Raw genomic sequence first — 45,201 nt, forward strand, 5'->3', positions numbered from 1 at the left:
AGAATCCATTGGACCAATCTACAGCAGTGATTACGGATTGTTCGCACCATCAAAGACTACTAATGAAGGAAAGGATTTAGCAGAGACTGGTAATGCTATGAGTTTCCATACTGACTATACTTATTGGCATACTCCCCCTTTACTCACGAGCTTGTATTGTGTGCAAAATAGTGCTTCTGGTGGGGAGTCGCTGATAATAGATGGTTTTCGAGTTGTGAATGACTTTCGTCAGGAACATCCCGATTATTTTCAGATTTTGACTCAAACCCCCGTCCAGTTCAAACAGTTATACAAACAATGGCAATACTTTTATTCCCGAACTCAGCCTATATTAGAATTGGATGAATATGGAAAAGTGACTAGAATCAACTTTGCTAACTCTCACAGCTACAGTTGGAAATTACCATTTGACCAAATGGAGGAATTTTATGCAGCTTATACAACCTTCTTTCAATATATAAAAAATCCAGTTTATCAATACTGCTTTCTTCTCGAACCGGGAGACCTTTTGCTGATGAATGACTCTAGAATTATGCACGGAAGGAACGCTTTTGCAGGTAATCGACATCTGGAAATAGCCTGTGTTTCTTGGGATTTTTTGCAGGCGCGACAACGCTTTCATCAATACAAACATCTCTATGTGTAGTGTAACAGTTGGCACGGGAGAAGTTGTTACGGCAATTGAAATTCTTTCCCCGATCAATAAAAATTCAGGAGAAGGTCGAATAAAATACGAAAAAAAACGGGGTTGCACATTATGGAATGATATTGCCAAAAATTAGTTTAGACTTTGACTAAAAATAACCATTAATTAATCATTCTAGCAATTGATTAATCAACAATCCAATTCAATCAAAAATCTCAAATCATTCGTCGCTGTGCAATGCCAAAAAAACGCCAGCATATTTTAAGCAGCTACACAAATTTTGTAGAAATAGATTTGCTACGTCAAGGTAATTCAATGATTACTTTAAATCAGAATATAGAGCATGACTATTGCATTTTAGTCAGTCCTAATAATCAACGTCCTCAAGCACATCTCTATGCTTTTAACATTCAAGATATGATTCCTGTTTTTACCGAAAAATTAAGGTTTAAAGCCTCTCCTTTAAAGGAGAAAAAAGCGGTCAAGGGATGGCGAGGAAACCTCGCCATATCCAATTGACCAAGATAAGAAAAAATTTTCCTTTTAGTCAATCCTATCCGTTTTCAAGGAGAAGTAATTATTAATTATTAATAATTAATAATTAATTGTTGAATTTACCTCTACGTCCAGAAGATTCAGAAATTATTCTAGATTTACAAAGTATTTTACATCAAGTTTATGGCCAAGGACGGTATGATTTAATCATTGACTACCAACAAAAAATTATTCCTGCTTGATCAAAAACTGATGCAATTTGGGCAGAAAATATTTTAAAAAAACAAGGATTAAGATAAATATGACAACAACTTTAGCGACTCCTGATACTGCCTTAGCAACTATTCAAGCTGCTTTACCTATTGACCCACAACCTTATGTTATTGCCGATCGCTCCACCGGATTAGTTGTAGTAGATGTACTTAATGGTTTTTGTACTGTTGGGTTTGGCCCATTAGCACCACAAGCACCCGACGAACAAATTGCTACTATGGTCTCCGAGAGCGATCGCCTAGCCAGAACTTTTGTTGAACGAGGTTGGCCAGTTTTAGCATTTTTAGATACCCATGAACCAGGAAAACCAGAACCCCCTTATCCCCCTCATTGTGAAAAGGGAACAGGAGAAGAAGAACTTGTTCCAGAACTGAAATGGTTACACGATCACCCCTTAGCAACATTAGTTCCCAAGGATTGTATTAATGGATTTATCGGTTCTATTGACGTTGAGACCCAACGTAATGTATTGTTGAAGTGGATAAATGAATACAAACTTGAAGCCCTAGTTGTGGTAGGAATATGCACAGATATTTGTGTGATGGATTTTGTTGTAACTATTCTGTCAGTTCGCAATCATGGTTTAGTGCCTACTTTAAAAGATGTGGCTGTATACGATAAAGGTTGTGCTACCTTCGACTTGACAGCAGAAATGGCAGCAAAAGAGGGTTTACCCAAAACAGCTATTCATCCACAGAAAGTATCTCACCATGTTGGATTATATACAATGGCCGAACGTGGAGCATTTATTGCTTCTACTATCAACCTAGAGACTAATTAACTTTTAAATTCAAAATATTGAATTTTCCCGCGCTAAACTCAACTCCTGCTTTTTTCAAGGAAAGTAGGAGAATTAGAAGTTTTGTTGAGAAAATCAGGATAACCTCCCTAACAGCAGCAAAATACGAAATATAGAGGAAAAAAAATTTATGAATACTCGAATGGCAATAGTAACGGGTGCAAGTGGCGCTGTGGGAGCTTGCTATGTCAAACATTTTGTACAAGAGAACAATACAAAATGTGTTGCTCTTTCCCGAAGCAAGCTAGAAAGCACTGAAGTTATACAATTTAAAGTTGACCTTTTGGATGAGAAAGGGACAAGGGAAGCGATCGAACAGTTAGACCTCAGTGAAGTTTCTGATTTAATCTTGGTACATGGTGTTGGTAAGTTCAAATATGAAGACTTAGAATCTTTACCTCACCTCAATCACGATCGCCATAAGATAGATGATGAAGTGTTCTCATCTAACTACCATACTTTTGTGAATGTCGTCAACCCCTTAGTCAAAAAACTTAATGAAGAACATCAGCGCGGGGGAAAAACAACCCTCGCGCTTTGTGGTTTTGGTTCCATCAGCGATCGATACAAAATTCCATTCTGGCGGTCTTATACTTATGCTAAGGATACCTTACGCAAATATATCAAAGACTTAGCTAAGTCAGAAGATTGGAAAGGATTAATTCGGGGACGTTTTATAAATGTTAGTACCACAGATACAGGTAATGAAAATAAGTTACGCCCTAATGTAACAGTTGAAGAAAAGCAATATTGGTTAAAACCCGAAAAAATTGTGGCTCAATCTATGCCAGTCATTGAAAGTTTAAAACCTCTATGGCAAGAAATAGATGTTTATGAAATTTTGCCAGGATTTAATCCAGAAGAATATTACAATGACTATCAGACAATCAAAGGAAAATGGGAGCGTCAGATGGGATTAACAAAGGTTTGATATTAAGTTTTTCTTCTGGAAAATTGGCGATGAGTTTGGATAAAGTCTGAGTATTTGAGGGTGGAATATTTCCCTAATTCCAGAAATTGATTTGAATAGTAAAATCCAAAAAAAGGCGGTGGGTCTCATCGTCTATGTCTGCGGAGGGTTAAGTGGTTGCACTCCCTGTAAAACAGAAAGCCCTATCCGTGAGGTTGGGAAGCCTACATCATAATCTTTGACTTTGATGTAGGAAAACATCACATATTTAACATAAACTATAGAAAGAAGAGGCATCATATATAACGTCTCTTCTTTCTAGTTGATAGAAGATAAAGAAAGGAAGAAGTTATCCCAGATTGAAAAAATAGCTCAAAAGTCAAACCCAAACATAATAACCTCTGAAAATAAATATAAGTTACTCTAAATAATTTTTGATTCGTAACCGAAAAAATTGTAAAGAAGTAGCTGAATTTTGAGAAAGCAATTATAATCTTTCTAATCTGTAGACAATGAGCAAGTACTTTTCTTGTCCCCTATTAATTGCAGGGGATAGTTTAATGCTAGCTATAAATATGTATCTTAAATTCCCCATAGAAAAGCTGTGCTCAAAAAAATTGTACACTGATTTATTCTATATCAAAACATAACTTTATACGAATGCCAAGATTAAAATCTCCAAGTATTTCTCCCTACTTTGATGTTATAGTGGTAGGATCGGGTGCAGCAGGACTTTATGCTGCACTTTGTTTACCTAATCATCTTAGAGTTGGTTTAGTTACTAAAGATGTCATAAATATGGGTTCTAGTAACTACGCTCAGGGAGGCATTGCAGCGGCCATTGACTCATCAGACAACCCGAACTTACACCTAGAAGATACCCTCAAAGCTGGTGCAGGTTTGTGTGACCCCGAAGCAGTAAAATTCATGGTTGAGAATGCAGGTGAAGCGATCGCTCATCTAGTAGAAATGGGTGTTGCTTTTGACCGTAAAGGAGAAAAACTGGCAATGACCTTAGAAGCTGCCCACTCACATCCTCGCGTACTTCATTCCGCTGATACTACAGGTCGAGCCATCATCGAGACACTTACAGAAAAAGTTTTGGAACGTCAAAACATTCAAGTTATTTCTCAGGCTGTAGCATTAAATTTATGGCTGACTCCACAAAAAAATCGTGTTCAAGGTATCAGTCTTCTCCATCAAAATAAAATTCAGTGGTTAAAATCTTCTGTAGTTGTACTGGCAACGGGTGGAGGCGGTCAAATGTTTGCTCAAACAACTAACCCGAAAGTGAGTACAGGGGATGGAGTCGCAATAGCTTGGCGTGCGGGAGCTATTTTACGAGATTTGGAATTTTTCCAATTTCATCCTACTGCTTTAACTAAACCAGGCGCTCCTCATTTTTTGATTAGTGAAGCTGTGCGGGGAGAAGGAGCGCATCTAATTGATGATTGTGGAAACCGCTTTGCCTTTGAATATCATCCTGCTGGAGAGTTGGCACCAAGAGATGTTGTCAGTAGAGCTATTTTTCATCACTTGCAAAAAACTGCAGATGACCCCACCCAAGCTCATGTTTACTTAGATTTGCGACCAATTGCTCCCGACCGCATTCGTTATCGCTTCCCTAATATTATCAATGTCTGCAAACAATGGGGTATTGATGTTTTTCAAGAACCTATTCCGGTTGCTCCTGCTGCTCATTATTGGATGGGCGGAATTGCTTGCGACTTAATGAGTCAAAGCTCAATTCGTGGACTCTACGCCATCGGGGAAACAGCAAGTACAGGGGTTCATGGAGCAAATCGTTTGGCGAGTAATTCTTTGTTGGAGTGTTTGGTCTTTGCTTCTCAACTATCTCACATTGAAATTCAGCCAAATTTAGTTGCGTCTAGTTCTGAGGTGTTGCAGGTAGACTTTAATTGGAGTGAAGATATGGAAAAGATAGAATTGATTCGGCAAATGCTACCGAGTTTAATGTGGGAAAGTGCCGGGATATCTCGTGAAGGAGAGTTGTTAGATAGAGCGCTAGATAAAATTAATCATTGGCGAGAAAGTTTGGCAGATTTGGATGTAGTTCAATTTTTAGCAAATCTACTGCCTAACCAGATGATAGAGTTAAGCTCGACTGCTGCTGAACAACAGTTGCGCATGGTTACAGAAACGCTCAATCTTTTGGATCTAGGTTATTTAATTCTCAAAAGTGCTGCATGGCGAATTGAAAGTAGAGGTGGACATTATCGTAGTGATTATCCTCAAACTGCCGACCGTTGGAGAGTACATACTTTGGTACAGGGCGATCGCTTGTGGAAATCGCCAATGGGGATTAATTCTGAAGAGTTAAAAATCAAAAGTATGGCAGTTGAGGCATAATATTATCTAAGGTTGACTACTGAATTATCATAATAAATAAACCTTTGATCGAACACTTATAGGGAAGTTCTATCGAACTTCTCTGCATTCTTTTTCAAACCTATGTCTAAAAATATCAATCATTATTCTCATATCATGTCCGGTTAGGGTTTAAAATTTAAGCAAATTGATTAGTGTAATTCTTGTGTGGAAGAGTTATCAATCTGATACAACCTTTTTTTAAAGTAGGTATATATTTCTTTTCACATATTTCTGTTTGAGCCATTCCTAACTCTACAATCATAGCTAAAATTTCAGAATATTTGAAAGGTTTACTAAGATAGCCATCTGCACCATATTTCATTGCTTCATGGTAGTCACTTTCATCATTCTTGCTAGTACAAAAAATGACAGGAATCTTCTGTATTTGAGGATCGGACTTAATTTGAGTACATACAGCATAGCCGCTTAATTTTGGTATCATAATGTCTAGAAGCACTAAATCAGGTTTTTCACAATAAATTTTTTCTATGGCTTCGACACCATCATTAGCTTCTATTACTTTTAATCCTAGTTGTATAAGAGAATAAGAAATAATCTTCTTATCCGTAGGATTATCTTCTACTAACAAAATTCTTTTATTGAGCATTTTTCTACAATTATCCTCATTGTGTATATATAGAGAAGTTGTTTTTTTATATAGCTGCTCCATATATTTAGTAGTTTGAACTAATGCTGTTGTAGTAACTATATAATATTAAACAAAAATTAATTAACTAACGAAGTGATGATATCATTTTAATTATGTGACTTTAGTCACTAATATTGAATAACGACAAATTATATAAATATTTGTATCAAAAAAAATACCACAAAAAATTCATGGAAATTTTATACCTGGAAAGAGCTTAATTTATTCTATTTACCACATATATCTCTCTTGATTTATTATTATCCCTGCTTCTTGACATTGACCATATATTATTAGCAATTAACTCCAAGACACAGGCAACTTTTTAGAGAGAAAATAAGGCACTTGTCTTGATAGAACCCATTTGATCGCTATATAATTATGGTATTCAAGTCTTTTCGCGCATCAATTTTGACCGAAAATCTTGGTGTTGGTGTGTTGAATTTTATGTATTATTTCTCCCCATATCTTCCCTTTTTCTTCTTCCCCTCCCCTCCTGGGAGGGGTTAGGGGTGGGTTGGGAGGGGGAGGGGCGAGGGGTGGGTTGTCTCCTGTCTCCAGTATAGCTGTCTCCTTGCTAAATTTATGAAGATACGATCGGGGGTTCTATATGTCAATGCTTTTAGATTTAATCAGCAAGCCCTAAATTAATCCATAGGAAATTCTGGCCAAACAACTCAAGATAGAGTCAGGTATAAAATTGGTCATAGGTAAGCATTTCCTGCGGAATGCTGCGCAAACAGCTGTCAGCTTTCAGCGTTCCTCGTTTATTGTATTTGGAGGAGGGATTAGAATTGAGGTTGAGAAAGAATTAAAAGTCTGGGAAAAAGCAAAAGCATCAGCGTTCCTTGAGCTATTTAGGTTCATTTTCATTGCTGTTTGCGTAGCATTCTGTAGGGAAGCGCTGACTGCTAATAGCTGAATGCTTACGGTCATAGTAAAATCTATAGCAATCCTAAATGATTTGTGAAAATTTTTAGTTAAGATTGACTAAAAACCTTGAAAATTCTGACTCCTGACTCCTGACTCCTAACTACCACAGAAATATTACAATTGAAATAGGATTGCTATAGTAGGCAAAATAAACTGAAATCTTAATTAATTTTTCTACTTTCTTCTTTCTCCTGTAGTTAAGCTATTATAAAATTTAAGAGGTAAGTTGCTATTATATGGTTGAATTCTTGTGCCAATCAAAGTATAAAAATTAAGGCACAGTTAATGTTAACTATAAAAATCTAGAAACTTAAAAAAATCTTTAAAATCAAACTATTACAGAAAAAATGAGTAGAAATAAACAACTCTTAAATCAACGTAAACAACTACCTGAATCTCAACCAGATGATTTTTTGAAGGTATTTAGTCAGTCTCCAGTCGGTACGTCAACTTGGAATTGGATTTCGACTAATTCTCGTTCTGGAAAAGATCAAATTTTTTTACCCCTGTCTACAGGAAAAGGGTTAACAACAGATTATGAACCATTATTTTTATTAAAAGTATCTCCAGGGAAAAGTTGGAGTTTAGAAAGTTCTGTAAAGGTGACTGCTAAAGCAGGAGTTTTTATCACAAAAGTAGGTTCTATATTTGTTGCACCACTATATGTACTTTTCAAGTTATCTGGAAATGATTATATTTATCACATCTGGATTAATCATTATGGTGGAGATATTTTACCTTCTCCTCTATATAAACTGCAAAAAATGCCATATTTAACTCTACTTTTAATAGAAGATAAACCTCAGCCAGAAAGAGCTATCAAAATTGAGAATCAAATAAATTGGTCAAGTTTAATAGCAAAAATTGAATCAGTTTCATCTTGGGATAGAAGTGTCTTTGAGAAATTCAATTCTTTAGTATATTCTGCTCAAGAATTGTGGAATAGAACAACAGAAGAACAAGTTAAGAAAACAACAATAGCTAAGTTAAACGATCGCTTTAGAAATGGGGATAAAAGTTTAGGAGAATACAAAATGAGTAGGCAAGTATTAGCATTGCCAAGAAAAAAGCAAAAACAACTATTTAAAGAAATTCAAGATTTTTCTAATTTTACGTCAGAAAACGATCCTAAAGGTGAACATAATGGGGGTAAAGTTATAATGGATGATGTAGAATACGTTTGGAAAATTGACTATCTAGATACAAGTATGATTATGCTCTCAGATGCACCAGAAGATATCAATAAAACTACTAGAGTATTATTGGTAATACGAGCTGATGAATATTAGACATCTCTAGAAAAGAGACAGTAGGCAGTAGGCAGTAGGCAGTAGGGAACCCACCCCCTAACCCCTCCCAGGAGGGGAAAAAATTGATAATTTCTGTATGATAATTGATTTGTTTTTTGATTTTTGGAGATGTCTATTAGACATCAGTCAGAAGTCATAAGTCAGGAGGGAAGAAAGAATAAGAAATGAGGAGAGGAATAGAAGGAGAAAGTTTTTTTGTTTAGCTGGCGCACAACGCACGTTAGACGAACTTGGTAGCGAACTCGGTGTGAGACAACAGTGGGAAATATCTTTCCCTCTCTAAGGTTCATTATTCAGTTTATTTCCTCACCAATTCTTTCCCCGTGCCATCAATAAATTTAGGGGCTTATTTTTGCGTTTAATTGATGGAAAACATAGCTTTTTTAATAAATGCAAAACAGTATTCAAGATATTAATAACTGAAAAAAAATTAAGGAATAAAATAGTGATTTCAGGAAAAGCAACAATAGCGGCAACTAAGTCTTATGCTCAACTTCATCAAACAGAATGTGCTCAAGAACACTTCCGAGAAATTAATAGCTTGACAATGAGTTCAATAGGTATCGGCACATATCTGGGAAAATCAGATGCCACAACAGATGATTTAGTTACAGAAGCAATTATTAAATCAGTAAAAAGTGGAATAAATTTAATAGATACTGCTATTAATTATCGGTCTCAACATGGTGAAAGGAGTGTTAAAGCAGCTATTGTTCAGTTAATAGAATCACAAACAGTATCGCGAGCAGAATTAATTATTTGTTCTAAGGGCGGTTTTATTCCTAACAGAGAAAGAGAAAAATGGTTTAAACAAGAGTATGTAGATAACTCCAAATTTAATATTCAAATGACAGATATGGTGGCAGGAATTCACTGTATGCACCCAGAATATATTCAAGACCAACTAGAGCGCAGCTTAACAAATTTGGGAGTAGAAACCATTGATATTTATTATTTACATAATCCAGAAACTCAACTGGGAATTATTCCTCCAGATGAATTTTATCGTCGTCTGAAAGCTGTTTTTACAGTGTTAGAAAAAGCTGCTGATGCTGGCAAAATAACTGCTTATGGAATAGCTACTTGGCAAGGTTTTCGAGTGCCACCAACAGATGCAAAACATATAGACTTAGCTAAAGCAAAATCTATTGCGCAAGAAGTAGCAGGTGGAAAAAGCGATCGCTTCCAATTTATTCAACTGCCAGTAAACTTGACAATGCAAGAAGCAGTTAGTACTCCTACTCAAGCTGTAGAAGGCAAAATTTTACCCGCTATCACTGTAGCAAACCAATTGGGTATTAATGCGATCGCCAGTGCCTCCATCGCCCAAGCTAAAAACCTCATGCAACTCCCCCAAAACATTATTCATTACCTTGGCGAAAATCTGAAAACAGATGCAGTACGCGCTCTCCAATTTACTCGCAGTGTGCCTGGTTTATCTTCGGCCTTAGTTGGCATGAAATCTCCTAACCATGTAGCAGAAAATCTGGCCTTAACTAGCATTCCTCCATTAGATGCTGCGGACTTTGCTCAGTTAATAGGTTGATTAGTGGGGGAGCGGGGGAGTAGGGGAGTAGCGGAGCGGGGGAGCGGGGGTAATTAACAGCTTGACATAATCTATGATTATCTAGTATTATCTATGATAATCTATATTTGATTTTATGCTACTAGGATTCAAAACCGAGTTACACCCAAATAATAAACAAAAAACCTTGCTGGCTAAACACGCGCTTTGTAGCTCGTCATGCTTACAATTGGGGATTATGGCTAACTAGGAACATCCTGAACCACAATTTATTTATAGAAAATCATAGATTTTTGCAGATAATCGTAGGTTTCTAAGAACGGTAGTGTGGAATGTTAAGCACAAATACTTGCTGAATTGTTGACTCCTATGAACCACTATAATTTTCTTCTTAATGCATGACTTTTGACTTATATTTTTATGCTACGTTTTGTCGTGCGGAATGTAGTGGATTGTTTCACCTAAAATAGTGCATTAGCTTTTTTCGTCACCCCATCACCCCATTTTCTAATGCACCATTTTAGCTGTGTCAGTCCAGTAGGTTATATTATAGGTTTTTTATTCCCCCTTCCGGAGCTGTTGCCTTCCGGAGTTGTAGCGCTATAGTGCGAGCATCTTGCTCGCGTGATGAATCATCATAATTACCCGATGTCCAAAGTTGCGACTGCTATAACGTTTTTTTTAGATTCTAGATTTTAGCAAAATACTTGACTAATCATTCCAGAATTGCTATCTTAAAAATATCAGCAGTTCAAGTCAAAGGTGATGGGCAGACAGAAAGAGTTCAACAGAGATGAAGTATTAATGAAGGCAATGGAAACCTTCTGGTGTTATGGCTATGAGGGGACTTCCATACAAACCTTAGTTGATAATATGGGTATCAACCGAGGCAGTCTTTATGATACTTTTGGCGATAAGCAATCTCTGTTTCACGAGGCGATCGCCTATTACGACTCTAGACTTGTGGCACCGATGATTAGTCAACTGGAAGCTGATGATGCTTCTAAACAAACTATTGTAGATATCTTTTATGGTATGATTGATTCTGCCGTAACAGATGAAGACCGTAAAGGCTGCTTAGTCACAAACACTGCTGTTGAACTTGGTGGCAACAACCCAGACAGTGCTAAACAAATTGCTGCTAAGATTCAAGGGATTGAAAATGCACTGGAAAAAGCCTTAACTCAAGCTCAAGAAAAAGGTGAAATTAATCAGAAACATGACTGCACTGCCGTAGCTAGATTTCTTACTTGTTGTTTACAGGGTTTACGGGTAATTTCTAAAGTTAATCCTGACCGAAAAGCATTACAAGATATAGCTAAAATGGCTCTTTCTGTGTTATAGCAGGAAACAGGCAACAGGCAACAGGCAACAGGCAACAGGCAACAGGGGGAAAATATTTCCCTGTCTGAGACTCATCATTAGTCTATAGATTAATTTACCTACTTTTAATTTTTTGGCGTTGGTGATTTGAGGTATGATATCATGTCTGGGTAAGAGGTCGATAGAACTCCTTTCCGGGATCCGCGTTAAAGTTTGCGCCCTTCATTCCGATAGGACGTGTTGTGCGCCAGCAAACAAAAAACTTTCTCCTTCTATTCCTCTTTCTTCTTTCTTCCCTCCTGACTCCTGACTCCTTAGTAATTAAGATTAATATCATACCCTAATGCACCAACGCCAATTTTTTTTGCCTTAATTGGAACAATCATTCTAAAAAATAGGAGAAAATCCCATGGAATTAACCAAAAACTTACAAGAACTCCAAGCTAAAATACAAGCCCAACTACCAGAAGATGCAAAGGAAAAAATGAATAAAGCTGTAGTTGATTTAGCTAACTCCGATATTGTTGATAATAGCTTAAAAGTAGGGAAAAAAGTTCCTAACTTTAGCTTGCCAAACGCAGTAGGTAAAATAGTAGAATTAAATTCATTACTTGTAGAAAATCCTGTAGTAATTTCCTTTTATCGTGGCGGATGGTGCCCTTATTGCAATATGGAATTAAGAGGTTTACAAAAGTATTTGCCACAAATCACAGAATTAGGAGCAAAATTAATCGCAATTTCTCCAGAAACGCCAGACAATTCTCTTTCCACAACAGAGAAAAACGAATTAACTTTTGAAGTATTAAGCGATAGTGGAAATCAAGTTGCTAAAGAATTTGGTTTAGTATTTCAACTTCCCGAAGAATTACGCCCAATATATCAAAGTTTTGGCGTTGACTTACCAGCTTACAACGGTGATGAAAGTTTTGAATTACCAATTCCTGCGACTTATGTAATTGCCTCAGATGGTACAATTATTCATGCTTTTGTTAACCCAGATTATACACAACGTCTCGATCCAGAAGAGATTATTAATGTGCTAAATTAATTAGGAGTCAGTCCTCAGGAGTCAGAAGTCAGAAGTTAGGAGGGACGGGGAATTATAGAGGAGATAGTAGGAAGAATCGTCCCTTGATTTTTCGGCCCAACTCTTGAGCAAAATCCTAAATTTTTGAACCATTACCACCTAAAACCTAGCACTTTTTGATACTTAAAAAGGCACTTACTTTTATCTGTAAAGACTTTTAGATTTAATCAGCAAGCCCTATCTAGGTTTTCCTACGGAATGAGCTATTTTGAGCCAATTAAGGTCTTTTCCTTGGTACTACTAGGTTTGAAGCCATTTTCGGAGTAAAAAATCTCAAAGTACCGATCAAAAAAGATCATTGGGAATTTATTCGTGCTTTGTTAATAGCAACCCCATTATCAACTGCTGCTGCAATAGGACCTAAAATCGATGCAATTCTGAAAGAATTCGCAAAAGCCTTCTCTGCATCCTTTGATGTTACACCAATCACAAAACCCATACCGCAGAAAAGAGAGAAAAAAACTAACAAAGCTTTCCATCGACCAGTGTAAGCATAACCAGTAAACGGAATAACAAGCGACAAAATTATAGCTATCCAAATTTTCTTTCTAGCTAAATTTTTGACAGGTGATGTTTTGTCTTTAACATTCCCTGATAACAATTCTTGCTTCATTTGAGCAAACTCTTCTGAAGTAATAGTCCCTTCGTCAAGAAGTTGCTGCATCTCTTTCAGTTTCTCAATTTTGTCAGTCATAATTTGCACCAAATCTATATGATAGACCTTCTTTTCTTTTTTCTTCCCTCCTGAATTGCAGAATTGCAGAATTGCTGAATTCTGAGTAGTTTATTGATAACTATTCAACCGGACATGATATAAGATGTGTTTTGCTCCACTTCCTCAAAAGATCCCAAATGGGTTCTATAATAATTATCTTGGTTTAGGGAAAAGTGGGAGCATCTTGCTCCCGCTATTTCCCCAAACTTCCCACTCTCCACACACTTCCCACACTACTCCTTATTACTTCTACCAAAATTAGCTATCAATAAATACGAACAGGGAACAAGATAGAGAGCAACGAGAGTCGAACCACCAACACCACCAGCGATCGCTATAGCTAGAGGTGGCCAAAAAAGACCACCTTGTACCAATAAAGGAACAAACCCGATCATTGTAGTTAAGGTTGTGGCAACTACATGACGAGTGGAAGCCATAACGACTTGACGCATAGCTCGACGGTTGCCTGTAGATGCTTTGGGGTCTTCCAGGATGGCAGCTAGAACTACTACTGAGTCATTAATGGCAACTCCCACTAAACCAAATGTACCAATGAGACTCATAAAACCAAAGGGATAACCAAATAACCATAAACTGAAAAATCCTAAACCAATAGCACAAATAGCGACTCCCCCAATAATGGCAGTTGCTCGGAAGGAATTCAAGGATAAAACTAAAATTGAAGTTGCTAACAACAAAACTAGAGGCACCGTAGCAAACAAATTTGCTTCAGTTTCACCTTGTTTTTCTGACTCTCCAGCAACTTCTAACCAATACCCGGATGGTAACTCAAAGTTTGAATCATTCAACTTTTGTTGCCACTCCTGCAAAACTCCAGAAGGTAAAACCCCGGCAGCAACAAAACCTTGAATCAAGTTTACCCGTCTGCCATTACGTCTTTTAATAAGAGAAAATTCTGGCTTTAATTCTACTTTTGCTAAAGCTGACAGGGGTATTGTGTTAGTTGAACTAAATTGGTTTTGATTGAAACTGGAACCAGTCGGTTGTAAGTCTAGAGATGTAATTTGACTAATGTCTCCTCGTTGAGTATTCGATACTCGCACCCGCACTGGTAATTCTTCAGTATCTTCAATTATTGACCCTCCTAAATTTCCATCCAGTAACATCTCCAACTGTTGTGAAACAGTAGCATGATCTAATCCTGCTAAACGAACTTCCTCCTCATTGACTTGTAGTTGTAGTTGGGGTCGAATTTCGCTCAAAGTGTCGCGGGTGTGAGTTATGTTAGGAACTTGAACTAAAAGACTTCTTACTTGTTGTCCTAATTCTTGTAGACGATTTAAGTTAGGACCATAAATTCTCATTTCTACTGGTGCATCAAAGGGAGGCCCTTGTTCTAATTGTCTAATCAAAACTTGAGCGTCAGGAAATTTAGTATCAACTTCTGCTTGGAGTACATTAACAAATTCTGGTTTAGCAATTAAATGTAACTGTAAAATTCCTTGAGCATAATTTGAGTCTTGTCTACCTGATGCTAAGTTGTAGAAATACCGAGGGGAACTACGTCCTAAAAACCACTGTATTTCTTCAATTTCTGGATGTTTTAACATTACATTTCTGACTTTGATAGCCGTATTTTTTGTTTTTTCAATGGAGCTTAAACCAGGTAATTCTAATTCTATTTGCAGTTGATTTCTTTCTGCTGGAGGAAAGAATTGTCGGGGGAGAGTTATGACTTGAATGAAACCATTTATCGGTAAAATTAAACCTAATAATATTCCTAGCCATGGACTGCTAAATACACTTCGTAGACTGACTTTGTAAAGTGTAGTTAAAGAAGAATTTGCAAACCCAGTTTGCCACCATTTTCGTTGCATATCATGGGAATAATAATGATAGATATGATATAGTTTGCCTGCTAAACCAGAACCTATGGTTAGAGAAAATATTAAAGAAGAAATAACAGCTAAAATTACACTAATGCCAATACCACCAGCAAATTCTCCACCAGGACCAGACATTAAAACAATTGGTAAAAACGCTAGAGCTGTAGTTAAAGTTGATGCTGTTAATGGCAGGAATAAATGATTAACTGCATCATTAATAGCAGTTTCAGCGCTAAATCCAGAAACCATATTTTTAGTAATTCTATCAACAACAATAATTGCTGTATCAATCAATAATCCTAAAGCTACAATTAATCCAATTATTGAGGTTTGATTTACAGAAACATTCAGAAGCTTCATCATCCCTAAAACCATACAGCTTGATAAGGGTAATGCTAAACTAACAACAGTTGCAGATTTCCAACCCATTAAAAATAATGTAATTCCAAATACCAGCATTCCTGTCACGAACAGGTTTAACATCAGACTGTTGAAACGAGCTTGAATATAATTATTTTGATTAAAAATTATCTCAAGTTTTAGACCTTGACCAAGCTCTTGCCTGAATTTTTCTATGGCTACTTCTGCTGATTTTGCCCAGAGGTCTATTTGATAATCTGATTTGACAAATACAGCTAAAGCAGAAGCAGGATGACCATTAATTAATGCTAGTTCATTTGCTGGTTCAGCAATTGTTTTCCTCACTTTAGCAATGTCTCCAAGTAGAGTAAATTGCCCTTGGTTACTAAAGTTAATTGGAATATTTCTAATCCGCTCTAGGGAATCTAAATCTGAATCAACTTCTAGAAGTAAATCATTATTTTGACTGCGAAATTGACCGGAAGAAACTTTAGCATCACTTTGTTGAATTTGTGCTGATAATTGTTGAGCGGTGAGACCAATACTAGCTAATTGAGCGGCATCAATTTCTACTAATACTTCTTCTTGAGGATTACCAATTTCGGCGATTTTTTCTGTTCCTGGTAATGCTAATAATTTATCTTTTAATGATTCAGATAAACGGGTAAGAATCGCATAATTTGGCTTTGTATCTTGTTCCCAAGTTAAAGCAGTAATCATGGTATAAGCTCTAGCTTCAAGTTCTTCTAATCGTGGCTGACTTGTACTAGCAGGTAATTGAGGAGTAACTTGATTTAATTGCTCTCTAATTTGTAGCCAAACTGTGTCCACCTTTGCTTTCTTAACTGAATCTAATAATTCAATACTAATAGTTGAACTTCCTACTTTAGAAGTTGAATTTGTAGTTTTAATTTCTTCAATTTCAGATAGTTCTTCTTCTATTTTTTCTGTGATTAATGTTTCTATTTGTTCCGCATCAGCTCCCGGCCAAAAAGTTGTGATGACTGCAAAGCGGGAAGTTAATTGTGGGTCTTCAAGTCGTGGCAATGTTAAAAAAGATGATACTCCCCAGACCACAATAATTAGTATGGTGAGTATTAATAATCGCAAGTTCCGATAAAATAAGGTAGCCATTTCAGTTATCAGTTAAGAGTTAACATTTATCAGTTTTTCTGCTCGCCCATACAGGAGTCAGGAGGAAAGAAAGAAGAAGAAAGAATAGTAGAAGAAGAAAGTTTTTTGTTTGTACTCTTATCCGGACAAGAAATAATATTATGCCTGCTGGTATCGTTTGTGTAAATTCAAAGGTGAATATCTATAGGAAATTTAAGTTTTTTTTCTTGCTCTTAAGTATTCCTCCCTGTTCCCTGTTCCCTACCTTTGCTATACAATACCGATGCTACCGGACATGATATAATACCAATTTGATAAATGTTTGCTACATTTTTGCATTGCGGGGGAGTAGGGGAGTGAGGAAGTAGGGGAGAGCTAAAAATAAGAATAATTAACAATGACTAGCTAATAATTATCAAAAAAAATATTCAGTCTTTGTTAATTACTTAATAATTGAAGTGTCACTTAAATATAGCATTCTTTTTTCAAATTGGTATAATACCTCAAATCACCAACACCGAAAAATGTAGGGGTTGGGACACCAAACACTACAATTGTATCGGTTAACAGAGGAAGAAATTAGGATAATTGAAGATAGTGTTCAATAATGATCTATAATTAAAGTATTTGGGTGCATCTCATATTTGCAAAAATACTTTTTTCCTATATAATTCCTGTTGCCTGTTGCCAGATGAGCTGTTGCCTAAAAGCAATAATTTTTTGGCTTTATTCACGCATTGAGATGCACCCAAGTATTTGTTTTTATTGATAATTTTACTAATGAAATCAACAACGATTTATTTGCCAGAAGAAACTGAAGCTAATCTACAAAAATTAGCTACTCAAACAGGAAAATCTATTCCTGAAATTATCCAAGAATTAATCACCGATTATCTTACTAAAAAAACTCAAAAATTACCTAAATCAGTTAGAATGGGTTCAAGTGGCAGATCGGACTTATCTTCTAAAGCGGAAGAATTATTATGGATAGAAGAGTAATAGCAAATACAAGTGGAATTATTGCTTTTTTAGATAGGGACGATCGTTACCATTCCTAGGGGTTGATATTGTCACTAATTATCAAATTTATATCCCTGTAACGGTTTTGCCAGAAGTTGATTATTTAGCTACTAAATACCTCGGAGAAAAAGTCGCTAGAAGTTTTATAGAAGATTTAGGAGATGAATATTTTAATTATCTTACTCTTGAGTTAGAAGATATTAATAAAATTACAAAACTTATGGAAAAGTATAAAGATTTACCTCTCGGATTTGTTGATGCTAGGTAAGCATTCAGCTATTAGCCATCAGCTATCAGCAATAATACCTTGTGCTTAAGGAAAAGTTTTAAATGAATATAGACTTTGGAACTGACTTTTAGTCAGATTTTTCTAGCTTAATTAAATATTGCTTTTAGTGAGTGATAAAAGCAATAGCTGTTAACGCAGTTCCTCCGGAGGAGGCTAGCTGATAGCTGACGGCTGAATGCTTACGATGCTAGTTTAGTTATTTTAGCAGAACATCATCAAATAAAAAGAATTTTAACTCTAGATAGAAGACATTTTAATTTAATTCAATCGGAACAAGTTAAATACCTAGAAATATTGCCATAATTTTACGGATACTTAATTAATTAGAAGTGAAAAAATGGAAAATATAGAATATTCAGGATATTGGTGGTTGCCCTTAAAGGAAGATGAAAAAATAGCTGGTACTCTGACATTTACAAATGATGAGGGAATTAAACTGCGACTAATGGGTTCACTTCATAATTATTCTTCTCGAAAGGAACAATTTATTAATGTTCCAATTATTTTAGGAGTTACACATGAAGAGATTATTACTCTTTATGATTGTAGTACTTATCTTGATATAAGGAGAAGTAGCCGTCGTTTTTCAATCGAAGAATGTTGTCCAAAACTTGCTTTAATAGGTAGACATTTTACTAACCCAAACGAAATATTGTTTCATAAAGCTGAAGTACAATATAGCTATCTATCTTACTGGGGTGAATTGCCTGGAATAAAAAAATAAAGAGATTATCAAGACAATAATAAACTCAAAGAATTAAGACTTACATATACTGTTGCTGAAAATATTGAAGTAACTACAAAAGATGCAAAAATTTCTGTCTTTTATGGTGGTCGTGAAGCAGGTGAGCGTGAAAGTATTGACTTAAAACAATATGTATCATTAATTATTGAACCAAATAAAGAACTTCCATTTCAAGATTTTAACTCTAAATTTCAAGATTTTCGCTCTAAATTCATAGGTCCTCTTCAGGATTTTATCACTTTTGCAACTGATAGAGCAAACTCCATTACTGAATTAAAATTGTATTCCTATTACGGTGATGCAGATGTAGATATAGAAAAGATTCCTTACACGATAGAACAACTTCCTATAAAAGCTCTTTATAAAACCAACTATCCTGACATAAAAGAGCAAAATAGATTACTTTTTCAACATGAAATGCTCTTCTCTATATCTGACATTGATAACCTTTCCTCGACTCTGGAAAGATGGTTTGATTCTAGGAAGGAATTAGATAGTACTTTTAATTTATTCTTCAGTATCTGGTACAAACCAGATATGTATTTAAACAATAAATTTCTCAATCTTGTTCAGGTTGTAGAATCTTATCATCGCCGTCGAATCGAAACAAATGAAGAAAATAATTCTTCTTTACAAGAAAGAGAAGAATCTTATAATTGTTGTCTAATTAAAAAAAATAAAAAAAAGGAGCCTTATTTGCGAGAAAGATTGGAAGCTTTACTTAAATTTGAATTAATTCTAGATGTAACTAACGAATTAATTCAGGACAAAGATTCATTTCTTACTAAAGTTGTACACACCAGAAACTATTTAACTCACTACAGGGAATCCTTAAAGGAAAAGGCAGCTAAAGGAAAATATTTGTATTGCTTGACAGAATTACTTTCTTTCATTTTGCAAGCTTGCTTTTTGACAGAAGAGCTAGGTTTGACTTCAGATAAATGTTACCAGTTACTTAACAGAAATCTTCGATATCAATATACACTCGATAGAGTAAGAAAAAAGAACTGTTTTGATTGTCCTAAAGAAAACTTATGAAAAATGCCTTGATATAAATCATGACTTTTTATTTCGTCTTGACATATGAATTATATAGAATCCAAACGAACAAATATTACTCAATAAATGGCGTACTTTAGCCATTAGAAAAACACCAATATGTATTAGATGTAGGTTGAGTTGAGGAAGCGGAAACCCAACCTACATCTAATTATCAATTATCAATTATTTCTTCTACCAAAATTAGCCATCAATAAATACGAACAAGGAACAAGATAAAGAGCTACCAACGTTGAACCACCAACACCACCAGCGATCGCTACAGCTAGAGGAGGCCAAAAACTACCGCCTCCTAACAATAAGGGTACAAAACCAATCATTGTTGTTAAGGTTGTAGCAATTACATGACGAGTTGAACGTAGGACTACTTTTCGGGTAGCTCGACGGTTGCCTGTAGATGCTTCCGGATCTTCTAGGATGGCAGCCATAACTACAACTGAGTCGTTAATAGCAATTCCCACTAAACCAAATGTGCCGATCAGACTCATAAACCCAAAGGGATAGCCAAATAGCCATAAACTGAAAAATCCTAATCCTACAGCACAAATAGCAACTAAACCAATAATGGAAGCTGCTCGGAATGAATTTAAGGATAACACCAAAATTGAAGCTGATAACACTAATATAACTGGCAGAGTTGAGAAAAGATTTCCTTGAGCATTGCCTTGTTGTTCTGCCTCTCCAGCAACTTCAGACCAGTACCCAGATGGTATTTCAAAATCTGAATCATTTAACTTTTGCTGCCATTTTGTGAAAATTTCTGAAGGTAAAACCCCAGCAGCGATAAAACCTTGAATGGAGTTTACTCTTCTGCCATTACGCCTTCTAATGACTGAAAATTCTGGTTCTAATTCTACTTCTGCTAAAGCTGATAGAGGTATTGTGTCTGTTGCATTCTGGCGATTTTGATTGAGACTGGAACCAGTCGGTTGTAAATCTAGAGATTTAATTTGGCTAAAGTCTCCTCTTTGGGAATTTGACACTCGTACCCGCACTGGTAATTCTTCAACACCTTCGAGGATAGAACCTCCCAAATTTCCCTCTAGTAAAGTATCTAACTGTTGCGAAACAGCAGCGCGATCAAGTCCTGCTAAACGAATCTCTTCTTCATCCACTAACAGTTTTAGTTGAGGTCGAACGTCGTTTAAGGTGCTACGGGTATGAGTTACTTTCGGAGTTTGAGCTAATAGCGCTCTTGCTTGTTCTCCTATTTGTTGCAGCTCCTCTAAGTTGGGACCATAAATTCGTAGTTCTACTGGTGCATCAAAAGGAGGTCCCTGTTCCAATAGCCGCACCAAAATTTGAGCTTCAGGAAATGCGCGATCGACTTCTGCTTGAATTCTGTTAACTAATTCTGGTTTAGCGATCGTATTTAGCTGCAAAAATCCTTGAGCATAATTGAGATATCGTTCTTTACCTACTTTTAAGTTATAGTAATACTTGGGTGCACTACGGGCTAAAAACCACTGTAATTCATCAATTTCTGGGTGCTGTAAAATTAGTTCTCGGACTTGTAGAGCAGTATTTCTTGTTTTTTCAATTGAGGTGAGAGCAGGTAATTCTAATTCAATTTGTACTTGGTCTCTATCTACTTGAGGAAAGAATTGTTGGGGCAGAGTTCCTAGCTGAACTATACCAGTTATTGGTAAAATTAAACCTAATAATATTCCTAACAAAGGAGAACTATATACACTGCGTAAACTTAGTTGATAAATTTCAGTTAAATAAGAATTTGAAAATCCCGTTTTCCACCATGGCTGTTTAGTTTTTTGCCAGGAATTACGACTGGGATTGTGGTATAGTTTGGCAGTTATTGCAGAACTAATTGTAATTGATATTAATAGTGAAGAAAGCACAGCTAAAATCACACTAATACCAATACTACCAACAAATTCTCCAGAGGGACCAGGCATGATTGCAATGGGTAAAAATGCCAGAGCTGTAGTTAGAGTCGATGCCATTAAAGGCATAAATAAATGATGAATTGCTTTAGTAATTGCTACTTCCGACTTTAGACCTGAAGCTACACCTTGACTAACTTCATCAACAACAATAATTGCTGTATCAATTAATAATCCTAAAGCTACAATTATTCCAGTTATTGACATTTGATGTAGAGGTATATCTAGCAATCCCATCGAACCTAGCACCATACAAGTTGATAGAGGCAGGGCTAAACCAACAACAATTGCAGATTTCCAACCCATTAAAAAGACTGTAATTGCAAATACCAGAAATCCACTAATAAACAAATTAAAAATCAGACTTTCTAGACGATTTTCAATATAATTACTTTGATTAAAAATAATCTCTAGTTTCAGACCTTCACCTAATTGTTTGCGGAATTTATCAATTTCTGCTTCTGCTGTTTTTGCCCAAAGGTCTATTTGATAATCTGATTCTACAAATACCCCTAATGCAGCAGCAGGACGACCATTAATTAATGTTAATTCTCTTGGGGGTTGAATAATAGTTTTTCTCACTTCAGCAATGTCGCCCAGTAGAGCAAATTGTCCTTGTTCGCTAAAATTAATTGGAATACTCCGAATCCTTTCTAAAGAATCTAAATCTGATTCAATTTCTAATAGTAAATCATTATTTGTACTGCGTAGTAAACCTGCTGAAACTTTAGCATCGCTCTGTTGAATTTGTGTTGATAATTGTTGAGGTGTTAGCCCAATACTAGCTAACTGAGACTGGTCAATTTCCACTACAATTTCTTCATTTTGCTTGCCAAAAATATCAGCCTTTTCTGTTCCCGATAATCCCAAAAATTCATCTTTCAATAACTCAGATAAACGGTTGATAATTGCATAATTAGGTTCGCTATCTTGTTCCCAAATTAAAGCTGCAATCAAAGCATAAGCCTTAATTTCAACCTCTTCTAGTCGTGGCGGACTTGCACCCACAGGTAATTCAGGAGCAGCTCTATTTAATCGCTCTCTAATTCTTAACCAAACCGGATCAGCATCAGCCTTTTCAACAGAATCTAACAATTCAATAGTAATAATTGAACTACCCGCCCTAGAGTCTGATTCGTAGCTTTTAATTTCCTCAATTTCAGATAATTCTTCCTCTATTTTTTCTGTAACTAAAGCTTCAACTCGTTCAGCATCAGCTCCAGGCAAAAAAGTTGTTACTACCGCTATGCGAGGAACTAATTCAGGATCTTCAAGTCGTGGCAATGTGAAAAAAGCTGAAATTCCCCAGGTGAGAATTACCAATATTGCCAGAATTAATAAGCGAAAATTGCGATAAAATAAAGTAGTCATTTTCAGTTATCAGTTATCAGTTATCAGTTATCAGCTATCAGTTATATAATGTTTTGAACCTTTATTTCCCCCTTTCAAAGGGCAGGGCTAATTCTTTGTCGTCAGAGAATTACAATATATTTTTGGCGTTGCTGAATTGAAGTATGAATGCACGATTGTTTGGTTCTGCTCAAGCCCCCTAAATCCCCCATCTTTCAAAAGCGAAGCATCTTCTGGCTTCCCATCGTTCAAAAGCGAAGCAACATCTGGCTTCCCCCGATCTTCGGGGGACCGGAGGGGGATTCCCAAGGGGGACGGGAGGGGGATAAAAAGGGGGAATTTTAGAGTTTTATTCCCCCCGCGCATTGGGGGGTTAGGGGGGCAAAATCATACCCAGAATCAGCAACGCCATATTTTTTAGATCCTGTGCTTCCCACACTCCCCAGACTCCCCACACTCCCCACCCTCCCCACACACTCTACCGGATTTGATATCATTCCCACTCCCCCTGTAATGTAAACGCCCCCCAATAATAGGGACTTATCCCACCCTCCAACATCTTCAATTGCGATGCCCGCAACGCCTCCACAGGAGATAACCCCCCCTCCAACATCCCTTGATAAAACTGCGACATCAAGTCCGCTGTTGCAGCATCATCCACAACCCACAACGAACCTACCACCCGTTTTGCCCCTGCATACATGAATACCTTTGTCAAACCTACTAAACCTTCTCCTTTAATATCCTTTCCCTGAGCTGTTTGACACGCACTCAATACTACTAATTCTGCTGGCAAATTCAGGTTTAAAATATCATTCAGTCGGAGGAAACCGTTTTGCCAGTTACCATTTTTATCTACTAACGACATGACAACCCCTGATAATTCTGGTTGCCTACCGTTAGCAAAACCGTGGGTGGCAAAATGCACAATCTGATATTGGCTTAATTCTTCACTGGTTGCTGTTTCTCGGTTGGCTTGGAAATCGAAAGCTTGAGTGCGTTCCGACTCTGGTATTAAAGCCATAATTGCTTCTGCTTCAATGCGAGTAGCGGGAAGTCTATCCCACTTAATACCAACATCTCTGGCTGCTCTATCTAATTGTTGTGCCTCTAGGGGAAAAGCACGACTGCGATTTTCTGATGTAGATATTGTGGTAGTTTTACCTGTAACCCTGGCATCATCAGGGCTAAATACTGGGTCGGCAATAATAGCCACTTTCTTCGGGGCAAGTTTTCGAGATTTTGTATCATTGCGGATATTGGCAATAGTAGTAACTGAAGGGAGATTTACTATTTCGTGGTTGACTATTAAAGGTTGATAACTATCGCTGTCTTTGTCAGTATTTGGTATTGATAGGACAGAAAAGGGAATTTCTTGTAAGAAGCGATCGGCAACTATTAATAAACGTTTTTTGTTTAATTTATTAGCAACAGGTTCGATCAGAATGTCTGTCAGTTCATCAGCAGCACTATCAATTTTGGCTATGCCATTGCGTTCTCGTGGACTTGTTATTGTCGCCATTAACTCTATGGCAGCATTTTTAATTTCTGCTTGGGGAGGAAGTTGATAACTGTGGATGCTGTCTTTGGTGACTGCCCACAAATAGCTACTTTCTTCACCCAAGGAATATTGCAAAAGTAAGGTGTCATTATCTAATACCTGTTGTTGAACTTCTTTGAGAGTAAGGGGTTGAGGTTGAGTTAGGGCTGCATAATTTGGGCTGGTGGTACGAATTTTGACGCGTAACTGGTTGTATTCATCTATGAGTTGATCTCTTGTTTGTTCGATATTGGCTTTTTGTTCGGGGGTGTATTCTCCACTTAGGAGTTTTATCCGTTGGGTTTCGATGGCATTGAGTTTTTGTTGCAGCTCTGTTTCTGCCTTTGCTAGTTTGGGATCTATTCCTTGGCGGATATTGACACTAGCTTCGTTTAGGAGTTCGAGGAAGGCACGGGCGCGACTGCGTTCGCTGGCGTGAAAGGCTTTGGCATCGTAACCTTGGTTTGGATTTTGTTTGTAGAGTTGCATGAGTAAGTCGATGTATAATTCATATCTATCCTGGACGGTAGCAAAGTAGAAGGCGCGGAGTTCAACACTAGCAATTTTGGTACGGAGGTCTTCAATTATTTCTAGGGATTTTTCTATAAAAGTTAGGCTTTCGGTGAGGTTGCCTTCGTCTCGTTTTAGCCAAGCTATATTATTGAGAGTGGTAGCTTCCCCACCCCGATCGCCTACTTGCCGCCTGAGAGGTAAAGCTTGATTGTAGTAATTGAGAGCAATTTGTTTTTCTCCTAAGTCATCGTAGACATAGCCAATATTATGGAGAGTGGTTGCTTCCCCTCCTCGATCGCCTACTTGCCGCCTGAGAGGTAAAGCTTGTTCGTAATAATTGAGAGCAGTTTGTTTTTCTCCTAAGCTATTGTAGACAGCGCCAATATTATGGAGAGTGGTTGCTTCCATTCTTTTATCCCCTACCTGCTGAAGTAGAGGTAAAGCTTGATTGTAGTAATTGAGTGCTGTTTGTTTTTCTCCTAAACTATCGTAGACACGGCCAATATTATTGATAGTAACAGCTTCCCCTCGTTTATCCCCTACTTGCTGAAGTAGAGGTAAAGCTTGATTGTAGTAATTGAGTGCTGTTTGTTTTTCTCCTAAACTATCGTAGACATAGCCAATATTATGGAGAGTGGTTGCTTCCATTCTTTTATCCCCTACTTGCTGAAGTAGAGGTAAAGCTTGTTCGTAATAATTGAGTGCTGTTTGTTTTTCTCCTAAACTATCGTAGACAACGCCAATATTATTAAGAGTGTTTGCTTCCATTCTTTTATCCCCTACTTGCTGAAGTAGAGGTAAAGCTTGTTCGTAATAATTGAGTGCTGTTTGTTTTTCTCCTAAACTATCGTAGACAACGCCAATATTATTAAGAGTGTTTGCTTCCATTCTTTTATCCCCTACCTGCTGAAGTAGAGGTAAAGCTTGTTCGTAATAATTGAGTGCTGTTTGTTTTTCTCCTAAACTATCGTAGACACGGCCAATATTATTGAGAGTACCAGCTTCCCCTCGTTTATCCCCTACTTGCTGAAGTAGAGGTAAAACTTGATTGTAGTAATTGAGAGCAATTTGTTTTTCTCCTAAGTCATCGTAGACAGCGCCAATATTATTGAGAGTTATTGCTTCCACTCCTTTATCCCCTACTTGCTGAAGTAGAGGTAAAGCTTGTTCGTAATAATTGAGAGCAATTTGTTTTTCTCCTAAGTCACTGTAGACAAGGCCAATATTATTGAGAGTGGTAGCTTCCATTCTTTTATCCCCTACTTGCTGAACTAGAGGTAATGCTTGATTGTAGAAAGTGAGTGCTTTTTGTTTTTCTCCTAAGCTAGAGTAGATACGGCCAATAGCAACAAGTGTAACTGCTTCCCCTCCTAAGTTACCCGTTTTCCTAAATAGTAATAGTGCTTCTTCCCATTTAGCAATAGCTTGACTCAAAGATTCTGCTGTACCTTGCTTCTTTAGTTCTAATCCCTCCTTCAATAATCTTCCTGCCTCAGCATCAGGGTTGGTTTGAGCAATAACTTCTCCCTTATTCACAATACTTGGCAACATTAATACAGGAAAACTGACATTAAATAACATCAGACTATTAATACTGAGAATAGATAACCATCGTATCGGAGAAACCATAGATATTACCCCTTTCTAAGCAATTAGAAAATTTCATATCAATATACTTCTTGTTTAAAAAAAGATATGCAGTATCCAGTAGCTTGGGTTAAGCGACAGCGCAACCCAACAATTACAAATATTGGTGATGCTACATTGTAATGGTTGTGAATTCTCCAGCAATATTTGTTACCAGAACAGTGGGAGCATCTTGCTCCCATACTAGATATTCTTTTTTGCTGTATACCATTACGCGAGCAGGACGATCTTTTTGTTGAGTTTCCCTATGTCAACCCAACCTACAAACTCAGATTTCTTTAACTGCTTGGATCGACAAACTGTTCCACAGTATCCAAAGACAAAGAAAGAGCTTCAGCAACTTGAGTAGTAGTCAAACCCATCTCTAATAATTTAGGAATAGCTTCTAACTGCTGTTGAGCAATAGCATTTCGTTCCCCTTCAGCAATTTCAGCTCGTTGACGCTCTTGTTCTCTTTGTGCCCGTATTTCTATCGGAGTAACAAAACGCTCTCCATCAGGCCGATACAATTGTAATTCTGTACCTTCTTTTTCAAAGCGAACTCCCAAGCGCGGACTAACCCAACCCTCAATTAATTTTATGGGAGTTAAAATTTTTCCCGAACGCAGCCAACCTTTTAACCTACCTGTATCTGGATTATAAACATAGTACTCTTCTACTCCGAATTGAGTATAGAATTCTAATTTTGTTCCTTCCAACTCCGCAATACTATTACTAGCAGAAGCTATTTCAAATACAACTTGGGGAGGAATATTATCTTCTTCCCATTGCTTGTAGGAGCGGCGATCGCCTGGAGGACGACCGAAAACTACCATCACATCGGGAGCTTGTTTGACCCAAGGTTGTCTGTATTGAGGATACCAAAATAGGTCTCCAGCAATGAAAACATTAGGGTCATCTTTATAGAGGTCAGCTAAACCCCAAACAATAACAGTAATTAAACGGAATTGAACAGTATTATCAGCCAAGGGTAAACCATCACTTTCTGGATAAATAATTTCTGGTGTTGTAGAAGATGTCATTTCAGTTATCAGTTAAAACTATCTCTTACAATAAGACATTTAAGATTATATCCGCCAGGGATTGAAATCCCAGGCTCATAGCAAAAGTCTTCTGAAGAAGACTATTTTTTATCTCTCGGCTAAAACAAAACTAAGAGCCTCATTGTTAGTGTTTTCAACATAATATTAGTCCATTAAAATGGACTTCAGCTCTTAGCCAAGAAATTTATTTCTTGGCAGGTATAAAACCATAAGCTTAAACAAAAAAGCATATTAAAAATAGTGGGATAGGTTCAACAATTACAAATCTTTGTTGGGTTTCCTTACGTCAACCCAACCTACAAATACAAAGTTGCCTAAACTTCATCTAACTTCAGTAGGGGCGAATGGCCATTCGCCCCTACTGACTTCTAACTTCTGATTTCACAAACTGCCCTGGTGTTAATTGATTAGTTCCATTAGTCACAATCAAATCTCCCGGTTGCAATACTCCCCGCACCAAACTCCTGTCTCCCTCCGTATGCAACACTTCAACCATTCGTTTTTCAGTCTGATAAGTTCCCGCAGGTAAATCCAAATCTGACTGCGAAGGTGGTACAAGGGCATAACTTGCCAACAACCCCCGCTCTCCCCAAACTAAAGCAGAAGTAGGCAACCAATATCCTTCCATCCCATAAGTCTGATTTAATCCCAGACGAACAACAGTACCAGGAGCAATACTTTGAGGTAGTGCCAAAATCACAGTTTGCGTCCGAGTCATAGAATCTACTTCTGGTAAGATCGACAGCACTCTTGCACTATAAATTCTCTCTCCCACCCTAACCTCCTGCTGACTGCCAACTCTCAGACTGGAAGTATTCGCTGGTGGCACCCCAACTCTAACCTTCCTTTCACCACCCTCAACCAAACGCACAACACCCTGACCAGCATTAACCACAACTCCTTCATCTAAATGTCGGACTGAAACAGTACCAGAAAAAGGTGCAAATAGAGTACTCTTTCTCAGAACAACATCAATTTCAGAAATTTGTGCCTCGAAACCTCTAATTTCTGCTTGTTGAGCTTCTATTTGTTCCCTACGAGTTCCAGCAATAAGTTCGTCTAACTGACTTTGCACCTGACCTACCCTAGCTCGTTGAGCCTCTATTTGTTCGCTGCGAGTTCCAGCAATAAGTTCGTCTAACTGACTTTGCACCTGACTTACCCTAGCTCGTTGAGCCTCTATTTGTTCGCTGCGAGTTCCGGCAATAAGTTCGTCTAACTGACTTTGCGCCTGACCTACCCGTGCTTGTTGAGCTTCTACTTGTTCCCTACGAGTACCTGTTTCCAGTTTCTCTAGTTCGCTCTTTGCTTGTTCCAGTCTTGCTTGTAAAGTATCTGCTTGAGTTGAAGCTTCGTCAAACTGCTCTTGAGAAATTGCTCCTTCGTTATAAAGTTCTTCACGTCGTTTTTCCTGAAGGCGAGCGAGATTTAATTGTTCTTCTAAGTCCAAAACTCCCGAACGAGCAACTTCAATATCTTCAATACGCGCTCCAGTTTGCAACTCCTGCAATTTTGCTTGTTCTTGGAGTAGGGATGCACGAGTCGCTGCTATTACTTCTGGTCTGGGTCCAGTTTGCAACTCCTGTAATTTTGCTTGTTCTTGGAGTAGGGATGCGCGAGTCGCTGCAATTACTTCTGGTCTGGGCCCGGTTTGCAACTCCCGTAATTTTGCTTGTTCTTGGGCCAGGGATGCACGGGTGGCTGCAATTACTTCTGGCCTTGCTCCGTTTTCTAGTTCTCTGAGTGTGGCGATCGCTCTATCTTTCTGTGCTATTAATACTGCTTTTTGGGCTTTTGTTTGGCTAGTGTCCAGTTGAGCGATCGCTGTTCCTTTAGTTACTTCTTCTCCTTCTTCTATATATATAGATGTGAGTAAACCAGATTGTTCAAAACCTAATTCACTGGTTCTTTTGGCTTCTACAATTCCTGTGTAACTCTGGGAAACGGAATAGGAGTTTACTAATTTAATTGGGATAGCTTGAACGGATAGGATATTGGGAAGAGTGGTTTCTAAGTTTGGTTTGGCAGAAATATTCCGCTCCTGAATAAATTTTAGACCGCCAAAAGCTATTCCTAAAGTAACTAACACCAGGCCAACCCGAAGAAATTTTCTATCTTTGACTTTAGGCTTTAAATTAGTGACTTCTGACTGAATTGGTAAAGTTTCCATCTTTTCAGTTAAGATTTCCACTTTGCCATTCATTTCATGGGGTTTAGAGTCTAGCAAATTATTCTCTTTCATTGCTTTAAAATTTAGCTTAAGTAGAGATTATAAAATTTTTGTTAAATAGCCTATCAGCTTTTAGCATTTCTGTACCGGAATGCTCCGCAAATGCGCAAAGCTGACCGCTGACTGCTGACCGCTGACTGCTCCTTTAAGTTAGATTCAAATGGACATTTAAAACAATCGTTTGATTTATTTTAATTAAAACATACGTTTGAAATAATTGCAAAGGGAAGGAAGAAGGCAGAAGGCAGAAGGAAGAAGGCAGAAGGCAGAAGGCAGAAGGGAAAGAAAGGTTCAAAATGGGAATTGCTATATAATATCAAGTCTCATTAATGAGCTGTAATTATCTTTAGTCATCTTTAGATGACTTCTGTTGTGAGCCAAGAAATTTATTTCCTGGCGGATGACTTGGCGGATGACTTGGCACGGGAGCAAGATGCTCCCACTGCCGTACCTTATAACAAAAATATAGCAATGAGCGCTGGTATATTTACAAATTGCAGGAGAGGCCAAATAGCTAAAAGTCTTATATTATCTGTTTTTTTATTCCCCTCCTGGGAGGGGGAGGGGCGAGGGGTGGGTTGCCAGATGAGCTGTTGCCAGATGAGCTGTTGCCTGCGCACAGCGCTATAATGCAATGCACGACCATTAGAATGGCACTACCACCGACTTTTTTTGATGTTAATCAAGGCGCATATCGGCTTGTCGCACCTAAATTAAGCCTAAGCTTTATCTCCAAGAAACCCATCCAATTCGACGTAGTTTCATACGATTAAAACCTAAAAAGACATGATATTAATGATAAAATCTGACATCAAAAATAGACTACTTTTAGGGAGAAATGTTTTGCAAATATTGAAAATTCATGGTATTGAGAAAAAAAATAATAATCGTAAAATTTGTATCCTTATTAGCTTGATTTTAATCAATTTGTCATGTTTAAACACTCGCAGTACTCTGGCAACAGAAGAAAAACAGGAGTTGATGGGAGAAATTCAAAAGTATGCTGAAGAATTTAGTAATTCTAAATCTAATGACCCCATTACTCAACAAATACCTGTTTACCAACTAGATGATATTTTACCCACTGACTGGGCCTATGAAGCATTAATAAGTTTACGCGATCGCTACGACTGTCTCTCCGGTTATCCTGATAACACTTACCGAGGCAACCGCGCCATCACTCGATATGAATTTGCCGCAGCTGTAAACGCTTGTTGGCAAACCATCGAAAGTTTCCTGGCAGAAAGTCAAGCAGAATTAATTCAACAAGACGACCTGATAATTATCGAAAGACTTATACAAGATTTTCAGGTAGAAATAGCTAACCTCAAAGCACGCACTGAGGGTTTAGAAAATCGAGTAGATGCTCTAGAAGCACAACAGTTTTCCACTACCACGAAATTAAACGGTCAGACAATTTTTGCCGTGAATGCTGGTGGGTTTGATGGCGACCGACTCATTGACCCCAATGGAATAGAGCTTGCAGACGAAAACCCTCAAGCGACCTTTCTCTATCGAGTAGCTTTAGATTTTGATACCAGTTTCCGAGGTACAGACTTATTAAAACTGCGGGTTGATACAGGAAGTAATGGCTTTATTGATAATGCTACAGCTGTACTCGAACCCAACTTTGGCAGTATTCTAGATTTCTCCAAACGCCCCCCACGAAATGATGATGTTGGTATTGGGAGAGTATTCTACAGTTTTCAGGTAGTAAAAAATTTATCTCTATCTATCGGACCGTTAATAGAAGCATTGGATTATATAGATAATAACAGTTATGCAGATTTAAGCTTTCGCGACTTTTCCACAGAAAACCTAGTTTATAACTACGTTGCATTTCCTGTTAACGGTATCGGTGGTGGAGCAATATTAGAATGGAATCCTGGTGGCAGTGCTTTCAATCTTCGTGCTTTATATATTGCCCCAGATTCAGCTAACCCTTCCCAAAATGGTCAAGGTCCTTTGCCAGTCTCTATCTTTACATTATTACTTTATCCTGATGGCAGGGGGTCCCGGGGTCTATTTGGTTTTCATCAAGGAATGGTGGAATTTGAATATAACCCTTCCTCTAGATTTAGTCTACGTTTACTTTACAGTGGAGGAAAAGTTTTTTCTCGCAATTTTGATGCGGTGGGAGTAAATTTTGAGTGGGGTTTTTCTGACAAGTTTGCTGTTTTTGGTCGCTATGGTTATAGCAGCTATGACGATACAGATTTTGGAGATATTAATCCGAATTATTGGATGGCAGGTCTTTCTGGATTAGATGTTTTACAAGAAGGCGATCGCTTGGGAGTTGCAGTTGGACAGCCTTTTGTTGTGGATGAAATTGGTAATTCAACTCAGACAAATTTGGAAGTTTTTTATAATTATGCAGTGAATGATAATATTCAGATTTCTCCTGTTTTGCAAGTTGTTTTTGACCCTAGTAATCAAAAGAGTAATGGTACGATTTTTACTGGTACGTTACGCACTGTTTTTTATTTTTGAAGAAAGTTTTAGATGGTAGGTGGTAGGTGGAGAGTTAGGACAGATCAAAAGCTTAAAACTCAGACAAACCAATATTTTTCCTTCTTCCTTCTTCCCTCTTCCTTCTTCCTTCTGGTAGCGGTGAACGATAATATTCAAATTTCTCCTGTTTTACAAGTTGTTTTTGACCCTAGTAATCAAAAGAGTAATGGCACTATTTTTACTGGTACATTACGGACTGTTTTTTATTTTTGAAGAAAGTTGTAGGTGGTAGGTGGTAGGTGGAGAGTTAGGACAGATCAAAAGCTTAAAACTCAGACAAACCAATATTTTTCCTTCTTCCTTCTTCCCTCTTCCTTCTTCCTTCTGGTAGCAGTGAACGATAATATTCAAATTTCTCCTGTTTTACAAGTTGTTTTTGACCCTAGTAATCAAAAGAGTAATGGTACGATTTTTACTGGTACATTACGGACTGTTTTTTATTTTTGAAGAAAGTTTTAGATGGTAGGTATACTGTTTAACCGGATTTTATAAAAGAGAGTATTTATCAAATAAATTAGGACTTAAGTATTACAACGTATTTTCCTCATTGCGACCCATAGGAAAGCAATCTTCAATCCTAGTTTTTTCTACCTCATTCCAAGGAAAGGGCGCGGACAAATAGAAAGCTTAAAACTCACACAAAGCAATATATTCCCTCTTCCCTCTTCCCTCTTCCTTCTTCCTTCTTCCTTCTGCTATATAATATTATTTTATCAGTTACTACCGGAGAAAAAAAATATGAATAGCGATGAATTAATCCAACGTTATCAAGCTGGAGAAAGAGATTTTTCTGGTGTGAAATTTGAATATCTGAAATTAAGCAATATTTCTCTAGAGGAAATTAATCTCAGTTCTGCCAACCTCGAAGGAGCAAAATTGCAAAATGTGAATTTAGATAATGCTAATTTAAGTAATGCTCAGTTAGTTAGTACGGAAGTAGAAAATACTACTTTCAGAAATGCTAATCTCAGTCACGTTAACTTAGAAGGAATATCTTGGCAAAATCTAGATTTAACCAATGCAGATTTAACAGATACAAGTTATGACCATAGCACCATAGATGATTCCAATTTTACTAATGCTAATTTAACTCAAATGGGGGGCTTTCAATCAACTTTTTATAGCTGTAATTTGACTGATGCAAATATTAGTCATGCTCAATTAAGCGAAGTCAATTTTAATAGCTGTAACTTGAACAATGCCAATCTCAGTCACACAAGTTTTTATGATGTTTATATTCAGGGTTCAAATCTGAGTAATGCTGACCTCAGTCATGCTCAGATTAAAGCTCTGTCTGGTTGGAGTCAAGCTAACTATACTAATGTTAATTTTCAGAATGCTTGGTACTTAGATCCACAAAATATACCATCAGATATCGACCCTAATGAAGCAGGATTAACGTTAATTACTCCTGGCTGCGACCTGAATGGCAAAGATTTAAGTAATATAGATTTATCCGAGCAAGAAATAAATTCTGCTAATTTTAATAATGCCAATTTAAGTGGTGCAAATTTGAGTGAGACAGACTTGAGCGATACAGATTTTACTAATGCTAATTTAGAGAATGCTGACTTAAGCTATGCAGATTTAACTAATGCCAATTTAACTAATGCCAATTTAGAAAATGCTAAGTTAGATGGAGTAATTTTTGATAATACAACCATGCCAGACGGTAGTATTAGAAGTGATGAAGAAGAATAACTAATGGGTAAGGGTAGGAGACAGGAGATAGGAGATAGGAGACAGGAGACAGGAGACAACCCACCCCTAACCCCTCCCAGGAGGGGAGAAATGGGAATTATAGAGGAGGTAGGAGGAAGAATAATCAAGGGATTATTCTGCGCAACTATGGGCCTAAAATGCTAATTTTTTGAACCATTACGACCTAAAAGGTTAGACTTTTTTTAACTAAAAAATGCGCTCAACCTTTATTTATATGTCAATACTTTTAGATTTAATCAGCAAACCCTAATTATCTGGAGATGATAGATAATATAAGTGAGGTATACCGACAGAAGAACAATATTCACTAGACATCGCTGAAAAAGAATCTAAAAAAGTTATCTTGTCTATATCACGGGAAATAGTTGGTTAGGAAATAGACTGATGAGCGACTTTAGACAAGAAAATTTTTTTCCCACTGTTGTTTTTTGGTGCTATTATACCAAGCGTGAAAAAAGAATGTTACGAATAGTAAGAGCAATAAAAAGACTTTACAAGAAATGTGCCTTTGAAAAAAAAGATGATTTACACCCTAAAAAATGGTATGAAAGCCATTCCCGTACGACTCCTGACTCCTGACTTCCCCTCCCAGGAGGGGAGGGGTTAGGGGTGGGTTGGGAGAGGCCCGCGGGTGCGTTGACTCCTAAGAAATATCCTAGCTATTTGTAGCAAATATTTATCAAATTGGTATTACCTGCTATAGTTGACATCCTCCCCGGCCTAAAGGCGCGGGGATTCCTACTGAGCCGTAGCTCCTCGGTGGGTTGACGCTTTGCTTCGCATAGCTGTCGCTAACACAGGGTACTGCTTCCTTGGCGGTAGTCTAACGCTTTCCTCCACGTCCGTTTAGAGTTTCCGAGTGCCCCCCGGCAACTAAAAACACTGTAGCATATATTCCATTCACTTGCATGCTCAAATAAAAAGTCGCCCTACAAGGGCGAGGCTTTAAACCCAATTTTTCGGTAAAAACCTAATTTCTGGAGATGTCTATTGGTTTAATCTAGAAGAGGCGATCGCTTTAGTGTCAGATTGTAAATTTTAGTTCACAGGAAAAATTGAATTCTATTAGGACTTATATCATGTCCGGATAAGAGCGTGATAGAACTCCGTTCCGCTCACGCGACCAAAAAACTTTCTCCTTCTCCTGCTGTTTCTTCTTCTTTTTCCCCTCCTGGGAGGGGCTAGGGGTGGGTTGACTCCTGACTCCTGACTCCTGAGGACTCCATCGTTCCTCATGCGTAAGTCCTGTCTATTTAGATATAGGCAACAGAAATACTGCTTCATAAATTAGACCGTTATCCCAAAATTTAAGTCAATGCTCCCATGAAAAAACTAGCTTCAGAAGTACATACAGTTTCAAAATTATCATCAGTAACTTGTCTTAAAGAGAATGTTACATCTGCAGCTCCAAAATTAGAGTTAATATCATAGGCAAAATATGCTTCAGATAAATCTAAAAATCCAGAAACAAAAGAAAATTCTTCGCTACTTGCAATTAATCCTAGGAAGTTGCCATTTATAAATACAGCTTCTGCAAATAATAAATCAGCGTTGCTATAGTCAACACTTAAAAAACTGAAGTCAAAGTTATCAAGTTTTATAAAGTCTATACCTCTGCCAGTTAATTTCGAGCCATTAAAACTGAAAGAACCGTAATAGTTATTCCCGGCAGCAGGTCCACGATGAGGAGATACCTCAAAATCGTATTTAATAGTATTTCTCTGATTGCTGTCATTAATAATGGCACAACCAGGGTTTAGACTTGCGCTGGTAGAGCTGAATTTGTGGTTTATATTAGCCATTGTTATTTTTCCTGAGGTAATTGTTTAATTTGTTCAGAAATTTTACAGAATAATGTTTCTCAGATTGATATTATCAAATCCGAAATTAATTTTAGTTAGGCGACATTTGTTTCTACCTAGTCAATATTCATATTTTTATTCATATTTTTATGATAAACAATAAATTTTAATTTTGGATGAAATTTTCATTAAGATTTAGGTCAAATAGATAAAGTTTTTGTCAAGATTTTAAGTTATTTTTGTGAGTTTTATGTGCATATTTACTGAGAGATAATGTTTTTTGTTATGATTCATTTTCTCCTTTAGTAGCTAAATTAAAAATAATTGCTATGCAGAGCTATTCGCGGCGTGATTGTGTAGAAAATTTATTGGGACTTTAGGATTAGAAAATAAGAGAATAGTGGTCATAATTTCAGATTTTATTCTCTATTTTTGAATTTTTTACAAATTCTGTATTGATTACTACATTAAATGGTAGTCAAGATCAATTGGTAGATTTTGCTGATAAATTATATACTCTGTTTCAAGATGGAGAACAAATTTATTTAATTTACGTCATTTGTAGTAAATAGTCATCTAATATTCATCTTATCTAAATTATAGGATCGTAAAATTATGATTTGGTCTCGTTTTAATTCTCTCAATAGTTATTTATTAGGTACTGCTACAGTAGCAGCAATTGTTATTAATATTTCGATGGCAGCAAATGCTAAAACGGCTCAAGAAGTAGCAGAAATTGCTATACCAATTACAGTGCAAATCAATAGTAACTTAGGTGATGGGTCGGGTGTTATTATTGCTAAAAATGGTAATATTTATACTGTTCTCACTGTTAATCATGTAGTAGAAGATTCTACTATTAAATATAGTATTAGAACCAATCTAGAAAAAGACTATTCAGTAATAGAGGTAGTCAGTTTACAGACAACTGATGAAGAACCAGATTTAGCCATACTTAAATTTGAAGCTACAGAAACATATCCAGTGGCAACTTTAGGTAATTCTGAACAATCAGTTATTGGTTCCCAAATATATGTATTTGGTTATCCTGCTACTGGCGGTTTATTTAGCACTGAAAGAGCGTCAGAATTATCTCCAGGATTAGTAACCAGTCGCCCTAAAAGTCGTCCCGAAGGTTATACTTTGCGTTATCAAGCTGTTACTTGGAGTGGGATGAGTGGGGGTCCAGTGTTTGATTCTGATGGTCGCGTTATTGGTATTCATGGACAAGGAGAATTTGGTTTTGCTCAAACTAATTCTGGAGATGTAGCACCAATTAAAACAGGGTTTAATGCTGCGGTTCCTATTAATAGTTTTATCAGAAGATTATCTGATGCTGGTATTAATCCTTCAGACCTAGTTTTGGATGATACTCCTACCGTTAGCTCTCCTGTTTCAACAATTAATCCTCAGAGCGCTGAAGCTTTATATTTTAGAGGTATAAGTTATTTGGATCAAGGGGATGCTTGGGAGGCGATCGCTAATTTTAATCGTGCTTTAGAAAAGCAACCTAATAATACTCCAGAAATATATTTTAATATGGGTATTGCTCGGAGTTTGTTAGTTAATCCTCACGAAATAACACGAAATTCAAATCCAATTAAAGATTATACTAAAGCAATTGAAATTAATCCAGGCTATGCTGATGCCTATTATAATCGTGCTCATGTTTTTTATCAAAATAGTCTTATTTATCAAAAAATGGCAGATATAGCCAGAGCAAATAAACAACTTCAAAAAGCAATAAAAGACTTAGAAAAAGCAGCAGAACTTTATCAACAAGGCGGTAGAATTCAATCTTATCAAGACACTTTAAATTTTATTCAAAAATTAAGACGTTGAGGGTCGATCGGTAAGGAAATTGGTAGTGGTAATGATCAAGGGAGGTAAGCATTTCCTGCGGAATGCTGCGCAAACAGCAGTCAGCTATCAGCTATGAGTTATTAATATCATGTCCAGATAATTAGTGATAAAAAAACTTTCTCCTTCTCCTCCTGTTTCTTCTTCTTTTTCCCCTCCTGGGAGGGGCTAGGGGTGGGTTGACTCCTGACTCCTGACTCCTGAGGACTCCGTCGTTTATTTATAACTGTTCAACCGGACATGATATTATTGCATAAGTTCTCTAATTTGACGTTGATGCTTGGCTTTAAGAGATTTAATTGTTGCTTGAAGCTCAGTATCATATTTTTGTTTTAATTCCTTGAGTTTTTGCTGAAGCTGATTTTGATGTTGAGTAGTCATAGTTCCTATTGTTTCTAACATAGATTCTTGATGAATTTCTTCTAATTCTTTGATTTTAATTTGTAGCCGACTTTGATACTTTGTTTCTAAAGATTTAATAGTTTTCCTAAGTTTTTGTTCGTGAGACTTCTTTAAGTTAACAATTTTTTGTTGATGTTTGTCTTCTAAATAACTGGTAATATCTTGAATTTTTTGCTGATGAGTTTCTGATAACTCTTGAAATCTCTTGTGATATTTGACTTGCCAAAAATTGTTGATTTTTTGTTTCTTGAGTCGATGTTCTTGCTCTAAATCTACTATCTGATGAGAATATTTATCTGTCAATTCTCGAATTTTTTCTTGTGATTTAGCTTCAGCCGATTCTAAATTTTGTATCTGTTCTTCTCGTATTAATTTAATTTGCTCTTGCAGTTCTTTGTTTTGTCTATGTAATTGTTTTTCATAGTTGACTTTTTCTCTCAATTTTTTCTGATATTCTACTTCAAAAGCTTGAATTTCTTCTTGTTTTTTTTGTTGATAATCTACCTCTAATTTTTTAATTTCATTTTGATATTCTATATGAGCAAGAGCAATATTTTCTTGTACTTCTTCTAAGCTATGTCTGAGTTGTTTTTCAAGTTCTTCTTTTTGTTTAATTCTCTCTTGATAATCTATATTTAATAATTTAATTTCTTCTTGTTGTGCTTGCTGAAGGTCATAGATTTGTTCATGGGTTTCTCGTAACTGTTTTTCATAACTTTTCACTTGTTTTTTTAACCGCTTTTCAAATAGCCAGTAAGCACAACCTATCCCTAGCATTACACTGACAATTGTAACTACTATAAATGATGTTATAAGCATAATTTTAACTACCACTTAGTTTCTCTTACGAGTACCTATAAATGACGTAAGCATTCAGCTATTAGCATTTCCCACGGAATGCTCCGCAAACATAATTTTGAATTATCCTTCTAGGATAATAAATTAATAGCTGATAGCTGAATGCTGACTGCTGTTTGCGCAGCATTCCGCAGGAAATGCTTACCAAATGACACTCCAAGAAACTGAATTTATGTTGAGTTTCATAGTACCATAAAGTATAGATATTTTATATATAATCAATACAAAATGATAATGGAAAGCCAGTCAACATCTTTCACTCCTACTCGTGCTCATGTTTTTATTTCTGGAAAAGTTCAGGGAGTCGGTTATCGCTTCTCCACATTAGAAATGGCAGTTAATATAAATGTCAGTGGTTGGGTGAAAAATCTACCTGATGGAAAAGTAGAAGCTGTTTTTGAGGGTAGTAATCAAGCGGTGGAAAAAATTATTAACTGGTGTTATAGAGGTCCTAAATCAGCTATTGTCAATGATGTGACTATCAAATATGAGCAACCCGAAGGACTTCAAAGTTTTGAAATTTACCGTTAACTAGCTATCAGCATTTTCCGTACCGGAATGCTCTGCAAACAGCATTTCAGCATTTCCTACGGAATGCTCCGCAAACAGCATTCAGCGCGCTAAAAGCTTGGATTTAAATTTCCGACTTCTAGCTTGTTGCTGATACCAATTCCCATCCATTAATGCTATGCTTAGGTAACACTTCAGCTATTAAGTAATTAACAGAGGTAGAATAACTTTTTTGCTAATTAGTAGCTCAGTTAATATTAATTAGGGTTTGCGTATGGAAAGTCTTTTTGTTAAGGTAGGGAGTAGGGACCCACCCCTAACTCCTCCCAGGAGGAGAAAAAGGGAGTAGGGAGTAGTTAAGAGTTACGAGAAATGGGAGTTATAGAGAAGGTAGTCGTTCATTAATAGCAAGAGTGATTTTTTTGCCATAGCCACCCTAAAATGCCCTCCTTTTTGAGCATCAATGGCTGAAAACCAGGTACTTTTTTTAAGCTAAAAAATGCTAATACCTTTATCTGTCAATGCTTTGAGATTTAATCAGCAAGCTCTAATTATTAATAATTAATAATTAATTGTTGAACACTCCCCTACTCAAGAACTAGCTACGCGATCGCACAAACTTATCCAACCTTCCCATCCCTTTTTCTATAGTTGCTAAGTCAGTAGCATAAGATATCCTAATATGGTCATCTGCACCGAAAGCAATACCAGGAATAACAGCAACATTTTGCTCCGCTAATAAAGCACTACAAAATTCTAGGGAACTGCTAGAAATTTTACTAATATTGACAAACATATAGAAAGCTCCTTCAGGCTTACTACAAGTAACTCCTGGTATAGCATTCAGTAAATCATAAATCACCTCCCGACGTTTAGCAAAAGCTTGACGCATTTTTTCCACACAGTCTTGAGATGACTCCAATGCAGCGATCGCTCCATACTGAGCAAAAGTACAAACATTTGAGGTACTATGACTTTGAATTTTGGCTGTAGCGTTAATCAATTCTACAGGTGCGGCCAAATATCCTATGCGCCAACCCGTCATAGAGTAAGCTTTAGCAAATCCACTACTAATAATAGTATTGTTCAAAACATCTGAGCTGACTGCCCCAATACTGAGATGTTGAATATCATCATAAATAATCTTCTCATAAATTTCATCAGAAACTACTAAGATATCTTTTTCTACTATTACTTCTGCTAATGCTTTAACTTCTGCTGGACTATAAACCATCCCAGTTGGATTAGAAGGAGAATTAAGAACGAATAATTTTGTTTTGCTAGTAATAGCTTGGCGTAGTTGCTCTGGTGTAACTTTGTAATTTGTCTGAGCATCAGTAGGCAAAATTACTGGCTCTCCACCCATAAGTTTGACCATTTCTGGATAACTTAACCAGTAGGGTGCAGGAATAATTACTTCATCTCCAGGTTCAATCAGTGCCATCATCAGATTAAATAGAGAATGTTTCCCCCCATTAGTGACAATAATATTCTCTGCTTTGTAGTTTAGGCCATTTTCTCTAGATAACTTTTGGGCGATCGCTTCTCTGAGTTTAGGTTCTCCCACCGCTGGGCCATATTTAGTCTTACCAGCATCCAGCGCTTTTTGGGCTGCTGCTTTGATATGCTCCGGGGTATCAAAGTCAGGTTCCCCGGCACTAAAACTACATACATCTATTCCCTCAGCTTGCATTGCTTTAGCTTTAGCTGAGATAACTAAGGTTAGGGAAGGTGGTACTTTGCCGACTCTTGCTGCCAGTTTCATTTTTTACTTTTTTTGAGCTAGTCAATCTTTCATTTTATATTGGACAGGTCATTAGGTTCAATCTAAACTATTGGGAAATAATTACATTCAAACTTATCAATTTATAGCGCTAGGGAATAGGGAACAGAGAACAGGGAATAGCTATAAAAGGGTTTTAGAGGATATCTGAAAAGTTTTTTGATACTGAATTTTGCCCCCCGAGCAAGCCAACTTTGGGGGGAACAAGAGTCAATTTGCTTTTAAAAGTCCCCCAATTTTGGGGGATGCGCGGGGGCTTGGATGTAGCAAATGGGACTCCTCATGAACCTTTATTTCCCTTCTGCCTTCTGCCTTCTTCAAGGTATAACAAATTGAATCACACCCCACTGACCATTTGTTAACCACAAAGGATCTTCTTCATTTAATATTTCGATTTGATCGGGTTCTAAGCTAGTTGCTACTTCTGACTTTAAGGTACGCAAAGCTACAAATGCTGTAGGAAAATAATAACCAATATCTGACAAAGGGGTAGTAAATAACCAGTGGCGATCGCCTAAGATACGCCGATAGTTAGCATCACCTTTAATCAAAACCAGACTTGCCTTAGCTAATTCCTCTCTCACAGACTCTGGCATTTCCCAAAAAGCTAGTGGCGCATTCCAAAAAAAGTCATCTCGGCAAATTAAACGACCGATACTAATATATTCTTGTAAGCGAGTTGCCAACGTTTTTACATTTTCTGAGGCATCATTAGCTAAGATTTCCAGAGTGTAAAAAACATCTTGACTCATAGCATCAGAGACAAAAGTTGGATGTGCTTTCAAATGCAAATAAACAATATTGGCAGTTTGAGTAGATAAAAGGAAATCTATCAGAAAAAAATCGCAAACTAACTCAAAACCTGCATTATCTATAATTAAATCTATCCGTTGCCCCTGAATATGACTTAAATAGTCGATTAAATTGTAAGTATCATCTACTAATATGTGAGATTGTTGTTGTTGAAGGTCTCTAGTAGTCCGGTCCTCTGCTTCAACTGGCCATAAACTCAAATCGGCTTGATTACCCCACAAAGCAGTTTGCAACAGAGCTGTGAGACAAACTTGATAACTCTGTTGTTGTGGTAGAGCAGTATTTAAACCATTGATGCGATCGCCTATTTCACGGATAGCAGCCATTGATTTTTCTAAACTTAAGCGTTTTTGGTAACCAAAAGGGTCTATTCCTTGCCAAATTCCAGGCACAAAATAATCTGTTGCCTCTAACAAACGTCGGAAAAAATAAGCTTCAGCAAAATAAAAAGGTAAATCAAACCAACTTCTGCCTTCAAAAGACTCTAAGTAGGATGTCCAAGCTGCTACATCTGGTCCTTTGTCATCGATCAGGGGTCGTACCCATCCTTCAAATAAATCTACAGTTAGAGACTCTAACTGTTGGACAATAGTTGGAGGAAAATTATTGTCTTTGATAACTCGTTCGATGACACCCGGTAGTCTACAAACCATTGTGTAATGAGCAAAGGTATTTTCTTCTGAAGGCATCACGGGTAAAGGCAATAGTGAGTCACTGGTTTCAAATTCAGTCATGTATTTACAGGGAGTAAGCAGTAGGGGGAAAGAATTGATAATTTCTGTACAATAATTAATTTTATTTTTTATTATGGCAGATATCTATTCATTCCGCTTCAAACGAAGCACTAGAGACTGAACTTCTCCTTCCTAGTACTACTGCGTCAGATTTGAGTTTCCATTAATTCCGCTTCAAACGAAGCACTAGAGAAACAGGAGACCAGCTTTTTATGGCTTTCTCCTGCTTGTTTCCATTAATTCCGCTTCAAACGAAGCACTAGAGGGTCTTAACCGTGAAAGCTATCGGGCGAACTGACACGTTTCCATTAATTCCGCTCCGGCGAGCACCTAAAGTATGGGAAAAAAAAGGTGTGATCGCCTTTGTTTTTAGTTGTCAGATCAAGATTTTGTGACTTTGGCAATTAATCGCCAGAAATTGAGCCGACCGACATCCATCCTCCAAGTATCTACCACCCGCACACTCCAGCTTCCTTGGATCTGTTTACCTTCAAAAGCAGCTAAGGCAGGCAATTGGGATACTGTATAAACTTCCTGAATATCGTCTGTAGAACCTCCTGTGTGATTGTGAAGTGTCACCGCAGTCCCATCTGGGGCAATGATATCAATCCGTAAATCGCCGATATAGGTGTGAGTGAGGTCAATTCTGAACCGAATTTCCCGAATTAATCCACTTTGAGAGACTTCTAGTTTGCTCTCAACTGGGTTACCCACATCAGGAATGTCCAAGTCTGATTGAACCATCTGATCGATGATGATTATGTCATCAATAGCTTCTTTGACGGCTTTGAAAGCATTGACTTTGCCATGACCGAACCAGAGACTAAAGCCATCAACGAAATCACCAGGCTGATTCACAGGCGTATCTGACTCAATCTTCAAATCCTTGTCCGCAGTCTGCTGAACAATTTGCTTAACTTGTAATGCTGTCAGTTGGGGATTGGCGGAAAGCATAAGTCCACATACCCCAGCAACGGTAGGAGTTGCACTAGATGTACCGCCGAAACGGTTAGTATAGCTGGAGTCTAGCGTAAAATCTGCCCCCATGTTTTCATTATCCGTTGTCACTATCCCACGACCAGGCAATTTTTCATTGGTTAGGTCGTGAAAGTTATTGGTGGGGGCACAAACGGAAATTTCCCTTCCCCAAGATGAATAAGCCGCTCTGGTTTTGAGAGAAGTACAGCCACTAACGGTAATCACATCAGGGTGAGCAGCAATCCAGCGATCAATTGGACCACTGTAGCGGATAATACCAAACCTGGGATGAAAATACTCGTAAGTAAGTGTATTATCAAGATCCTTAACTGGACAATTATTATTCCCGGCAGCTACGCAGATTACCAAACCTTTCCCACGCCGTCCTCCATTCCTAACTAAATCAGAAATCACATCAAAAAATACTTGACTAAGAGGTGCATTAGTTGGTCCAAATCCCCAAGAACAAGAAACAATATCTGCTTCTCGGGAAATCCGTTGGAATAGTTGAATCATCTCAGCATCATTAAAAGCAAGAGGAAATCGCACTGCTAGCAATGCACAACCTGGTGCTAGTCCAACTGTCCCTTGTCCATTGATCTCTGCCAAAGCAACTCCAGCACAGGGGGTTCCATGATAGTCATCTCCTTGAGGGAGCACATTATCGTTATAAAAGACCTTTCCGTTGCTCTCAAAGGCATTCAAGCGACCAACCACTTTTCCCTGTCCCTGAAAATCAGGATGGGTTAAGTCAAACCCGTCATCCGCCACACAGATTACGATATCCCGTGAACCTTGGGTGATTTCCCAAGCATCGGGAGCAAAAATTCCAGCTCCAGCGACTAATTCCGCTCCATCTACCGGAGCATGGAGATGCCATTGCTGGGGAAACAACTCATCTGCGGGAATAAAGTCAAACCTTTGTAGTGATCGAACTAAATTCGGTTCAGCGTATTCGACATCGCTACGGGCGGCGGCCAAATTAGCTGTCTTGATCGGGTTGCGCCCTGTTGCAGTAGTTACTCGCAGCAATAGGGTATTTTTTCCCAAATCTTGGACAACCTCTAGGTTCTCATCTTGGGTGTACTGCTCAATAGTTTGCGCCGTTGTTTCTGGCTTAAACTTCACAAAAAAAGTGTCACTGATGAGGTATTGGGAATCAGGTTGACCCGGAGTTCGATAGACATGATGCACTACAGTTCCAGATTGGCGTAATTGATCCATTAAACCATTGCGATCTGTTCCTGCAGTAGCCCGAACCAAATTAGAGCTAACCTGAGCCATATTCTCCAGGGAAAGTCTGGCCTTACTTGCTTCAGCCTTTGCTGCTTCTATATTTGGTGCCTGTAACGTAATATCTCTTTCGGTATGCTCGATCGCAATTTTACGTCCACCTTGCCATAAATAATTATTATTTATCATATTATTCACCTCTCTATAGATATTTATCAGCTTTTTTGCCCAAAATTTTCCTTAACTTGAACTAATTAGAAATACTTTTTGTCCGGTGCAAAA

General features: G+C 37.4%; 32 protein-coding genes and 1 pseudogene. 21 read left to right on the forward strand and 12 right to left on the reverse strand.

Translation table 11 applies throughout. From position 1 onward, the window contains the following. From F6K15_RS25725 to nadB, 7 genes are all read left to right on the forward strand, one after another. On the forward strand, window positions 1-646 hold a 646-nt coding region (locus tag F6K15_RS25725; RefSeq protein ID WP_293066192.1), incomplete at its 5' end, for a TauD/TfdA family dioxygenase. Beyond that, the gene (locus F6K15_RS39120) at window positions 639-782 is read left to right on the forward strand and encodes a DUF4058 family protein (protein WP_375341090.1); all 144 of its coding nucleotides are present in this window, start codon (window positions 639-641) and stop codon (window positions 780-782) included. The genes F6K15_RS25725 and F6K15_RS39120, both read left to right, overlap by 8 nt. Before the next feature lie 86 nt (window positions 783-868). Further along, the gene (locus tag F6K15_RS25735; RefSeq protein WP_363268721.1) at window positions 869-1,165 is read left to right on the forward strand and encodes a DUF4058 family protein; all 297 of its coding nucleotides are present in this window, start codon (window positions 869-871) and stop codon (window positions 1,163-1,165) included. Window positions 1,166-1,251: 86 nt separating this feature from the next. Then, window positions 1,252-1,383 carry a DUF4058 family protein gene (locus F6K15_RS25740; RefSeq protein WP_293066195.1) on the forward strand — a complete coding sequence of 44 codons (132 nt, stop codon included), beginning with the start codon at window positions 1,252-1,254 and terminating at the stop codon, window positions 1,381-1,383. A 59-nt stretch (window positions 1,384-1,442) separates the two neighbouring features. After that, window positions 1,443-2,195 (forward strand): isochorismatase family protein, encoded by a 753-nt coding sequence (locus F6K15_RS25745; RefSeq protein ID WP_293066198.1) that lies wholly within the window; start codon window positions 1,443-1,445, stop codon window positions 2,193-2,195. Window positions 2,196-2,343: 148 nt separating this feature from the next. Continuing rightward, window positions 2,344-3,144 carry an SDR family NAD(P)-dependent oxidoreductase gene (locus F6K15_RS25750; RefSeq protein ID WP_293066201.1) on the forward strand — a complete coding sequence of 267 codons (801 nt, stop codon included), beginning with the start codon at window positions 2,344-2,346 and terminating at the stop codon, window positions 3,142-3,144. A 639-nt stretch (window positions 3,145-3,783) separates the two neighbouring features. Beyond that, window positions 3,784-5,493 (forward strand): L-aspartate oxidase, encoded by a 1,710-nt coding sequence (nadB, locus tag F6K15_RS25755; protein WP_293066204.1) that lies wholly within the window; start codon window positions 3,784-3,786, stop codon window positions 5,491-5,493. 157 nt (window positions 5,494-5,650) lie between these two features. Here nadB and F6K15_RS25760 read toward each other — a convergent pair whose 3' ends face one another. Further along, window positions 5,651-6,121, reverse strand: a complete 471-nt coding sequence (locus tag F6K15_RS25760) for a PleD family two-component system response regulator (RefSeq protein ID WP_293066207.1) — start codon at window positions 6,119-6,121, stop codon at window positions 5,651-5,653. 1,322 nt (window positions 6,122-7,443) lie between these two features. On the opposite strand from F6K15_RS25760, the gene F6K15_RS25765 reads away from it, so the two are divergent. The 5 genes from F6K15_RS25765 (at window position 7,444) to F6K15_RS25785 (ending at window position 12,302) form a co-directional block, all read left to right on the forward strand. Next, window positions 7,444-8,385, forward strand: coding sequence for a DUF3768 domain-containing protein (locus F6K15_RS25765; RefSeq protein WP_293066211.1), 942 nt, complete (start codon window positions 7,444-7,446; stop codon window positions 8,383-8,385). A gap of 466 nt (window positions 8,386-8,851) precedes the next feature. Continuing rightward, the gene (locus F6K15_RS25770) at window positions 8,852-9,952 is read left to right on the forward strand and encodes an aldo/keto reductase (protein ID WP_293066212.1); all 1,101 of its coding nucleotides are present in this window, start codon (window positions 8,852-8,854) and stop codon (window positions 9,950-9,952) included. A gap of 115 nt (window positions 9,953-10,067) precedes the next feature. Further along, entirely contained in the window at window positions 10,068-10,181 is a 114-nt protein-coding gene (locus F6K15_RS25775; protein WP_293057464.1) for a helix-turn-helix domain-containing protein, read from the forward strand. A 515-nt stretch (window positions 10,182-10,696) separates the two neighbouring features. After that, window positions 10,697-11,275 (forward strand): TetR/AcrR family transcriptional regulator, encoded by a 579-nt coding sequence (locus F6K15_RS25780; RefSeq protein ID WP_293066214.1) that lies wholly within the window; start codon window positions 10,697-10,699, stop codon window positions 11,273-11,275. 388 nt (window positions 11,276-11,663) lie between these two features. After that, window positions 11,664-12,302: a peroxiredoxin-like family protein gene (locus tag F6K15_RS25785; RefSeq protein WP_293066216.1), complete on the forward strand. Its 639-nt coding sequence runs from the start codon at window positions 11,664-11,666 to the stop codon at window positions 12,300-12,302. Between the two features lie 334 nt (window positions 12,303-12,636). Here F6K15_RS25785 and F6K15_RS25790 read toward each other — a convergent pair whose 3' ends face one another. Both F6K15_RS25790 and F6K15_RS25795 read right to left on the reverse strand, forming a co-directional pair. Beyond that, complete coding sequence (locus F6K15_RS25790) at window positions 12,637-13,035, reverse strand: SHOCT domain-containing protein (RefSeq protein WP_293066218.1); 399 nt, start codon at window positions 13,033-13,035, stop codon at window positions 12,637-12,639. A gap of 254 nt (window positions 13,036-13,289) precedes the next feature. Next, window positions 13,290-16,397 carry an efflux RND transporter permease subunit gene (locus F6K15_RS25795; protein WP_293066220.1) on the reverse strand — a complete coding sequence of 1,036 codons (3,108 nt, stop codon included), beginning with the start codon at window positions 16,395-16,397 and terminating at the stop codon, window positions 13,290-13,292. Between the two features lie 759 nt (window positions 16,398-17,156). Here F6K15_RS25795 and F6K15_RS25800 point away from each other — a divergent pair. The 4 genes and pseudogenes from F6K15_RS25800 to F6K15_RS38650 all read left to right on the forward strand — a co-directional run bounded on the left by F6K15_RS25800 (window position 17,157) and on the right by F6K15_RS38650 (window position 19,468). Then, on the forward strand, window positions 17,157-17,375 hold the full coding sequence (locus F6K15_RS25800; RefSeq protein WP_293066222.1) for a CopG family transcriptional regulator: 219 nt from the start codon (window positions 17,157-17,159) through the stop codon (window positions 17,373-17,375). A gap of 106 nt (window positions 17,376-17,481) precedes the next feature. After that, window positions 17,482-17,664, forward strand: a complete 183-nt coding sequence (locus tag F6K15_RS25805; protein ID WP_293066225.1) for a hypothetical protein — start codon at window positions 17,482-17,484, stop codon at window positions 17,662-17,664. A 358-nt stretch (window positions 17,665-18,022) separates the two neighbouring features. Then, window positions 18,023-18,889: pseudogene (locus F6K15_RS38645) on the forward strand (hypothetical protein); the annotation flags it as partial. A gap of 78 nt (window positions 18,890-18,967) precedes the next feature. Further along, window positions 18,968-19,468 (forward strand): HEPN domain-containing protein, encoded by a 501-nt coding sequence (locus F6K15_RS38650; RefSeq protein WP_363268723.1) that lies wholly within the window; start codon window positions 18,968-18,970, stop codon window positions 19,466-19,468. 182 nt (window positions 19,469-19,650) lie between these two features. Here the strand turns inward: F6K15_RS38650 and F6K15_RS25815 are convergent, their stop codons facing one another. The 4 genes from F6K15_RS25815 to F6K15_RS25830 all read right to left on the reverse strand — a co-directional run bounded on the left by F6K15_RS25815 (window position 19,651) and on the right by F6K15_RS25830 (window position 29,725). Then, a complete protein-coding gene (locus F6K15_RS25815) occupies window positions 19,651-22,761 on the reverse strand; it encodes an efflux RND transporter permease subunit (RefSeq protein WP_293066226.1) in 3,111 nt (1,036 codons plus the stop codon). Between the two features lie 472 nt (window positions 22,762-23,233). Next, entirely contained in the window at window positions 23,234-26,422 is a 3,189-nt protein-coding gene (locus F6K15_RS25820; protein ID WP_293066229.1) for a tetratricopeptide repeat protein, read from the reverse strand. A gap of 296 nt (window positions 26,423-26,718) precedes the next feature. Continuing rightward, complete coding sequence (locus F6K15_RS25825) at window positions 26,719-27,462, reverse strand: Uma2 family endonuclease (RefSeq protein ID WP_293066232.1); 744 nt, start codon at window positions 27,460-27,462, stop codon at window positions 26,719-26,721. A gap of 379 nt (window positions 27,463-27,841) precedes the next feature. Beyond that, on the reverse strand, window positions 27,842-29,725 hold the full coding sequence (locus F6K15_RS25830) for an efflux RND transporter periplasmic adaptor subunit (RefSeq protein ID WP_293066235.1): 1,884 nt from the start codon (window positions 29,723-29,725) through the stop codon (window positions 27,842-27,844). Window positions 29,726-30,499: 774 nt separating this feature from the next. Here F6K15_RS25830 and F6K15_RS25835 point away from each other — a divergent pair. The 3 genes from F6K15_RS25835 (at window position 30,500) to F6K15_RS25845 (ending at window position 34,525) form a co-directional block, all read left to right on the forward strand. Further along, entirely contained in the window at window positions 30,500-32,203 is a 1,704-nt protein-coding gene (locus F6K15_RS25835) for an iron uptake porin (protein WP_293066237.1), read from the forward strand. A 759-nt stretch (window positions 32,204-32,962) separates the two neighbouring features. Beyond that, the gene (locus F6K15_RS25840) at window positions 32,963-33,925 is read left to right on the forward strand and encodes a pentapeptide repeat-containing protein (protein WP_293066240.1); all 963 of its coding nucleotides are present in this window, start codon (window positions 32,963-32,965) and stop codon (window positions 33,923-33,925) included. A gap of 405 nt (window positions 33,926-34,330) precedes the next feature. Next, complete coding sequence (locus F6K15_RS25845) at window positions 34,331-34,525, forward strand: hypothetical protein (protein WP_293066243.1); 195 nt, start codon at window positions 34,331-34,333, stop codon at window positions 34,523-34,525. A gap of 728 nt (window positions 34,526-35,253) precedes the next feature. On the opposite strand, the gene F6K15_RS25850 is transcribed toward F6K15_RS25845, so the two are convergent. Next, window positions 35,254-35,748, reverse strand: a complete 495-nt coding sequence (locus tag F6K15_RS25850) for a hypothetical protein (RefSeq protein WP_293066246.1) — start codon at window positions 35,746-35,748, stop codon at window positions 35,254-35,256. A 615-nt stretch (window positions 35,749-36,363) separates the two neighbouring features. On the opposite strand from F6K15_RS25850, the gene F6K15_RS25855 reads away from it, so the two are divergent. Further along, on the forward strand, window positions 36,364-37,590 hold the full coding sequence (locus F6K15_RS25855; protein ID WP_293066250.1) for a tetratricopeptide repeat-containing serine protease family protein: 1,227 nt from the start codon (window positions 36,364-36,366) through the stop codon (window positions 37,588-37,590). Between the two features lie 264 nt (window positions 37,591-37,854). On the opposite strand, the gene F6K15_RS25860 is transcribed toward F6K15_RS25855, so the two are convergent. After that, window positions 37,855-38,829, reverse strand: coding sequence for a hypothetical protein (locus F6K15_RS25860; protein WP_293066253.1), 975 nt, complete (start codon window positions 38,827-38,829; stop codon window positions 37,855-37,857). A gap of 273 nt (window positions 38,830-39,102) precedes the next feature. Between F6K15_RS25860 and F6K15_RS25865 the strand changes: the two genes are divergently transcribed. Then, window positions 39,103-39,399 (forward strand): acylphosphatase, encoded by a 297-nt coding sequence (locus tag F6K15_RS25865; RefSeq protein ID WP_293066267.1) that lies wholly within the window; start codon window positions 39,103-39,105, stop codon window positions 39,397-39,399. A gap of 577 nt (window positions 39,400-39,976) precedes the next feature. Here F6K15_RS25865 and F6K15_RS25870 read toward each other — a convergent pair. From F6K15_RS25870 to F6K15_RS25880, 3 genes are all read right to left on the reverse strand, one after another. Further along, window positions 39,977-41,143 (reverse strand): pyridoxal phosphate-dependent aminotransferase, encoded by a 1,167-nt coding sequence (locus tag F6K15_RS25870; protein ID WP_293066256.1) that lies wholly within the window; start codon window positions 41,141-41,143, stop codon window positions 39,977-39,979. Window positions 41,144-41,478: 335 nt separating this feature from the next. Further along, window positions 41,479-42,708, reverse strand: a complete 1,230-nt coding sequence (locus tag F6K15_RS25875; protein ID WP_293066259.1) for a damage-control phosphatase ARMT1 family protein — start codon at window positions 42,706-42,708, stop codon at window positions 41,479-41,481. A 381-nt stretch (window positions 42,709-43,089) separates the two neighbouring features. Then, a complete protein-coding gene (locus F6K15_RS25880) occupies window positions 43,090-45,108 on the reverse strand; it encodes a S8 family serine peptidase (protein WP_293066262.1) in 2,019 nt (672 codons plus the stop codon). Between the last annotated feature and the right edge of the window lie 93 nt (window positions 45,109-45,201).

Origin of the sequence: Okeania sp. SIO2B3, assembly GCF_010672525.1 — a bacterium.
Taxonomy (GTDB): domain Bacteria; phylum Cyanobacteriota; class Cyanobacteriia; order Cyanobacteriales; family Microcoleaceae; genus Okeania.

Coding starts and splice junctions, on each gene's coding strand:
- F6K15_RS39120 (WP_375341090.1), top strand. CDS start 639: ATGTGTAGTGTAACAGTTGGCACGGGAGAAGTTGTTACGGCAATTGAA.
- F6K15_RS25745 (WP_293066198.1), top strand. CDS start 1,443: ATGACAACAACTTTAGCGACTCCTGATACTGCCTTAGCAACTATTCAA.
- F6K15_RS25750 (WP_293066201.1), top strand. CDS start 2,344: ATGAATACTCGAATGGCAATAGTAACGGGTGCAAGTGGCGCTGTGGGA.
- nadB (WP_293066204.1), top strand. CDS start 3,784: ATGCCAAGATTAAAATCTCCAAGTATTTCTCCCTACTTTGATGTTATA.
- F6K15_RS25760 (WP_293066207.1), bottom strand. CDS start 6,121: ATGCTCAATAAAAGAATTTTGTTAGTAGAAGATAATCCTACGGATAAG.
- F6K15_RS25765 (WP_293066211.1), top strand. CDS start 7,444: ATGAGTAGAAATAAACAACTCTTAAATCAACGTAAACAACTACCTGAA.
- F6K15_RS25775 (WP_293057464.1), top strand. CDS start 10,068: ATGCTACTAGGATTCAAAACCGAGTTACACCCAAATAATAAACAAAAA.
- F6K15_RS25780 (WP_293066214.1), top strand. CDS start 10,697: ATGGGCAGACAGAAAGAGTTCAACAGAGATGAAGTATTAATGAAGGCA.
- F6K15_RS25785 (WP_293066216.1), top strand. CDS start 11,664: ATGGAATTAACCAAAAACTTACAAGAACTCCAAGCTAAAATACAAGCC.
- F6K15_RS25790 (WP_293066218.1), bottom strand. CDS start 13,035: ATGACTGACAAAATTGAGAAACTGAAAGAGATGCAGCAACTTCTTGAC.
- F6K15_RS25795 (WP_293066220.1), bottom strand. CDS start 16,397: ATGGCTACCTTATTTTATCGGAACTTGCGATTATTAATACTCACCATA.
- F6K15_RS25800 (WP_293066222.1), top strand. CDS start 17,157: ATGAAATCAACAACGATTTATTTGCCAGAAGAAACTGAAGCTAATCTA.
- F6K15_RS38650 (WP_363268723.1), top strand. CDS start 18,968: ATGTATTTAAACAATAAATTTCTCAATCTTGTTCAGGTTGTAGAATCT.
- F6K15_RS25815 (WP_293066226.1), bottom strand. CDS start 22,761: ATGACTACTTTATTTTATCGCAATTTTCGCTTATTAATTCTGGCAATA.
- F6K15_RS25820 (WP_293066229.1), bottom strand. CDS start 26,422: ATGGTTTCTCCGATACGATGGTTATCTATTCTCAGTATTAATAGTCTG.
- F6K15_RS25825 (WP_293066232.1), bottom strand. CDS start 27,462: ATGACATCTTCTACAACACCAGAAATTATTTATCCAGAAAGTGATGGT.
- F6K15_RS25830 (WP_293066235.1), bottom strand. CDS start 29,725: ATGAAAGAGAATAATTTGCTAGACTCTAAACCCCATGAAATGAATGGC.
- F6K15_RS25835 (WP_293066237.1), top strand. CDS start 30,500: ATGATATTAATGATAAAATCTGACATCAAAAATAGACTACTTTTAGGG.
- F6K15_RS25840 (WP_293066240.1), top strand. CDS start 32,963: ATGAATAGCGATGAATTAATCCAACGTTATCAAGCTGGAGAAAGAGAT.
- F6K15_RS25845 (WP_293066243.1), top strand. CDS start 34,331: ATGAGCGACTTTAGACAAGAAAATTTTTTTCCCACTGTTGTTTTTTGG.
- F6K15_RS25850 (WP_293066246.1), bottom strand. CDS start 35,748: ATGGCTAATATAAACCACAAATTCAGCTCTACCAGCGCAAGTCTAAAC.
- F6K15_RS25855 (WP_293066250.1), top strand. CDS start 36,364: ATGATTTGGTCTCGTTTTAATTCTCTCAATAGTTATTTATTAGGTACT.
- F6K15_RS25860 (WP_293066253.1), bottom strand. CDS start 38,829: ATGCTTATAACATCATTTATAGTAGTTACAATTGTCAGTGTAATGCTA.
- F6K15_RS25865 (WP_293066267.1), top strand. CDS start 39,103: ATGGAAAGCCAGTCAACATCTTTCACTCCTACTCGTGCTCATGTTTTT.
- F6K15_RS25870 (WP_293066256.1), bottom strand. CDS start 41,143: ATGAAACTGGCAGCAAGAGTCGGCAAAGTACCACCTTCCCTAACCTTA.
- F6K15_RS25875 (WP_293066259.1), bottom strand. CDS start 42,708: ATGACTGAATTTGAAACCAGTGACTCACTATTGCCTTTACCCGTGATG.
- F6K15_RS25880 (WP_293066262.1), bottom strand. CDS start 45,108: ATGATAAATAATAATTATTTATGGCAAGGTGGACGTAAAATTGCGATC.